Consider the following 56,832-nt stretch of genomic DNA (forward strand, 5'->3'; position numbering starts at 1 on the left):
TGATTTTGAATCCCATAGAGCCTACTTTGCAAAAGTGACTTATCAAACACGGTTCAACTAAATTGAAGAAGAACCACAAGAATGTACATTCTTATTATACAAAAGTGTACATTCTTGTAAGTGTTGATTATCAGATTGTTATAGGTGTGATTCTAACTTGCTGAATTACGAATTCTATAGTAGTTTGATTCGTTATTATTCAGTATAAAATTAATCCGGCTAACGGGTAGTGCATCTATAAGAATGCAGGCAATTTCTATTGGTTGTTATTGGTATATAGGTTATATACGACTTTAGATACCTTTGGAAATGAAATCTTTAATCTCTTCTTCACTAGGTAGCTGGACTTTGTATTTTTGCACAAAAATATTGGGGTCTAAACCTGCTGTTGCATAACGGACTAAAGTGTCTCCTTTTTCCGTGCACAATAAGATACCAATTGGAGGGTTATCATCAGGTTGCATTATTTCTGCTTTGAAGTAGTTGAGATACATATTCAGCTGGGATGCATATTCATGGTGGAATTTGTCAATTTTCAATTCCACTATTACATGGCATTTATCTACGAATTGTTTCCATTTCATAAAAAGCACGTTTGACGGGATTGTCAATAGCTGATATTAAAGACAGGTTAGAGTAAGTAAGTTTATTGAATAGCTTATCAGCTGGAATCATCCATTTATGTATATCCATCAATTCGGCGGATGTCATCCGCCGAATCTCATTTTCATATTTGGCGGATGCCATCTGCCGAATTGGGGTAGCGAATTCTGTAGTCAGTGACCAACGGATTTCCGGGTTTGACATAACATATCCTAAGACTTCTTCTTTTAATTGCGGATAAATTAGATACAAACGTCTGAATTCCCGGAATCTACGCTCATTTAACCCTTTGGTGTTTAATCGCTTTTCTAAATTCTTTAAAAGTTGCTCACCGTAGGTTGCACGGTCTTCGCCATGCTGTTCAAACTCAACAATGTAGCATCCCATTAACCAATTGCGGGAAGTTAGTGCAAGATTTACAGAATGTGCAGCTTGTGCTTGCAAGGTATTCTGAATGGCACCGATGTGATTAACTAAAGATTCAAAGTTCATATTTTTACTCTTTAGAAGACCTAAGCACATCTTGCAGATAATATATAGACTGCACCATCATCTTTATGTGAGTTTGATTCGTTATTATTCAGTATAAAATTAATCCGGCTAACGGGTAGTGCATCTATAACTTACTTCTGCTTTTCCAGATTTTGAATACGTTGCTCAAGCGCGGCGTATTTTTCATCTTTCTCTTTTAGTAAGCGTTCATAAAGTTCGGTGATTTTGTCGATAGGATTAAAAGCATTTTTTAGATTATTTGAATAACCTGTCGGAACAGTTACTCCCTCTTTATTATCATGTACATCATTTGTTATACTTTCAAATACCACTGATGGCGCATCTTCTTCCAGCGTTTTCAGATATTCTACCGGTACATTCAGTGCTCTGGCAAATCTTTGCAGTATTTCATCATCAATCGTTTTGGTTCTTTCGTATCTCGAAATAGCCGGTTGTGACAGATGTACAAGCTCAGACATGGCATCCTGTTTGATCCCTTTTTCAATGCGGGTGCGTCTTATATTATGTCCATGATGGACATTCAGGTTCTGTAATTCTTCTGTTTCCATGTTTTTTTAGTTTTTCAACAATTACTATCAGCAAAAAGTTTCATCCGAAGCAAATATACGAAAAAAACGAATAGAATGAATAAAATGAATGTCACTTTGCTCAAAATGAAATAAATTGAATGTATTTATATTTGCTGGTGTAGTTTTTTTACATTTAATTTGTAAATTCAAGAATGATTAAAATAGGAGGTGAAATGATTAAGTTATTGACAACTAAAGAGTCTACGTTATTAAGAAAACTGGCTAACTTATTGAAAGAGTATGATGCTATCATCTCCTGTGATACTTCGGATGAAGTTAAAATTATTGTTTTTGAAGGAGATAAAGATGTCAAAAGGGTGCCTATAATACTCCCGAAGAGTTTTGATGAAGAGGATATTGCGGATCTGTTAAATGAAACAAGCAGGCGGATAGAGTGGATAGCCAAAAATAAAGAAGTTAATTTCCTCCTTCCGGATGAAGAGAAGGGCTGAGGCTTCTACATCTAATGATGAATAACAATAGTTGTGACGTTGCATAACAATATATGTAGTGGTACATAACAATAGATGTAATTTATAACATGAAAAAGCCGCTCCCTCGTAAAGAAGCGGCTTTTCATATTAACTATAGCTTTTTAAAAAAGGGTTGCTGATTATAATATACCCTGAGCCATCATTGCTTTGGCAACCTTCATGAATCCGGCTACGTTAGCACCTTTCACATAGTTTACATAACCATCGGCTTCAGTACCGTATTGTACACAAGCTTCGTGGATATTCTTCATGATGCTCTTCAGTTTTTCATCTACTTCTTCAGAGCTCCAACTCAGTTTGATAGAGTTCTGAGTCATTTCCAGGCCGGATACGGATACACCACCGGCATTGGCAGCTTTACCCGGAGCATACAGGATTTTTGCATCCTGGAATACTTTGATAGCTTCCGGAGTAGAAGGCATGTTTGCACCTTCGCTGACTGCGATACATCCGTTTGCAACCAACTGACGGGCATGGTCACCATTCAACTCATTCTGTGTTGCAGAAGGCAGAGCGATATCGCATTTTTCACCCCAAGGTTTAGCTCCTTCTACATATTTGCAACCGTAAGTTTCGGCATATTCGCGGATACGGCCACGGTAGAGGTTCTTCAGTTCCATGATGTAATCCAATTTTGCGCGGTCGATACCGTCCGGATCGTAAATGTAACCATCAGAGTCGGACATCGTAACTACTTTACCACCCAGTTCCAATACTTTTTCTGCTGTATACTGAGCTACGTTACCAGAACCTGAGATAAGACAAACTTTGCCTTTCAGATCGGTACCCTGCCTTTTCAGCATTTCCATCAGGAAGTAGATGTTACCATAACCGGTAGCTTCCGGGCGAATCAGTGAACCACCAAATTCGCGGCCTTTACCTGTGAATGTTCCTGTGAATTCGTGAGCCAGTTTCTTGTACATGCCGAACATGAAACCTACTTCGCGGCCACCTACACCGATGTCACCTGCCGGTACGTCGGTCTCAGGACCGATGTGACGCCACAATTCCAGCATGAAAGCCTGTACGAAACGCATTACTTCGGCGTTTGACTTTCCGCGTGGAGAGAAATCAGAACCACCTTTACCACCACCCATCGGCAATGTAGTCAGTGAGTTTTTGAATGTTTGCTCGAAGGCAAGGAATTTAAGAATACTAAGGTTTACTGAAGCATGGAAACGGATACCGCCTTTGTACGGGCCGATAGCGTTGTTGTGCTGAACACGGTAACCCATGTTGGTCTGCACATTACCTTTATCGTCTACCCAAGTTACACGGAATTGATACACTCTGTCGGGAATGCAAAGACGCTCAATCAGGTTGGCTTTGTCGAATTCAGGATGTTTGTTGTATTCTTCTTCAATAGTAGCAAGAACTTCTTCTACTGCCTGATGATACTCCGGTTCATTGGGAAACCTTCTCTTCAAATCTTCTAATACCTTAGCTGCATTCATAATTCTTTTTCTTTTTATTAGTTGAGTTTATAAGTTGACAAATGAATGATGAGAACAAGTTGGCAGGGAAATCACCTGTCTTACTATCTTTTGTCTTGTTTCTCTCTTTTTGGTGTTGCAAAAGTAAACATAAAAATTGAACTTGCAAACATTTTATAAAGAAAAACGGCATAAAATATCAATTTTGATATTTTATGCCGCAAATATGGAATAAAAAGATATTATTTATTCTTTTTGAGCGATTTGTAGACAGGAATGAACACTAATGCTGCCGAAATGATAAGCATAAGTATTGTTGGACCGTCAATACGCTCGGCGTATACTAATACTATGTAACAAAGCGCTACCCAAAGCAGAATGATGCAAACTATTTGTGATTTGGATAACGGGCGTTTCATATCCCTGCTTTTTTCTTGTCAACAATCGCATCGATAACCGCTACGGCTGTGATATTTACAATATCGCGCACGGAGCTTTCGATATCGGTAAAGTGGATAGGCTTGTTCAATCCCATCTGGATAGGGCCAATCAGTTCTGTATCCGGAGTCATTGCCTGGATCAGTTTGTAACCGGAGTTGGCAGAACTGAGGTTGGGGAATACCAGTGTATTGACATCCTTACCATTGAGGCGGGTGAACGGGTATTTAGCATCACGAAGTTCGCGATTCATGGCGAAGTTTACTTGCATTTCACCATCAATAGCCAGTTCCGGGTACTCTTTCTGCATATATGTTACAGCCTCGTGTACTTTCAGCGGACTACCTGCCTGATCGGAACCAAAGTTAGAGTAGCTCAGCATAGCGATAACCGGAGTGTGATTAAAGAACCTCACTGTCTGATCTGCCAGTTTCGCAATATCTATCAGGGTTGAGGCATCCGGATGACGGTTGATCAAAGTGTCGGCCAGGAAGTAGGTTCCCTTCTTGGAATTCAGGATGTGCATCGTTCCGAAGTGGTTGTATTCGGGACGGATTCCGATTACTTCTTTGGCTACTTTGATTGTATTGCTATATTTGGTATACAATCCGGTGATAAAGGCGTCTGCATCTCCGGTTTCCACCATCATCATACCAAAGTAGTTACGCTCAAACATTTTATCTGTTGCTTCGTCATACGTAGCACCTTCGCGGGCACGCTTTTCTGCCAGTATCTTTGCATAGCGTTCGCGGCGTTCTGTTTCGCGGTCGTGGCGCAGGTTGACAATTTCGATACCTTCCAGGCTCAGGTCAAGTTCATGTGCCAGTTTCTCGATACGTTCTTCGTTACCTAATATAATAGGATGGCAGATACCTTCTGCTTTTGCTTCAACGGCAGCTTTCAACATATTGGGGTGGCCACCTTCGGCAAATACGACGCGTTGCGGATTACGGCGGGCCGTATCATAAAGCTGGCGGGTGAGCTGTGACTCTTGTCCCATGAGTTCGCGAAGATGCGTTCTGTAAGCGTCCCAATCCTCGATATTTTTGCGGGCTACACCACTTTCCATGGCAGCACGGGCCACAGCGATGGATACTTCTGTAATCAGACGAGGGTCTACCGGTTTCGGAATGAAATATTCCGGTCCGAAGGTGAAGTTGTTTACATGGTAAGCTTCGTTTACTACATCGGGCACGGGTTGTTTTGCCAGGTTGGCAATAGCATGTACGGCAGCGATTTTCATTTCTTCGTTAATGGCTTTGGCCTGTGTATCCAGTGCACCACGGAAGATATAAGGGAAACCAATCACATTGTTGATCTGGTTCGGATAGTCCGAACGTCCGGTTGCCATTAATACATCGGGGCGGGCAGCCATAGCATCTTCATAAGAAATCTCCGGCGTCGGGTTGGCAAGTGCAAACACAATAGGAGAGGCAGCCATGCTGCGTACCATATCTTGTGAAAGTACATTTCCTTTTGACAGGCCGAGGAATACATCTGCTCCTTTGATGGCTTCTGCCAGTGTATGAATGTCGGTACGGTCTGTGGCAAAATATCTCTTCTGTTCGTTCAGGTCGGTACGGGCTTTGCTGATAACGCCTTTGCTATCCACCATTACGATGTTTTCGAGGCGTGCACCGAGTGATACGTATAGTTTTGTACACGATACGGCAGAAGCACCTGCACCGTTTACAACGATTTTCACATTCTCAATTTTCTTTCCGGCTACTTGCAGGGCATTGATCAGTCCGGCGCTGGAGATAATAGCCGTTCCGTGCTGGTCGTCGTGCATGACAGGAATGTCGAGTTCTTCTTTTAACCGGCGTTCTATTTCAAAACACTCCGGCGCTTTGATATCCTCCAGGTTGATGCCGCCAAAAGTCGGTGCAATTGCTTTTACAGCTTCGATGAACTTGTCCGGGTCTTTTTCGTCTACTTCAATATCGAACACATCGATACCTGCATAGATTTTAAATAATAGTCCCTTACCTTCCATTACCGGTTTGCCACTTAGTGCACCTATATCGCCCAGACCGAGTACGGCTGTACCGTTGGAGATTACAGCTACCAGGTTTCCTTTGGCTGTATATTTATATGCATCCTGCGGGTTCTTTTCGATTTCGAGGCATGGTTCTGCCACACCGGGAGAGTAAGCAAGCGATAAGTCGGTTTGTGTACTATAGGGTTTGGTAGGAACTACCTCAATTTTACCGGGTTTGCCCTGTGAATGATAGAGCAAAGCGGCCTCTTTTGTTATTTTAGCCATGATACTGCGTTTTTATAAAGGTTATCATTTGTCTGCAAATGTAGGAATAAAAGTTAGAAACTGTAGTCTATCTGTTATAAATTCTATTAAATTAATAACAAAAAGGCACAAAAAGAGAGAAATAGTACCTCCTTTTGTGCCTTTTACGTATATATATTCTAATTCATTTTCCGACCTTCATACTCTGTCTTTTATTTTTTATTCTTCGTTCTTTAATTTACAGGAAAGTTCCCGGACCCAGTATATCATACATATTGCTCACATCCCGGGTACGCAACAATTGACCGTTGGGGGTATAAAACAGCTGGTATTTCATATCTATATTGGCTTTTCCCACTTTAATAACAATAATGGGTTCCCATTTGGGGAATTCAACGTAGGTGACATCTTCAACAATTCCGTCCGCATAGTCGCTGGCGGCAAAAGCATTGTATACGGCAGGAGAGAGGCGGTCTACACTTACCAGTTCTGTCTGGGTCATGGCCCATTGTGCCTGGGCATTGAACCATACATTCTTTTCAAGGCCGTTCATCATGAAGTCGGCACAATAATAACCGTCATCCTGTGACCAGGCAATATCTTTGGCAGTGGGGTACATCTTTTTTAAAGCTGCCTGTACTTGGGCAGGAGCATAGCCGGCAAAGGCGGTGGTAGAAGCTATCAGCATAGCAAGCAATACACCAAGTTTTAATTTAATCATAGTTAAAGTGTTTAGTTAGGTGGATATTTTTGCTACTAACACTCAGTGCTGCTTTTTGTTTAGCTAAGAGTGCTTCCCGCACGGGGAGATACGCCAAGCGATGGTTAATCTGCGTTTTATTCTTATAAAAAGTTATAACTTGAAACGACTTTAATAGTCAGGTCTTCTATTTGAAAAACGTCTTCCTGATTTAATGTTACGATGTAACCCTCATTGAGGTGATATGTTTTCATGGCATCTATTAGTCCATTGAATTCACGTGTCTGATTATCTATGTCAAGTTTCAGGCAAACCTGAATAGCTTGTGTAATGGCTCCTTTTTCTATGGTGATAAAGTCACATTCACCTTTTCCTTTATGATAATATATTTCTTTATATTTTAATCGTAAAGCGTTATAAACCATGTTTTCTAACTTATGTCCTTCTTCTCCTTTTATTTTATTGACGTTAGCTGCTACTAACCCCATGTCGATTGCATAGATTTTTTTAGGATTGACCGTTTGTTTCTTTAATGAATAATCAAACATGGGGACTAAATTTATTAAATAACTTTGTTCCAGATGAGAAATATATTCCAGGATTGTAGTAGTAGAGCTAATGCCGGAAGGTTCCTTCAGCTTGTTTGCAGATGTCAGATTACCTATGTTTGAAAGCAGATAAACCATTAAACGTTTTAATCCGCGTGTATCTTTTATACCATATCGCACAGAAATGTCCCGTATGAGTATATCATCAAGTAGATTTGCCAATATTTCTTCAAAAGGAGCTTTTAAGTATTCAGGAAATCCACCTAAACGCATATACTCTTTAATAGAATCTTCGTTATGATCAAAATCTTTAAAACGACAAAATTCGTCATATGAGAAAGGGAATAGTTCTATAGTTAAGTGTCTTCCTGTTAAACTGGTTCCCAGCTCTTTACTTAATAAAGATGCATTGGAACCAGTAACGAAAACCTTAAAACTTTCGTCTAACTTTTGGCGGACATAACGTTCCCAACCTGTAACTACTTGTATCTCATCAAACATCAAGACTTGATTTCCTGCTTCTGCTATGATCATATCCAACTTCTGGAAATCAGATATTTCAAAATCATATAATCGTGGATCGTCAAAGTTAATATATAAAGCTTCTGTGTGTTTCTGTTTTAATAATTGATGTAGAAGGGTACTCTTTCCACATCTTCGAACACCAGATACAATGAGAGCATAGTTGTCAATATCCGGTAAAGTCTTTAACTCATTCCGAAGCATTCCTTTCTCTTTAATTTGCAGCATCTCTTTTTGTTGGCGGATTATCTCCTGTAGAAAATCTTTTTGTATCATAACATATTGCATTTAGATACAGGCAAATATAAAGGTTTCCATTGTAAATGCAAAATAGTTTCCATTCTAAATGGAAACTACTATCCGTTTAGAATGGAAGCTATTTATCTAACTCTTTATTTTCCTTTCCCATTCCGGTATTCCGCCGGAGACATTCCCTCATGCCGTTTGAAGTACCTGCCCAAATAAGACTGATCCGGAAATCCCAATTTATCGGCTATTTCCTGGATGTTCAATTTAGAAGATTGGAGTAATACTTTTATTTCCAGTATGGCGAAGTTATCAATTATTTTTTTAGCAGAGTTGCCTGTCACACTCCGGCAGATTCCTGTCAGGTATTTGGTAGAGATGCAAAGCTTGTTGGCATAGAAGGTTACATCACGCTGTGAGCTGCAATGTTCATGTACCATGGCAACGAATTTACCAAATATCTCATCCTGGCGATTGCTGCCTTCAATCTCACTTTTAGTAAAGTAACGGTATGTTTTATCGTAAATATCAAGTAGAAAACTTTGCAAATGATTACGGGCTATCTGATTACGAAAACGGTTTTCGTAGTCAATGTAGATGGCGGAAGTGGCATCCATAAGCCCATTTATACTTCTGGTTGCATCTTCGGGGAGCGTATAGCAAGGGTTTTCTTTCAGAAAATGAAAGAAGGGCGGGTCGAGCCGCAGACAGGCTTCCCGAAACATTTCGCCATAGGAAGCGAAAAAAGAAAGGTTGAAGTCATCACTTTTTCCGTCCAGGCTGATTACGGTTCCGGGTAATAAAACAATCTGGGTGTTTTTTACTATCTCATATTTCCGAAGGTCGATAGTAATTTGTGCCCAACCGCTGCGACAGAATAAAATGACAGCGCAATCGAGTTTGTTCAAACGGTTGTGAAAAGCAGCAAGATCGCCTGTCCCGGCTATGAAAGATCTTTCCAGAGAGACGGTGAGCGGGTTTTTATATTCCATACTTTGTTCTTTATTTCACTGGCAAATATAGGAGTTTTAACTGAAAATAGAGATATGTTGTTCCGAAAATGAACAAAACTGTGGATGGTATGAAAAGTTTTCTGCAAGGAAAACGTTCTACCTTTGCCGCGACAAAATAGATAAGTCAACCAGTTGAAGGATCAACTGTATAGTAGAGAACATTAATTAAATGGGTATTATGAGCAAAAAGGTATGTAGAATGAAGCACATTGTGATGCTATCATGTTGTTTGGCTGTTGCAGGATGCAAGCAGGCACCACAAGTACAAATGGAAAGCGGATATGAGGTGATGACGGCATCACCGTCCGACCGGGTATTGTTCAGTACATATTCGGCGACAATTCGCGGTCGGCAGGATATTGAGATTTATCCGCAAGTGAGTGGTACGTTGACTAAAGTATGTGTCACAGAAGGTCAGCGGGTAAAGAATGGGCAGGCATTGTTTATCATAGACCAGGTGCCTTATGAAGCGGCTTTACAGACGGCTTTGGCCAATGTGGAAGCAGCAAAGGCTACACTGGCAACGGCACAATTGACGTATGACAGCAAGCAGGAACTCTACAGACAGAATGTAGTTTCCGAATTCGATCTTAGCACGGCAAAGAACTCATTGCTGGCAGCCAAAGCACAATTGGCACAGGTGAAGGCCCAGGAGGTGAATGCCCGTAATAACCTTTCTTATACGGTAGTGAAAAGTCCTGCCGATGGAGTTGTGGGAACTTTGCCTTATCGTGTAGGAGCGTTGGTTAGTGCCAGCCTGCCGGAAGCGTTGACTACCGTTTCTGACAATTCGGATATGTATGTTTACTTCTCTATGACCGAAAATCAGTTGTTAGGATTGATCAGGCAGTATGGTTCGAAAGAGGAGGCACTGAAACAGATGCCGGCTATTGATTTATTGTTGAACGACAAATCTGCTTATTCGGAAAAGGGAAGAATTGAGACGATTAGTGGGGTGATTGATCGTAGTACGGGAACTGTTAGTCTGCGTGCCGTATTCCCGAATGAGGGAGGGTTGCTTCATAGCGGTGGTGCCGGTAATGTGATTGTACCTGTGCAGAAATCAGGAGCTATTGTTATTCCTCAGGCAGCTACATATGAAATTCAGGATAAGGTATTTGTATATAAGGTAGTAGACGGCAAGGCGCAATCGGCTCCCGTGCAGGTGACCCGTGTGAACGGTGGGAAAGAATATATCGTAGATAGTGGGTTAGAGTCTGGTGAGGTGATTGTAGCAGAAGGAGTAGGATTACTTCGTGAGGGTACCCCAATTCAACCGAAAGACGCATTGCATGGCACATCAAAGTAATTAATGAAATAAAGACAAAATAATGAACTTAAGAACTTTCATTGAACGGCCGGTTCTATCGGCTGTCATCTCTATAACGATTGTCGTTGTCGGGATCATCGGACTGTTCACGTTGCCCGTCGAACAATATCCTGATATTGCTCCTCCCACCATTATGGTGAGTACCAGTTATTTTGGTGCCAGCGCAGAGACTTTGCAAAAGAGTGTGATTTCTCCGCTGGAAGAAGCAATTAATGGTGTGGAAGATATGACTTACATGACCTCTTCGGCTACCAATGCCGGTACGGTTTCCATCACTGTTTACTTCAAACAGGGTACCGATCCTGACATGGCGGCAGTAAACGTGCAGAACCGTGTTTCTAAGGCTACAGGCCAGCTTCCGGCGGAAGTGACCCAGGTAGGAGTTACTACCTCCAAGCGGCAGACCAGTATCTTGCAGATGTTCTCTTTGTATAGCCCAGACGATTCTTACGATGAGACTTTCCTTTCCAACTATATCAGTATCAATCTGAAACCTGAAATTCTCCGTATCTCCGGAGTAGGAGATATGATGATTATGGGCGGCGAATATAGCTTGCGTGTATGGATGAAACCGGATGTGATGGCACAGTACAAACTCATTCCGGGTGATGTAACCTCTGTACTTGCCGAACAGAACATTGAATCGGCTACCGGATCATTCGGTGAGAACTCCGACGAAACCTACCAGTATACCATGAAGTATAAAGGCCGTCTCATTACTCCCGAAGAGTTTGGTGAAATTGTAATCCGCTCCACGGACGACGGCGAAGTACTGAAACTAAAAGATATTGCCGACCTTGAATTGGGACAGGAAAGCTATGCCTACAAAGGTACTACCGATGGACATAATGGTATTTCCTGCATGATATTTCAGACAGCCGGTTCTAATGCTACCGAAGTGAACAATAACATTGATAAATTTCTGGAGGAAGCCCGGAAAGATTTGCCGAAAGGGGTAGAGCTTACACAGCTGATGAGTTCCAATGACTTCTTGTATGCTTCTATTTATGAGGTAGTCAAGACGCTGATTGAAGCTATTATTCTGGTAATCCTGGTGGTGTATGTCTTCTTGCAGGACATTCGTTCCACGCTGATTCCGTTGGTAGGTATTATTGTTTCTTTGATCGGTACGTTTGCCTTTATGGCACTGGCGGGTTTCAGTATCAACCTGATCACGCTGTTTGCTTTGGTATTGGTCATCGGTACGGTGGTAGATGATGCCATTGTGGTGGTCGAGGCGGTGCAAGCCCGGTTTGATGTGGGGTATAAATCTTCTTATATGGCAAGTATAGATGCAATGAAAGGTATCAGTAATGCGGTAATTACTTCCTCACTGGTATTTATGGCGGTATTTATTCCGGTATCTTTTATGGGAGGTACCTCCGGAACCTTCTATACGCAATTCGGATTGACAATGGCGGTTGCTGTGGGTATTTCCGCTATCAACGCCCTCACGCTGAGTCCGGCGCTTTGTGCACTGTTGCTGAAACCTTATATTAATGAGGACGGAACACAGAAGAATAATTTTGCTTCCCGTTTCCGCCGTGCATTTAATGCAGCTTTTGATGTGGTGGTAGATAAATATAAAGGCATCGTATTGTTTTTCATCAAACGCAGATGGCTTACATGGTCTTTGCTGGCTTGTTCGATGGCTTTGCTTCTGTTCTTCATGAATACCACGAAGACAGGGTTGGTACCGGATGAAGACCAGGGAGTGGTGTTTGTGAATGTCAGTACTGCTGCCGGTAGTTCACTCAAGACTACGAATACGGTCATTGAACGTATCGAGAAGCGTCTGGAAGATATCCCGCAGGTGGCACATGTGCAGAAGGTGGCAGGTTACGGATTGTTATCCGGGCAGGGAAGTTCATTCGGTATGCTGATTCTGAAGTTGAAACCCTGGGACGAACGCCCCGGCAAGGAAGATAATGTACAGGCTGTTATCGGTCGGGTATATGGCTGTACGGCGGATATCAAGGATGCTACAGTATTTGCCATTTCTCCGGGTATGATTCCGGGTTACGGTATGGGTAATGCACTCGAACTGCATATGCAGGACAAACAGGGAGGTGATGTAAACACTTTCTTCCAGACCACACAGCAATATCTGGGTGCTTTGAACCAGCGTCCTGAGATAGCAATGGCATATTCTACATTTGATGTAGGTTATCCGCAATGGTCGGTAGAAGTAGATGCTTCCAGATGTAAACGTGCAGGTATTACGCCGGATCAGGTACTCAGCACTTTGTCGGGATATTATGGCGGGCAATATGTGTCCAACTTCAACCGGTTCTCAAAAGTATATAAGGTAATGATACAGGCCGATCCTGAATATCGTCTGGATGAGACTTCACTGAACAATACTTTTGTGCGTATGGCGAATGGGGAAATGGCTCCGCTGAGCCAGTTTGTAACATTGACACGCGTGTATGGTGCCGAATCACTGAGCCGCTTCAATATGTACAACTCTATTGCGGTAAATGCGATGCCTGCTGAAGGTTACAGTACCGGTGACGCAATTCGTGCCGTGCAGGAAACTGCCGCCACTTCATTGCCCAAAGGCTATGGTTATGATTATGGAGGTATCACTCGTGAAGAGAACCAGCAGAGTGGCACTACAATTATCATATTTGCTATCTGTTTCCTCATGATTTACCTCATCCTGAGTGCACTTTATGAGAGTTTCATTGTACCTTTTGCCGTACTTCTGAGTGTGCCCTGCGGACTCATGGGAAGTTTCCTTTTTGCCCGTATGTTCGGACTCGAGAACAATATCTATTTGCAAACGGGGCTTATCATGCTGATTGGTCTGTTGGCAAAGACAGCGATCTTGCTGACGGAATATGCAACCGAGCGCCGTAAGGCAGGTATGGGACTGATTGCTTCGGCACTGAGTGCAGCCAAAGCCCGTTTCCGTCCTATCCTGATGACGGTTCTTACAATGGTTTTCGGTCTGTTGCCTTTGATGGTAGCTTCCGGAGTAGGAGCCAATGGTAACCGTTCACTCGGAACCGGTACGGTAGGTGGCATGGTGGTTGGTACACTGGCGTTGCTATTCATTGTTCCTTCACTCTTTATAGCCTTCCAGTGGTTACAGGAACGTTTGCGTCCGGTACAGCCTCAGCCTACCCACGATTGGCAGATTGAGGAAGAGATTGTGAAGAGCGACCGGGAAAAACAAGAAGCCGGTAAGGAATGACCTTAACCAAATTATTAAAAAGAAAAGAAATATGAAGAAGATAATTCTATTATCTGTGGCAACGACTTTTATACTGAGTAGTTGCGGCATTTATTCCAAATACAAACCTGCTACGGAGGTTCCCGAAGGGCTTTATGGGGCTACTGATACGCTTGTGTCCGCTACCGATACCGCCAATCTGGGAAATCTCTCCTGGCGTAAGGTATTTACAGACCCGCACTTGCAGATGCTCATTGACTCTGCCCTGGTGTGCAATACTGATTTGCAAACCGCCCATTTGCGTGTGAAAGAGGCTGAGGCTACATTGCTTTCTGCCCGTTTATCCTATCTGCCTTCTTTCTCTCTTTCTCCGCAAGGCACGGTGAGTAGTTTTGATGGTGCGAAAGCTACGCAGACGTACACATTGCCTGTTTCTGCAAGCTGGGAGATTGATCTCTTCGGACGTATCACCAACGCCAAGCGCCGGGCAAAGGCGGTTCTTGCTCAAAGCCGGGAGTATGAACAGGCTGTGCAGACCCAACTGGTGTCGGCCGTAGCCAACAATTATTATACCCTGCTGATGCTCGATGCCCAGCTTGAAATATCTACAGCCACCGAGGCTGCCTGGGCGGAGAGTGTGACTGCTACCCGTGCTATGAAAGCAGCCGGTATGGTGACCGAAGCAGGGTTGGCGCAGACCGAAGCTACCTATTATAATATCCGTACATCGCTGCTTGATTTGAAAGAGCAGATCAATCAAGTGGAGAATGCCCTTTCCCTGTTGCTGTTTGATGTTCCTCAGAACATTCGGCGCGGCAAGCTTGAAGGGCAGCAATTGCCCGAAGACCTCTTCGTTGGTGTACCTCTTCAGATGCTTGCCAACCGTCCCGATGTGCGCAGTGCAGAACAGGCTTTGGCACAGGCTTTTTATACAACCAATAGTGCGCGTTCTGCTTTCTATCCCTCTATCACGTTGAGTGGTAGTGCCGGATGGACTAACTCGGCAGGTGCTCTGATTGTCAATCCGGGCAAGTTCATTGCTACGGCAGTTGCGTCGTTGACGCAGCCGTTGTTCAACCGGGGACAGAATATCGCCCAGCTCAAAATAGCGAAGGCACAGCAGGAGGAGGCACGTCTCAGCTTTGAACAGACGTTGCTCAATGCAGGTAGCGAGGTTAACAATGCACTGGTACAATATCAGACAGCCCGTGACAAATCGGAGTATTTCACTAAACAGGTTGCCTCACTGGAAAATGCCGCCCGAAGCACCCGTTTGTTGATGAAGCATGGCAATACCACGTATCTGGAAGTATTGACTGCCCAGCAGACATTGCTCAATGCACAACTTTCTCAGGTAGCCAACCGTTTTACTGAAATTCAGGGAGTTATTACATTGTATCAGGCCCTTGGTGGCGGAAGAATGTAAGAAGAGGAGGAATGGAATGAAACCCGAAACTGTTCGTCGCCGAATAATTGATTATACCAAGCAGGAGATGATTCTGCACGGCGTCAGTCGTTTGACTATGGATATTATTGCTCAGGGCATGGGCATGTCCAAACGGACGCTTTATCAGCTTTTTCCCAGCAAAGTCTGCCTGGTACGTATTTGCCTGGCAGAGTTTGCTGCCGAGAAACACAACCGGTTGCTTACCGGGCAGAAACAAGAAGAGTATTCCTGTACTGAGATTCTTTTCCGTACGATGGATGCTTATACATCGCTGATACATTGTCAGGGTAGTACATTGTTGTCTGATCTGGCAGGAGATCCCGACTATCAACCTATGTTGGAACGTGAAAAGACTTTCTGGTTGCAGCAACTGGCCGATGCGCTGAATCTTTGCAAGGCTTGCGGGGTGTTGGTAGCTGATGTTAATCCCGACCGTTTGGCGATAGAAATACTCACTATCCTTTATGAGAACTGTTTGCGTGGCGCTTCCTATGCCACGCAACGGTTACTTGCTTATTCGTTGTTACGAGGTTTTTTTAAAGTGGATGATATCCGCTATATTGATGAATGTTTGCCGATAACGAAGACAGGATGAGGTGTTTATTTCTGTATGGCATTTCACCACAGAGTACGCAGAGGGCACGGAGTTTTGAATCTTTCTTGAAACGCAGAATTAACGCAGATTTTCGCAAAGGGAAACAAATCCAAGATAAATAACTACAGTCTTTTAATCTGTGTTTATCTGTGTTAATCCGCGTTTTATCAGATAAATAATACTCTGTGGAACTCTGTGCTACTCTGTGGTGAGTTTTGCTCATTTTTGTATGGCTTTGAACTCAGTAACCAACTACTCGGAATGAAGAGTTAGATTGTTTTACATGTCCTTCCTTCCGCAAGCCATACGTATTGCCCGGCTCCGGGGAGGACGTTGCTCGGCTCCGGGGAAGAGGCTGTTCGGCTCCGGGGAGAAAATGTACTTGTAAAGTCTTTGATTATCAATTTGTTGTAGGATAGGCTTTTTATCTTCTCTATTCTATGGGTGTGGTAATATTGCTTTACATCATACAAAAATATCACTTTGATGAATGGTTACTCTTATAAAGAAAGAGACACGAAGCAAATTGGCTTCGTGTCTCTTTCTTTATATAAGATTGTAATGTATGGGCTTATGCGTTCAGCGCCTGTTCAATATCTGCAATAATGTCTTCGGCACTTTCTATACCCACCGAGAAGCGGATCAAGTCCGGGCGTACACCTGCTTCCATGAGCTGCTCATCAGTCAGTTGACGGTGTGTGTGGCTGGCAGGATGCAGTACACATGTACGGGCGTCTGCCACATGAGTCACGATAGCAGCCAGTTGCAGTGAATCCATGAATTTGATAGATACTTCGCGTCCGCCTTTCAGTCCGAAAGAGATAACGCCGCAGGAACCGTTCGGCATATATTTCTGGGCCAGTTCGTAGTATTTGTTTCCCGGAAGACCGCAATAGTTCACCCAGGCTACTTTGTCATTCTTAGCAAGATATTCGGCCACCTTCTGTGCGTTGCCACAATGCTGAGGCATGCGGAGATGCAACGTTTCCAGTCCTAAATTCAATAGGAAAGCATTCTGCGGGCTTTGGATACTACCTAAGTCACGCATCAGTTGGGCAGTGGCTTTGGTTATATATGCCATTTTACCGAAAGAGGTTGTGTAAGTCAGTCCATGGTAAGACTCATCCGGTGTGCAAAGTCCGGGGAACTTATCAGCATGGGCATCCCAGTCGAAATTACCACTGTCTACGATACAGCCGCCTACGCTGGTGGCATGTCCATCCATGTATTTGGTAGTAGAGTGTACCACGATGTCTGCTCCCCACTCAAACGGGCGGCAGTTGATAGGAGTAGGGAATGTATTGTCTACAATCAACGGAACGCCATTGCTATGAGCGATGCGGGCAAACTTTTCGATGTCCAGTACTTCGAGAGACGGATTGGAGATTGTTTCGCCAAACAGTGCCTTGGTGTTAGGGCGGAAAGCCGCGGAGATTTCTTCCTCACTGGCATCGGGGCTGACAAAAGTAACATCAATACCTAACTTCTTCATCGTCACTCCGAACAGGTTGAATGTACCACCGTAGATGGCCGATGAACAAACAAAATGATCGCCTGCCTGGCAAATGTTGAATATGGCATAAAAATTGGCTGCCTGCCCGCTGGAAGTCAGCATAGCAGCTACACCTCCTTCGAGTGCAGCAATTTTGGCAGCTACGGCGTCGTTGGTAGGATTTTGCAGGCGGGTGTAGAAATAACCACTATCCTCAAGATCAAACAAACGGGCCATCTGCTCACTGGTTTCATATTTGAAAGTAGTACTCTGATAGATGGGCAGCACGCGCGGCTCACCCTTTTTAGGAGTCCATCCTGCTTGTACACACAGGGTTTCGGGTTTGAATTGTTTTGCCATAATTGTTATTGGGTTTTCAGATTTATTGCCTTAAAAAAGTTATATCGACGCAAAAGTAGAGAAAATAATTGGTTTAAAAGGTTATCTTTGCGGAGTTATTCAATTGACAGTTGACAATTATTTAATTGACAGTTATTCAATTGACAGTTGACAGTTGACAATTGACAGTTATCCAGTTGGCAATTGTTCAACGAACGGTTACCTATTGACATTGAACACATAACTCTGTATCCGCGCAGCCCACTGTCAATTGTCAACTGTCAACTGTCAACTGTCAATTGTCAACTGAATAACTGTCAATTAAATAATTTTCAATTAAATATGAATCGTCTCCTCTGTCTTTTTCTGTTTATCTCTTTCCTGTTTGTTGCCCCGGATATGTGGGCGCAGCAGAAAGCTACTCCGAAAGCTGGTGAGGGAATTTCGTCTTTCCTACTGCGCCACAATCGTGCTCCCAAGAAGTACTATGATGATTTTGTTGAGTTGAACAAAGCTAAATTAGGAAAAGATAAAACACTTAAAATGGGAGTTATCTATCTGATTCCTCCTGCAAAAAGTTCTGTATCTGCTGCTACGGCTAAGTCTGCTCCTGCCGGAAAAACCGTTGAGACGCAGGATAAACCCAAACTTGCACGGCGGACAGAAATCAATGAACCTCTCTTCGGAAAATTGCTGGCAAACACAAAAGTTACCTCCAATCGCTTGGCCGGTGCCTGCTTTTATGTGGTCAGCGGGCATGGCGGACCTGATCCCGGAGCCATTGGCAGGGTGGGGAAGCACGAACTTCACGAGGATGAATATGCCTATGATATTGCTCTGCGTCTGGCACGTAACCTGATGCAGGAAGGAGCAGAAGTACATATCATTATTCAGGATGCCAAAGACGGAATCCGTGACGATGCTTACCTCTCTAACAGTAAACGGGAGACTTGTATGGGCGATCCCATTCCCTTGAATCAGGTGCAACGTCTGCAACAGCGATGTGACAAAATAAATGCCCTGTATCGCAATGACCGTAAAAACTATAAGTATTGCCGTGCCATTTTTATTCATGTAGATAGCCGTAGTAAAGGAACGCAGACGGATGTGTTTTTCTACCACTCCAACCGCAAAGCTGATAGTAAACGATTGGCGAATAATATGAAAGATACTTTTGAGTCGAAGTACGGAAAACACCAACCAAACCGTGGTTTCTCCGGAACAGTGAGCGGACGGAATTTATATGTATTGGCCCATACAACCCCTGTATCTGTATTTGTAGAACTGGGTAATATCCAGAACACACTTGACCAAAGACGATTGGTTATTCCTTCCAACCGGCAAGCATTGGCGAAATGGTTAATGGAAGGTTTTCTGAAAGATTATAAAGGGATGTGAATTTAGCAAGAACGGACAACCGGACTGTGAGAATAAACCCTATATTTGTTGGCGAATACGAAGTAAAAACCTAAAAACTTACCTTACATGAATCAGTTGTCTTTTGTCGGCACTTATCGGACTTCTCCTTATATTCTTACTGAAGGAGCCGTTGTAGAGCGTTTGCGTCGTGAATTTCATATCCCTTTGGATGAAGATCTTATCCATGCAGCTTTGATCTATAATACTTCTTACCGTGAAGTCCTGGCAGGCATTTATAAGCAATATATTGACATTGCCGCCCGGTATCAGTTGCCCTTGATGCTGATGACACCTACCCGCAGAGCTAATGCAGAAAGAATCTCCGGTTCGGTTTACCGAAACCGGGATATATTGCGGGACAACGTTGCCTTTCTTTCGGAACTTCGCGATACAGCTTCTACTCCCGTCTATATTGGTGGCCTGGCCGGTTGCCGGGGCGACGCTTATGATGGACGCTACCATCTCTCGGTAGAAGAAGCAACACAATTCCATTATCCCACCGTTCGTGCCCTGGCTGAGGCAGGTGCCGACTATTTGTTTGCAGGCATTATGCCTCAACTCACCGAGACCATTGGTATGGCCAATGCAATGGCAGCAACCGGATTGCCCTATATCATCAGCTTTATGATTCGTCGTGACGGACGGTTGTTGGATGGAAGTTTTATCCATGATGCTATTGATACAATAGATAAAGAGGCAACCACCCGTCCACTTTGCTATATGGCAAACTGTGTACATCCCGATGTGCTGCACCAGGCTTTGTCACATTCGCATAATGATACTCCTCTGGTGCGTGAACGCTTTCAGGGGCTTCAGGCTAATGCTTCTACATTAACTCCCGAAGAATTGGAAGGGCGTACCGATCTGGAATCTTCTTCTCCTGATGAGCTGGCCGACAGATTGATGACGTTACTTTGGGATTTCCCGTTAAAAATTTGCGGAGGCTGTTGTGGCACAGACGAGCGGCATCTCAATAGCTTTGCAGAGATTCTGACCCAACGCTGACCTTTTTTATAGCGATAGATACTTTATCTCTTGTCAGCGGGCATTTACTGACTGGGATGCTATCTTCTCCAGTAATTCCTGCATTTTACCAATTACAGGGTGGTCCTCCATTCCGTAGTTGGCTGCTATTTGCTTTATTAGTGGAATACTGAGCCATACGTTTCTATCCTTATCTTCCCATACTGATATCTTTAGTGGTAATTCGATTGATATAGCCGGATTTTCTTGCATGAGTACAGTACCTACTTTGGGTGAACCGAAAACAATGACCTGATTTGGGAGGAGTTGCAGCCCTGCTTCTTCTGCATTCTTCTCATGATCGAATTTGGCAAATACAGGGATATCCATGGTTTTTAATATCTGTTCTGTACGCATCATTGTTTCGGATACGCCGAACTGGCTTTTATAAGACTTATTCATAACTCTTCCTCCGTTTTGTGCCAATATCGTGTTAGAAATCAGCATGATGATTATAATTAGTAAACTCTTTCTCATAACGCATTCAGTTTTCCTTTTGTTTTTTGATCTCATGATGCAAAGATAGAGTGTTACGGTATTTGAGGAAATGGCTATATTACCTGTTTAGCTGGCTATTATTCCCGAAAAGAGAGCTTGTTTAGTTGAAAGTAGGGAGTTGAAAATTGGCTGCGCTGTTACGTTACATAGTACTTCTTAATTGAAGGTCTTATTTAGTTAAAAATTGAAAGTTGACAATGGTCAGTGAAGAGCTCCCAACTCTATAACTTTACAACTCCATAACTTTCAACTCAATAAAGAAGTACTATGCAGCGTAACAGCGCAGCCAATTTTCAACTCTCAACTTTCAACTAAATAAGCTCTACAATGGCATATTCCCGTGTTTCTTAGGCGGATTGGTCTGCATCTTATTTTCTGTCATTTCCAGGGCCTGGATCAAGCGCTTCCGGGTCTGCTTCGGTAGGATTATTTCGTCAATAAAGCCCAATTCGGCAGCCTGATAAGGGTTGGCAAACTTTTCTTTATAGGCTTCCAGCTCTTTGGCTTTTGTTTCTGCATCTGCTTTACGGAACAGAATATTTACCGCACCATCAGCGCCCATTACCGCAATTTCAGCACTCGGATAAGCAAAGTTTACGTCTGCCCCGGTCTGCTTAGAGTTCATTACGATGTAGGCACCACCGTATGCTTTACGGGTGATAACTGTGATTTTAGGTACGGTTGCCTCTGCAAATGCATATACAATCTTTGCCCCGTGGCGTATGATACCGTTATTCTCTTGCGTATATCCCGGCAGGAATCCCGGAACATCTTCAAAGGTGATCAACGGAATATTGAAACAGTCGCAGAAACGAATGAAACGGCTCGCCTTATCGCTGGCATCAATATCGAGCACGCCTGCCAGATAAGCCGGCTGATTGGCTACGATACCTACCGAGCGTCCGCCCAAACGTGCAAAACCGATAAGGATGTTCTTGGCAAAGTTGGGCATTACTTCAAAGAAATAGCCATTGTCTACCACGCGCTCAATGATATCTTTCATATCATAAGGTACGTTCGGGTCAGCCGGGACAATTGTATCCAGTGATGCATCTTCACGGTTGATATCATCGGTATTGTTTTGCTTCTTAGCTTCGTCCATATTGTTTTGTGGCAGGAAGGAGAGCAATTCGCGAATACTCATCAGCAGCTCTTCTTCGCTGTTGGCCATGAAATGAGTCACTCCGCTTTTGCTGCTATGTGTCATTGCACCACCCAATTCCTCTTTACTCACTTCTTCGTGGATCACCGTTTTTACTACATCCGGTCCTGTCACAAACATGTGGCTCTTTTCTTTTACCATAAAGATAAAGTCCGTCAGTGCGGGAGAGTAACAGGCACCGCCGGCACATGGACCCAGAATGGCAGAAATCTGCGGAATTACCCCGCTTGCCATTGTGTTCTGATAGAAGATATCAGCATAGCCCGAAAGGCTTTCGATACCTTCCTGGATGCGGGCACCACCCGAATCGTTCAAAGCGATGATAGGAGCTCCGTTTTTTAATGCCAGCTGTTGTACTTTCACAATCTTCTTTGCATTGGATGCCGAAAGTGAACCACCATATACCGTGAAGTCATAAGCATAAACAAAGACCTGGCGGCCGTCTATTTTCCCATAACCGGACACAATGCCATCTCCGGGAATCTTGTTTTTGTCCATACCGTAGTTGGTACACCGGTGCACCATTAACTTATCCAGTTCTACGAAAGTACCTTTGTCCAACAGCATGTCAATACGCTCGCGGGCAGTCATTTTTCCACTTTCGTGTTGCTTTTCTATCTTATCGACACCTCCACCAAGGGAAGCGATGCGGTCACGTTCTTCAAACGCGGCATATGCTTTATTTATTTCTTCCATTTTTACTCTATGGCTTCAAGGGTTATTAATGTCTGGTCACCAGTGATACTATCACCTTCCTGCACCAGTATTTCTTTAATGCGACAGTCCGAAGTTACTTTGTAGTTACTTTGCATTTTCATTGCTTCAATGACAATGGCGGTATGTCCGGCTTTTACTTCCTGGCCCACACTAACGGGAATTTTCACAACCTTGCCCGGCATTGGAGAGGTGATGCGGTCATTCTGTTCTTCATCTCCCTTTTTGCGCATGCGCAGGTATTTTGCCTGACTGTCTACAATTTCTACATTGTAACTGTTATAGTGTGTATTTACCTTATAACTCTTTCCGTTCTCACCACGGATCAGCTGTGCATTGGAGCTGTGTCCATCCATCAGGATGTTACAGGTTCCGTTTTCTGCCATCACTACATCTGCTTCAAACGTCTGTCCGTCTATGGTAAGTACCACTTTATTATCTTCCTTGCTGACCAATTCTATCTCGGCCACACGGTTTCCTATATGAATTTCCATAATTAATCATTTAAATAATGTACCAATGTCTTTCGGCAATACAGCGTAGCCAATTGGCACATTAGCATATTGGCACATTATTATATTCTTAACACTCCTTTATGCAATCCGAATTCTTTCCACTTGCTGATAGGGCGGTTATCGGTAGACGATCCGCTATTTTCTTCAAGGTTCATCAGATAGTCCATATAGGCGGCAATCAAGGCTATTTTCTCAGAACGTTCACTGGTGTGGGTGATACACTTTTGTAATGCTTCGCCGTTCTTTGCAATAAAACCTGTATCATAATGCCCTTCTACAAAGTCGGCGGTATCCATAATACAACGCAGGTAACTGATGTTGTTTTTCACCCCTGTCAGTTTGTATTCGTGGAGTACCCGGCGCATGCGCTCAATGGCGTATTCACGGGTGGTAGCCCACACAATCAGTTTACCGATCATCGGGTCATAGTAGATAGGGATTTCATATCCTTCGTATACGTAGCTATCAATGCGTACACCGATACCGTTTGGCTCAGTAATTTGCTTGATCACTCCCGGACTGGGCATGAAGTTCATTTCGGTATCTTCTGCACAGATACGGCATTCAATAGCGTGTCCGCGTTGCTTGATATCCTCTTGTTTTAACTTTAACACCTGGTTATCTGCCACTTTGATTTGCTCTTTTACCAGGTCTACCCCCACAACTTCCTCTGTAATAGGATGTTCTACTTGTAAACGGGTATTCATTTCCAGGAAGTAGTAGTTGCGGTGTTTGTCTACCAGGAACTCAATTGTTCCTGCACCGATATAGTTGACGGCTTTGGCGGCAGCTACTGCCTTTTCGCCCATGTCTTTGCGTAATTCGGGTGTTACGAATACCGAAGGACTTTCTTCTACGATTTTCTGGTTACGACGTTGTACGGAGCATTCACGTTCGCATAGATGAATTACATTGCCGTGTTTATCACCCAGAATCTGAAATTCAATATGATGTGGTTCCTCAACGAACTTTTCCAGATATACGGTGTCGTCTCCAAATGAGGAGAGCGATTCGCTTTTGGCTGTAGTATAGGCTTCTTCTACTTCACCGGCATTGTGGATCAGTCGCATTCCTTTTCCGCCACCGCCCATAGAAGCTTTCAGCATTACCGGGTAGCCTATTTGGTTGCACAGTTCTACGGCTTCTTCCACGCTTTTCAGATTTTCCTGCGTACCTGGAACTACCGGAACCCCCGCTTCAATCATTTTGATACGGGCAGCAATTTTGTCTCCCATTGCCTCCATTGTTTCCGGATTCGGACCGATAAAGATGATTCCTTCTTCCTGACAACGACGGGCGAATGTGGCATTTTCCGATAAGAAGCCATATCCCGGATGTATGGCATCTGCGTGGCACATCTTCGCCACCTCAAGGATCTTTTCTATATTCAGATAACTCTCTTTTGATGCGGCCGGACCGATGCAGTAAGCTTCATCGGCGTAGAGCACATGCTTTGCGGTGCGGTCTGCCTCTGAGAAAACAGCGATACTTGCTATTTCCATTTCCCGGCAGGAGCGCATTACTCTCACGGCTATTTCTCCGCGATTGGCAACTAAGATTCTTTTTATCATATTCATTTCTCAATTAAATGCATATACGTATTAGTGCTTTTCCACCCTGCGGACACATTCCACCCGGTGAAAACACAGTATTTCTAAGATTTGGGGCTAAACGGCGATACTTTCTTTCCTAACCCACGAGGTGAGAAAGTATAAATTTTGACTGGCAGGTCTTCTGACTGACTCTCATCTTATGGGCCTTCCCGATGGATTTTTTACCTCCGTCAGTGGCGCGAATCTGGTTAATTTATAAGATGTTGTACAGAGCTTCACAGCAGCGGGACTGTCCGGGAGTTACACCCGATTCCCTTTTAATCTTCATCCGTTGACCACGGATTCCGAACCAAATCGGGCGCAAATATAGAGAATTATTGAATAGGACGAATCTTTTTTGCACGAAAGTTTACTTTTTGTGCAGTCTGAATAAAAAAGCAGGTGTAAAAGCCTGACAGTTGAAACACAATGCCCTCTTTTTTGTTATTTTAAATGAGGTATGTAACCTTATGCAAAATAAAAACCTATAAAAATACATTTCATGTCGCATTTGCCAACTTTAATTGCTGACCTTGCACTGATATTGATATCCGCAAGTATTATAACTTTATTGTTCAAATGGTTAAAACAACCTTTAGTTTTAGGCTATATTGTTGCCGGATTACTGGCTGGTCCTTATGTCCATATTTTCCCTACTGTAGGAGATATAGCAAATATTAATATCTGGGCCGAAATAGGAGTTGTATTTCTGCTTTTTGCTCTCGGTCTGGAATTTAGTTTCAAGAAACTTATCAATGTGGGTTCAACAGCTTTTATCACGGCAACTACCGAAGTTATCAGTATGTTATTGATTGGTTATATGGTAGGATATCTGCTGGGATGGGGTACCATGAATTCTATTTTTCTGGGTGGAATGCTGTCTATGTCATCTACTACCATTATTATCAAGGCTTTTGATGATCTGGGGTTGCGTAGCCAGCGGTTTACAGGCATTGTATTCGGTACACTGGTTGTGGAGGACCTGATTGCTATTTTGATGATGGTTCTTCTTTCTACGATGGCAGTGAGCAAAGATTTTATGGGCGAAGAGTTGCTGGTAAGTGTACTGAAAGTTGTTTTCTTCCTGATACTGTGGTTTCTTATCGGTATTTTTATCCTTCCGGCTTTCTTGAAAAAAGCAAAGAAGCTGATGAATAATGAAACGCTTCTGATTGTGTCTCTCGGCCTTTGTCTGGGAATGGTAGTACTGGCTACCTATACCGGATTCTCGGCTGCTCTGGGTGCATTTATTATGGGTTCTATCCTTGCTGAAACGGTTGAGGCGGAGCACATTGAGCATATTATACAGCCGGTGAAAGATCTTTTCGGAGCAATTTTCTTTGTGTCTGTCGGTATGTTGGTCAATCCGGCTGTATTGGTTGAATATGCTTGGCCGGTTATTATTATTACACTGGTCACCATTATTGGAAAAGCCATATTCTCTTCATTGGGTGTTCTTCTGTCCGGAGAGTCACTTAATATTTCCATCAAGTCCGGGTTTAGTTTGGCACAAATCGGAGAATTTGCTTTTATTATTGCCGGATTGGGTGTTTCGCTTAAGGTACTTGATCCGTTTATCTCTCCGATTATTGTGGCTGTATCCGTTATTACAACTTTCACTACTCCCTATTTTATTCGTCTGGCAAATCCTTTTGCCGAATGGCTTTATAAAGTATTACCACCCAAAGTTCAGGAAATACTGGCTCGTTATGCTTCTGGTAAAAAAACGGTGAACCATGATAGTGACTGGAAGAAGCTATTAAAAAATATTGTTGGCAGAGTCATTATTTATAGTGTACTGCTCACTGCTATTTGGCTACTGTCTGTGAAAACACTATATCCTGCTGTCAGTGAACTGTTTACTCCTGTGACGATCTGGGTTAATCTGGCGATGTGTCTGGCTACTCTTTTACTTATGACTCCTTTTTTGTGGGCGCTTATCTCCAATAAGTACAATTCTTCTGCAATATTTCTGAAACTGTGGGAAGATGAGAACTACAATCACGGTCGCCTGGTTGCTTTAGTGCTGTTCCGGGTGTCTGTTGCTATTTTTTTTATTTCGGCTGTAGTCATCAGCTATTTTCATCTGAATTTTGGGATAGGAGTGGTTATTGCTGTAGCTGTGGTGGTTCTGATTCTTATCCTTCGGGAAGATCTTACTCAATATTCGCGTCTGGAAACTCATTTTCTGACCAATCTTAATCTACGGGAAGAGGTTGCCAGAAAACATCATCCGTTGAGGACGAGTTTCAACAGTGAGTTCAATAATAAAGATCTTGAACTTACCTCTATTCTCGTATCTCCTTATTCCCGTTATATAGGCAAATCTTTGGGAGAGCTCTCGTTCCGGCGGGATTTTGGTGTGAATGTAGTAGCCATTGTGCGTGGTGATCTTAAAATATATATCCCCAAGAGTTCTGAACGGATTTATCCACAGGATAAACTGGCAGTGGTTGGTACGGACGGGCAACTGCAAAAGTTTCGTGACGAAATTGAAAGCCCGCAAGGAGCACCGGATACAGAGGAGGTGCGTCAAGAGATGACTCTGCACTCTTTCACAGTGAATGAGGCTTTTCATTTTCTGGATAAAAGCATTGTTCAATCCCGTTTGGGTGAAAAGTATGATAGTATTGTTGTAGCTATTGAGCGGAATGGTGAGCTGGTTCCTCTGGATAAGGATACTACTTTTCTGTTAGGTGATTTGGTATGGTTTGTCGGAGAGAGGGAGAAGATCAGACAACTCTTTTAAGGAGTTGCCCGAAAAGTCTGTATCTACATAGATTTTCCACTTTGTTCAGGTAGATTTCTACTTATCTATATTGAAATTTTATATTTCTGTTTTTTCCTCTTGTCAATAGGAGTGTACAAAATGCACAAAACACGATCAGTATCGAGGTCGAAATCAACATATTGCCCAACCCTGCCAAAGGAGAGCAAATACCACCTACAAAAAAGGTAAGGAAACCAAGAATAGCCGATGCATTACCGGAACTCTCACGTACGGGTTCCAAGGCCAGTGTAGTAGAGGTGGGAAGTATCATACCCAGGAATACTAACAGAATGAAAAAAGCTGTTTCTACATAATAAACAGAGAAGTTACAGGTCAGTGTTATAGCTACTACAATACTCAGTAGCAGGAATCCCCGTACACCGATTTGTAGTGCTGTCTCTACTTGTCGGAAGCGGATGACGAGCAGACTTCCTCCCATAATACCCAATGCATTGATACCGAAACAGAGGCTATATGTGAGTGGCGATAATCCGTAGTGTTCCTGAAAGATGAAAGGTGACGCAGCGATATAGGCAAACATGACTCCCATTGCCATAGCTTGTATCAGTACATATCGCATAAAGTGATGATTACGCAATACGGGTAGATAAGCTTTAAAGGTGTCTTTCACTTTACCTTGATTACGTATTGATAGGGATTCGTGAAAGTAAGTGGTGAAAAATAACAGAAGGATTCCTATGCCCAGTAAAGTCAGGAAGATACCTCGCCAGTCTGTTACCATGAGTAATAATCCTCCCAGAACGGGAGCACAGATAGGGGCCAGACCTTGTACACTACTCAGTATGGAGAAGAAGTGTGCCAAGCGTTTTCCTTTATACAGGTCCGTAGCGATGGATTTGGAAATGACCACTCCGCCTGCTCCTGCTACCCCCTGTATAAATCGGAAGATGAGGAACTCATAAATTGTAGTGGACGCCAGACAAGCCAGGGTAGACAGGACAAACAGAATGAGCGACGCCAAGAGTGGGAATTTCCGTCCATAGCGATCGGAGAGGGGACCGATGAAGAGTTGTCCTATAGCCAACCCTACCATGCTGACAGTGAGGGTAAGCGCTACCATAGAGGCGGAAGTGTCAAAATAGATACCCAATGCCGGAAGTGCGGGTAGATAAAAGTCGGTAACGAATGGACCGAAAGCTGAAATTGCTCCTACTAACAAAAGGATATAAAGGGCAGAATTGCCGGTCTTCTCTTTCATAATGATCTTGTTTTTGATTTTCGGTGGCAAAGTACGCTACAATGTACCGGATGTTTTCGTTCTGTCCGGTGTCTTGTTCGGCCTGATTGTCGCTAATAAAGTTATTGGTATTATAAAAAGAACAGAATCTTGTACATACATCATTGTTTGGTATACAAAGATACGGATAGAATACGAGGATAGCCGAATGCTTACTGTAGACTATCGTATGGATAATAACAAGCATATTTTTATATTTAAAAGTTGAAAATAGAGTTTTTGTTTTTATAAATTTGCCGAAAGAATGTATTTGTAATCGTGTATATACTAATATTATGAAAAAAGAATTTGTTGCAGGATTGATTGTTACTTGTTTCGTGCTCTGTTGTAATGTACTTTATGCAAATGGTATTTATTTTTCCAAATTGGGTATGAAGCAGGGATTGTCTCAGCCTTCAGTAATGAGTATTTATCAGGATGAATTAGGCTCTTTTTGGTTTGGAACTCGTGAGGGGTTAAACCGTTATGACCAGAGTGGAATGCAGGTTTTTACTCCTGAACCTGGTAATTCAAATTCGTTGTGTGGTGAACGAATTAGACAAATATGTGGGGACCGGAATGGAAAAGTATTTATTCTCACAAATCGGGGCGTTTCAGAATACGATTTAAAGACCAACAATTTTTTGACTTTAAAAGAGAATGTATGTACAGCTGTTTCCTACGGTTATGGTCACCTTTGGATTGCAGAATATAACCATTTGTATATCTATAAAGATGGGGCTATTGAAAGTTTTCTTCAATTTCCATATCAGGTAAATATATCAGCAGTAAAAGAACTGAAAAATGGAAATCTTATTGTTGGAACATTTTCTTCGGGAGTATACTACTTGGATAAAAACAAGCAAGTTACGCAATTATTACCGGATATAGGACGAGTTTCTGTTGTATATGAAGATTCGAAAAATGATGTTTGGATAGGTTCTTATACCACGGGGTTGTATTGTTTTCAGGATACTCGTTTGGTAGAGCACTATTGTACGGTAGCTTCGAGGAAAGAGTGCCGGTTGTCGTCAGATTTTGTGAGGGATATTTGTGAAGATAATAAGGGGGGAATTTGGATCGGTACATCGCTCGGAATTAATCGCTTGGATGAAGATAAACAGAATTTAGCGTTTTTCGATGAAGGAGAACGTGATTCGTGGAAATTGTCTGATTGTTCTGTTTGGTCGCTGTATAAAGATGTACAAGGGACTATCTGGATTGGTACATATTATGGTGGAGTAAATTACTTTAATCCCGAAATTAAATCATATGCTTATCTTGATTTGCAATATCCTGGGAAAATAAATGTTTCCGGTCCTATTGTCGGAAATATTATTAAGGATGAGTATGAAAATCTTTTTTTGTGTACAGAAGGTGAAGGAGTTATTTATTATGATGTAGAAAAAAAACAATGCAAACAATATTCTATTGAAAGATCTCGCGGCAAATATATATTTAAATCGAATATAAAAACTGCATATTATGATAAAAATAACCATATATTGTGGTTAGGACTACATTTCGGAGGATTATGTAAATTTAATATGTCTACGCGGGAATATATAATATTTGATGAATATCACAATTCCCAAGATGCAGTTGGAGATGCGGTATCGATACGAGTTATCAAACCGTATGGGAAAGACTCGTTATTGGTTGGGACTCATTCCGGATTATACCTGTTTGATATGCGGACGAATAAATTTTCTCTTTTTTCTGAATGCCTGCATAAGCACAATCCCTTTGTTGTGGACATATTATTTGATAAAGAACAGAATCTTTGGGTTGCAGGGAAAGGATTGTTATGCTTTGATACCAAAAAACAAAAGTTAAAAGAATATCTGTATGATCCGAAAGAAGAAACTTCTTTAAGCAGTAATAATATGGAGAAACTTTTTCTGGATTCGCAGAATAGATTATGGATAACGACGGGTGGAGGAGGTCTAAATTTATATGACGCAAAAAATGATTGCTTCCATCGGTTTGATCAACGTAGTTGTGGATTGAAGAATAATTATATCGGTAATATTGCTGAATCCAAGAATGGGTATTTAATTCTTTTACATACTGAAGGAATTTCTTTGCTTGACCCTCGGAATAAGAGAGTATATAATTATGGGGTGGAAAATGGATTCCCGCTTTCTTCTGCTTATGGCGGGGATGTTTGTGTCACTTCTGACGGACAGATTTACCTTTCGGGGATAGATGGTATTATTTCCTTCACGGAAAAAGATCTGAAACAGGAATATACTCCCTTTAAAATTGAATTTCAGGAACTTTTAGTTAATAATCATAGAGTTATTCCCGGTGATTCTACGGGGATATTAAAGTCCACGTTGGCATTTACAAATGAAATCGATTTGAAGTATGATCAAACAATACTTTCAATTTCATTTATTTCAGATAATTATATTCCATCTAACCGTTGTGTTTATGAATATCAGATGTCCGGATTGTCAAATCAATGGGTTAAAATACCTCCACATGTATATAGTCTGAATTTTATGCACCTTGCAGAAGGGGATTATGTACTTAAAATTCGGGGGAAATGGGAGGGTACCCAGCAAATAGCTTGTGAAAAACAGTTATTGATTCATGTTTCCCCTCCATTTTACAGATCATGGTGGGCATATCTGATATATGTATTTATCGTTATTTCTTTAATTTACATTTATTTGTCTTCGATCAAATCGAAGTTGCTGTTAAGGACATCGCTTGAGTATGAAAAAAAGGAAAAAGATCGTATAGAACAGACTAATCAGTCAAAATTATGTTTTTTTACAAATATATCGCATGAGTTTAGAACACCTTTAACTCTTATTTTGGGGCAAGTTGAAATGTTACTGCAAACTTCTCGTGTTTCTCCTGCGGTTTATAAAAAGATTCTTGCAATTAAAAGAAATGCTTACCATATGCAGAATCTTATAACCGAACTGCTCGAATTCCGAAAATATGAACAGGGATATTTGCTATTGAAAGTTTCGCAGGTGAATATGGGAGATTTTCTGGATGAGATATATGTATCTTTTACAGAATTGGCTCGTTTGAGAAATATAACATTCCGGTTGGAGAAGGGCGAAGATGATATTTTTGTATGGATTGATCCTATACAGATGCAGAAAGTATTTTATAATCTTATTTCCAATGCTTTTAAGTTTACACCTGAACAGGGGTGTATTGTGGTTGGAATGAAGGAAATGAAAGATAGAGTCTTAGTTTCTGTAACGGATAACGGTATAGGTATTTCAGAAGAATATATTGATAAAATATTTCAATGTTTTTATCAGGTGGATAATAATGTACAGGTGAGTAGTATGACACCTGGAACTGGAATTGGGCTAGCTTTGTCAAAGTTGATCGTAGAGTCTCATTCTGGAGATATTTCTGTATCGAGTGTTCCGGGTGTGGAGAGTTGTTTTGTTGTTTCTATACGGAAAGGGAAATCGCATTTCAAACAGTCTGAAATATCAGAGATAGAAAATGCAGATCAGATTTGCATAAAGAAAATATTGGAGTCTGAAACAGATATAGCTTCTGAAATTGTTCGTGAATCTGAAAATGAAGATGGCGATAAGCCGCAAATATTGATTGTTGAAGATAATATGGAACTTCGGCTTATGTTGAAAGATGTTTTTTCTCCGGTATATAATGTTGCTTTGGCAGCTGACGGAGAGGAAGGTTACCGGAAAACGATAGAGTTGCAGCCGGATATTGTTTTGAGTGATATAATGATGCCTTTTTTATCTGGTTCGGAGTTATGCCGGAAAATAAAAGAAAGTTTGGAGCTTTGTCATATTCCAGTTGTATTATTGACAGCTCGTACTACGATAGAGAGTAATATAGAAGGATTAAAAAATGGGGCGGATGACTATATTACTAAACCTTTTAATATAGAAACTCTTATAATTCGTTGTAATAATCTGGTTAATAACAGAAGGATACTTCAGAAAAAATTTAGCTGCCGCCCGGATGTTTCAGCTAAAGTTTTGGCAACTAATGAACAAGATCTTACTTTTATAGAAAAGGTTTGTGAGGTTATAGAAAAGCATATTGATGATTCGGATTTTGACATTCCGGTATTATGTGCCGAGCTCAATATGTGTCGTACGAAGTTGTTTGCTAAATTGAAAGGAGTTACCGGTCAGACACCGAATGATTTTATTATGAATGTGAAATTGAAAAAAGCTTCTGTTTTTCTTCGTGATAATATGGAAATGTCGGTTGCCGATATTGCATATACATTAGGATTTGGATCTCCAAAATATTTCGGAAAATGTTTTAAAGAACAATTTGGAATATCTCCTACCGCTTATCGTAAGGGTACTTCATTTTAAAAGTTGATTAATAGAGATTTGGAGGGGAAATAAATATTTCCTCTCCAATGTATATTCTTGATAAATAGAGCATTCCTGTATTCTGAGACGGAAAATATTGGGTTGTTTTACGTACAATTTTATCCAATCTTCCCTTGTTTTTAACCCTATTTTTGTGGCGTATTAAAAATAAAAGTTAAACTATTAAATTGAAATGCCATGAGAAAATTGTATCTCTTTTTATCATTAATGTGTATGGCGATTTGGGCAAACGCTACAGTGTATTATGTAAAGCCGAATGTTGAATCTACGGCTTGGAGTGATAAAAATCCGGGACTGGTTTATACGGATATAAAGATGGCTTATGAGGCTGCTGCTTCGGGAGACCAGGTATGGATAGCTGCGGGTATTTATATGATTAAAAATGAGGAACTAGATGCTTCTAAAGTGTATTTAACCATGAAATCCGGTACTTCTTTGTACGGCGGCTTTGCCGGAACTGAAAGTAAGTTGGAAGATCGGATAAAGGTCGAAGGGGGGCAGCCGTGGGACTTTGTTAACCAGACGATACTTTCGATTGACGCTGCGGCTACAGCCTCTAATATTACAAATCAGAAGACTCAATTCCTGAATGAAACGTTTATTGACGGTATTACTTTTGAGAAGAGTAAAGGTTCGGCGGTTACTGTAAGAAAAGGTGGAGTTGTGCAGAACTGTATTTTTCGTGAGAATGTGTCGACTTGGGGAGGCGGCGGTGTACAAATGTATATGGGCGGTAAAGTGCAATATTGTTATTTTTTCAATAATTCGTCTGCCGCGAATGATAAAAACGGTGGTGCGGGATTGTATCTTTCCAGTACATCAGTTGAAGATGTGAACTATGTTGACCATTGTGTATTTGATAGTAACCGAGGATTGAAATGGGGGAGTATATGTGGTGGTGGTTTGCGTGCTGCTGCAGCAGGTATGATAACTAATTGTATCTTTTATAACAATATATCCGGGAGTGCTGCTGATGGATATGGTAAAGGTTCGGCTATTGCAGCTAATTGGTCCTCTAATACGATTTTAAATTGTTTGGTTTATAATAATACAGGTTATCCAATTTATACGGACAGGGGGGCTATGTTTATTAATATGACTGTGTGTAATAACCTGACCGGTGATCAAGGCAGTTATTCAGTTTTTTTTGATGCTGATGGTGGTGGTACATTGGCAAATAGTGTGGTCTGGAACAATATGACTACTTCCGGTAGTAAGGCTTACATGTATACGCAAGCCGGTTCGACGGTTAGTTATTTCGATTGCGTAGCCTCTAACAGGGGATCTGAAGATATAATAACTAAAGCGGAAAATTCGGACTGGTCGTTTTATCCTCTATACCGAATATCAGATGATAATATGGGAGAGGATGTGGAAGTGAATTACGCAAAATTTATTAAACCGACATCATTTGTGGGAGCTGTATCTTCTACGGATATTGACGCACTTACAGAGATTAGAAATGCTAACTGGAAAATGAATGAAACATCATTTCTGATTAACAAGGGTAACAGTTATTATGATGCGTTAGTTGAATTTGATTGTGATATTGTTGGAAAAAAGCGGGCCATGACCGATGAAGATCCTGTTGACTTGGGAGTATATGAAGTGGACCCCGCAGGTGGTATTGTTTCTGTACAGTCAATTTTTGACGGAAAGGAAATCTACGCTAGTTCGGGTGTTTTATATGTAAATGTGGCAAATAGCAATGTTACGGTGTTTGATATTACAGGAAAGTGTGTGAAATCTTTCTATACGGGTGATTTTTCCAAATCGACAGTATTGGAGAAAGGAACTTATATTGTGAAGATAGAGAAGAGTGGACACTCGATGACAAAGATGATTATATTATAAAGGTATTCAGTGATAAAAAGATTGTTATTAGGTACTTGTCTTGTTATCAGCGGTATTCCACTGATAACAAGATATATATCTGATTTCAGGTGGTTTTACATCGAGGACAGGTAGATATGAACCGGCTTCTGATTTAAGTGCTGTAATAAAAAAGTGCTGTAACAGGAGATGAAATCAGGATAGTCGGCGAAAGCCTTATGTACGTGCCCATGTATATTATAGTAACTGTTGGATAATCGGATACTTATATTGTGCGTATTAAGGTTGCTGATGATATACAACGTCAGTAGATAATAATTAAAATTTAATGTGAAGAGTATTATGATTAAACGACAAATACTGTTTTTAGCCCTTCTATTATTGGGAATGGAAGGGGTGGCTCAGAATATAGTGTTAAGAGGGAGTGTGGAGAGTAGGTCTGGAGAAAAAATTCTCGGAGCCTCTATTTTCGCGAAAGATACCCAAAAAGGTACGATAACAGATGAAGAAGGGAATTTTACCTTACAATGCGATTCGAAAACTGTATTACAGGTTTCGTATGTTGGGTATAAAACCAGACAGGTATCTGTGAACGGGAGAAGTACGATAAAAATAGTTTTAGAAGAAGATAACTATGATCTGGATGAAGTGGTAGTAGTGGGATATGGCGTTATGCGTAAATCGGATCTGACAGGATCAGTCGCTTCGGTGAAGGCTGATGAAGCTTTGAAACAGATGCCGGTATCGAATATTACCGATGCTTTGCAGGGAAGGCTCTCGGGAGTGAGTATCATATCTGCTTCCGGACAACCGGGCTCAGAAGCTACAATACGAGTACGTGGTGTTAACTCAATACAAGCTGATACAGGCCCCCTGGTAGTGATTGACGGTTTTATTGGAGGAAGCCTTTCCTCTTTGAATCCTGCTGATATAGAATCGATCGAAGTACTTAAAGACGCTTCAGCAACGGCTATATACGGTTCGCAAGGTGCAAATGGTGTTATTTTGGTAACTACGAAAAATGTTGAAAAAGGAAAGATTACGGTACAATATAATGGCTATATCAATTTTAAAGCTCCTTATTCTTTACCGGACATGATGACATCGGGTGAGTTTGCACGGTTGGCAAACGAGTATGGTAAAGAATTTTATACAGCTTCGGGTACTGAGGTCAGAGAATTTTATACTGCGGATGAGATAGTTGCTTTTGATAATGGTAGTATCGGATATGATTATGTCGATAATATATTCAGAAAATGTGCGGTGGAACATGCCCATGAAATATCGATTTCTGGTGGTGAAAATAAGACTCAATATCTTATTTCTGGTCGTTATTCTTCTAATGAAGGTATTGTAGAGACATCTTCTAATGAGAAAGTAAACTACCGTGTAAAAGTTGACAGCGAAATAAAATCATGGTTAAAGACGGGAGTAAACTTATGGGGAGAGTATACGACCTCACAAGGTCCGAGATTCTCTCAGTACAGGGGGGTATTAATAGAAAGCTTGATTTTCCCAAATACAATATCTCCCAAAGATGAAAATGGGAAATATAACAATCTTAATTTATTGGGTAGTGCACAGTATAACCCAATGGGACATATTTGGGAACAGGATAAAGACGATTATTCTCATAAAATACGCTTACAAGGATATGTCGACTTAAAATTACTACCAGGTTTGTCCTTACGGATGAATCAAAGCTTCAATTTTGGATCGAGTATTTATCGGTCTACTTTTAATGAGGATTGTTACGAAACTTGGGCAGGAACTTCTCTTACCTCGTCAAGGGCGCAGAGCAGCCATTCATACAGTTGGATAAATTCTAATATATTGAGCTACGTGAAAGAGATAAATAGTAATCATCGGTTGAATACAACGTTTGTCTTTGAACAAAGCTATAGTGATGACTTTATCAATACCTCTTCGGCATCTGGACTTGCTTCTATTGAAATTGGAGCGAATAATACATCTTTAGGAAAAGTGATCGGTGGTGAGTCTTCTCGAATAAAAACGGCGATGATGTCGGCTTTGGCACGTGTGAATTATGTTTTTATGAATCGATATATGCTGACTGCGTCATATCGTTGGGACGGTTCTTCTCGATTGGCGTATGGTAAACGTTGGGATAATTTCCCCTCTCTTGCTTTGGCTTGGGATATCAAACAGGAAAGATTTATGGATGGAATACCTTTTGACCAATTAAAATTGCGCTTAGGGTACGGTCAAACTGGAAATCAGGCGGTAGCAGCGTATTCGGCATTTAACGAATATGTAACTAGTCGGAATGCTAATAATGACTTGGTACTTTCCTTGAAACGGATCGGAAACCCTAATTTGGGATGGGAACGTACCGAGCAATACAACATTGGTCTTGATTTCGGTCTTTTTAATAACAGGTTGGTGTTTAATGTTGACCTTTACCATAAGTTGAGTAAAGATGTGCTGATTAATGTCAATGTACCTCTTCATACCGGACAGGAAACGAAGTTGGCTAATGTCGCCCATATTTTGAATAAGGGTGTTGAAGTTACTGTTAACATGACGCCTGTGGCTGTAAAAAACATTACATGGAACAGCGTGCTCACCTTATCGCACAACCAAGGAACTTTTAAGAAGTTTTCGGATGATATTGATATGATCATGCCTTCGGGAGGATATGAAAATGACTATTTCCGTTATATAAAGGGAGGACGGATAGGTACGATATGGGGATACCAATACGAGGGTATCTGGAAAATGGCCGAAGTGTCCGGATTGCCGGAATCGGAAAACCGTCCGGAAGCCGGTTCCTATAAGTTTAAAAATCTCGATGATAATCCTTTGATTACAATAGATGACCAATGTGTTATTGGAAACGGGCAACCGAAATTTAATTGGGGATGGAGTAATACTATCAATTGGAAGAATTTTGATTTTAACTTGTTTATGATCGGGTATCATGGATTCGATATCTATAATTATACCCGTCAGGTGCGGACAATTGGTTTGACTCCTAATCCCGAAATGTATAAACGTTGGCGTCCGGATGATGAGAGCGGATATCTCGAAGGATTTATCAAGACACCGACAGGGGGACGGATATCTTCTTTATTCGTAGAGAAGGGAGATTTTGTAAAAGTGAAAAGTATAACAGTCGGATACACCTTGCCGCAGAAAGTTTTGCAAAAGCTGCGGGTGTCGTCTTTGAGGTGTTATGTATCCGTACAGAATCCATTTTTGTTTACCGGATATTCAGGAATAGACCCGGAAGTAACTTTGAAAACTCCGTTGGCTTCGGGTATTGATTGGGGATATTATCCGAATGGACGTAATTACATGTTAGGATTGAATTTCTCATTTTAAAAGATGGAAAAAATGAAAAAAATTATTGGAATAGTTTTCAGCGTTTTGCTTTTATCGGGGTGTGTGGATCTGAAGCAAGAGCCTCTCAGTTTTCTGACTCCGGAGAATATTATATATGATGAAGCAAATTTAACTAATACGGCGAATGGGCTGTATCGTACTCTTTGGCATTGGAATTATGGTTATTGCTGCCGATTGTTTACCTTAACATTGGGGGCTGATGATGTAATTTCCGGAATGTTGAGTAAATCACGTACTATTGTTATTGATGAGTTACGTGCGGATGCTACAATTAGCGAGTTGGATGTTCATTGGTTTTGGAAGAATATGTATGATCTGATATTAAATTCTAACTTAATGATTGAAGGTATTCGTGGTAGTAATGAAGATGGAGTGTCAGAGAATGAAAAACAAGCCTATTTGGGTGAGGCTTATTTTATGCGGGCTTTTGCTTATTATAACCTAGTACGGTTATTCGGAGATGTTCCGGGTATAGTCGATTCCAAATCGACTCAGGATATATTGGGTAACGAGAATATCGGACGTAATAAAGTGGCGGATATATATGATAAGATTATCGTTCCCGATTTGATTCTGGCCGAAACCTATCTGCCAGAAACCCCTCGTACAAAAGATAATTCTTCTGTTGGGAAAATTGCTGCGCAGACCTGCCTTGCAGAGGTTTATTTGACAATGGCCGGATGGCCATTGCACAGGACTGAATATTATGCGAAGGCGGCACAGAAAGCCAGGGAAATAATAGAGGCCCCATATAATCATCATGACTTGGTGGATCATTATGCCGATTTGTGGAAAGAGGTTACGAAGAATGATAATACGGAACATATATTCGCTGTGAACTGCTCTCGGGCTACGAATATGGCGAGTCAGTATGGAATCTCTTTTCTTGCTCAAGAAGAAAAAGGATGGAGCGATTATCTGGGAGATGCGGAGTTTTATTTGAAATATCCGGATGATGAACGAAAAGAGTGGAACTATCAGACTACTTATGCGGTTCCGGGAAGGCCCCAACCAAATTCGTACTTGCAGTCGGCCATGAAATCTCCTTTTATAAAGAAGTATCGCGATTATGGAATTACTGCAGCACAGTCAGATGGAATTATTCCTATATACCGATATGCGGATGTACTACTTATTTACGCTGAAGCTCAGAATTTGGCTAGTAACGGACCGGATGACTTGGCGTATGACTGCATAAACCGGATACGAAAAAGAGCTATTGGCGGAACGGCCAACAATGTCCCGGAAGGTCTCTCTTGTGAGCTTTTCGATAAATACGTTTTTGATGAACGGGGATGGGAGTTCTTTGCGGAATATAAGAGATGGTTTCAGTTGGTACGCCGGGAAAAAGTGGAAGAGTGTAACTTGTATAATGAACGTGTTGTTGCGGCAGGAAATATAAATAGGAATAAGGAAAACTATCTTATGCCACTCCCTCCAAAACAGGTAGAATTATGCAAATTTACCCAAAATTCGGGATATTGATATTTTGGAATGTAAACCCTTATTAAGAGATTATTGGGTATGAAAAAAATAATAGTTATTTTGTTTGGTATACTTGTCACCGTTTCAATGAAGTCTCAAACTCTTTTTACATTTGAAGACGTCATACCGTCAGATTGGACGGTGACAGGAGGACAACTCGCTTTGACAGCAGTTACATACAAGGAAGGGAAAAGCTCATTGGAATGGATGGCTAATACAAACTCGAATATTTCCTTTCCTTTGGCTTTTAAAGCGTTATCTACGAATGGAACGTTTTTCTACATCTATTCTCCAAGAGTTACAAATGATACGATAACCATCTCGTTCATAAACGGGAATACGGTTAAACGAAGAGCTAATGTCTTATGTAATTTCGTGGGTTGGAGGGAGTTTAACCGTACTTATGTGGAGTATAAGACCAAAACAGCTACGAATATAACTCAAGTGGAGATTGCGCTGAAGTTGAATAAAAATGTAGCGGGAAGTCGGAGGATATTGTTTGATAACATGGAGTTTAATAACTTAACGAACCTTGAGATGAAAATACATGGTCCTCACATGGTTCTCGATAGGGAATATCTAAAAGGAAGAACTTCTTATCTTGAGCTTTATGCATTTGAACGGGATATTCCAATATCCCAACCTTCGTTTGAGGAACTGGCCGACTTGGCGTTAATTCGAGAGAGGCAGCATAGAATACTGACAACTCCTACTACATTGCAGGTCAGGAGAGCGTTGGATTTTGTAAATGCTCTGAATATTGTTGAGAATATGGATGGAACATTGTGTGGAAAAATTATTGATACCACTTATGGTGCGTTGAATGACTCTTATATACAAAGTATATTCGTACATTTGGCCAATTTGTCAAAAGCCGGTATTTATCAGGAAATGTTCTTGAGGGCGGTACGTTATATTCTTGACCAAGGAATAGGAGAAGGATGTAATTATGAGATGTCCTCGACGATGAATTTTTATACTGCGGGTAAAGAAATTCCTGCTGCTGTATTAGATGTTGCATATGCTTGTGAGGGCGATTTAAGACAACGTCTTCTCGATTTTGTGCAATGGTTTTGCTATTATAATGAAGCGTATCGTCCGGAAGAAACATATAAAGTGAATCTTGTATCAGATTATGTGTATTTATATCTGCCTCATTTTCTGGCTATAGCAGCTTTACAGACAGATGACGCTGTTGCCGTAAGGGAGTTGAAAGCTGTGAAACGTTATATCGAACGTAATACGGAATATACTCCCGGTAGTAAAGGGATATTGAAGTCTGACGGTACGGGATTTCATCATAATACTCATTATAATAATTATATGTACTCCTATATGCCTTGGACTCAATGTATGTGGGGATTGAGAGGAACTTCTTTCTGCATAGCGGAGGACGCTTATGAACGTTTTAAAAAAGCTGTACTTTCTGTGTATATAATGGCTACAAAAAGCTTTTTGGATGGGAATCATTTCTTTTCCAATACGTTTGCCGGGCGTAATTGTTTTGGAGGAGGAATCTCATTAGAGTACAGTAGAGAACATTTTAAGCAGTTGATAGAAACGGGTGATGATATTAAGGGAAATGACGAAGAATTGAAAGCTGCATATAATTATTTTTTTGAAAATAGTGATTATACCGTAGATGCGGTAGATTATGCGGGCTTTTATGCATTTAATTATAGTCCGGCAGCTATCTTTAGAAAAAAAAATTGGGTCGTGTCAATGCGTTCAATTACTTCTAAGTTTTGGGGAGCAGAAATATATAGTGGGCAAAATCGCTTCGGACGTTATCAAAGTCATGGTAGTTTGGATGTACTTTATGATGGGAGTTTAGCTGCTAATGGTTATCCGACAAATAATGCCGTAGGCGGTTGGGATTGGAATGTAGTGCCTGGTACGACAACGGTACATTATACTTCATGGTTGGATATGATGCCGGCTCAGTCAACGACCCAGCGCTTTGACCAATACAGTAAAGAAAAGAATTTTTCGGGTGCTTTGGCTATGGATTCAAATGGAATCTTTGCCACTGATTTTTCACAGATAGATAAATGGGGAAATACGGAGTGTTATCTTCCTACTAATCTGGAATTTAAGAAGAGTATGTTTGCGTTTGGAGATATGATTATTTGTATGGGGAGTGATATCACTTCTTCAGGTATGTATAGTGATGATATGATTACAGCAACCAATCTGTTCCAGAATATTGTGACAGATTATGTCGGAGATTTGGTTGTGAATGGAGAAATGGCAATCCAGGGAGAGTCTCGGATCATGGGTGATAATGATAACTGGTTTATTACGCCTGCGGGTACTGGTTATTTTGTTCCTAAAGGGAATGATCCAATTGTCTTAGCATACGGAGAACAGACTACTCCAAGCCAAACAGGTGCAGATTATGCTAGTCCGACAGGAACAGCAATGGCAGCAAAAGCGTATATTGATCACGGCGTGAAGCCAACCGGGGCGAAAGATATCTTTGTCGTTATTCCGTCGGTTACAGTACCGAAGATGATTGCCCTTTCTCAACAGCTACAGAATCATGGGGGAGAACTATTTCGGGTTGAGGCACAATCTGCCAATTTACACGCTCTTACGTATTTACCGGGCAACACTACTGCCTATGCGTTTTTTGATGCAGTGGATGGTTTGGACTTTGGAATCGTAAAGGCAACGACTTTCAGGCATTTGTTGATGGTACATCAGGATGCCGTTAAGAATCGTTATAAACTTGCAGTCTGTAATCCTGATTTGTGCCCAAAAGACGATGTAAGTTATGGATGGCATTCTACGTCTAGTTCTACAACATTGACAGTAAATGGAAATTGGGAGTTGGTTGAGCCAGTCGATGGAGTTACGATTTGTAGTAATTCGCAGGCAGAAACACTGATCAGCGTAACTATGAATGACGGAGCACCTATTTATTTCGAATTGAAAACTCCAGATGATACAGGATTGAAAGAATGTGACAGTTGGGAAGATAATATTCGGGTAAAAAAGGTTCTTGGTGGAGTTCAGCTCATATTTAATAATCGGGTACGTTCGCAGACCAATGTTAAAATGATATCAATGGATGGTAGAGTATTATTTGATTCTTTGTTTTCCGGAGAAAACTTGGAATATTTCATACCAAATTCATCACTTCTAAGAGGCGTGAATATTATTCAAGTAGTGCGTGATGGTAAAATGAAAGTTATAAAGTTTATATTCTGATCATTAAATCAGATTGTGAAACTTAGTATTATAAAAAAGCAACATGAAAAATATTTTTTTTATTGTAATAGTTATTGTTCTGTGTGTGAATGTCTCTGCCGTGGGACAACCTTTAAAAATAGATATGCGGTCTACCGCTAAAGGGGATTATTCCGTACAGGTTTATCAAACTGATATGGGCGGAGGGGGATACATCGTTGGTATTATACAGGATATTATTAACCCAGAAGTACTTTATGCTCGTTCGGATGTTGCCGGTGTTTTTAAGAGTGTGAATGGTGGAAAATCCTGGATGCCTTATAATGCTGGTCTTGATAAAATGTCTGACCATTATTGTCATTCTTTGGCTTTGGATCCTTTTGATAATCAATCTTTATTACGTGCATCTGGAGATGTTCGGGATTTTTGTTTTGTAGGAAGAATACATCGTTCTACGGATGGTGGTAAAAGCTGGTATTTAGTAAAAGATGGATTGGATTATTATGGAAACGGACCTACGCGCCAATTTGGAGAATTGATATGTTATAATCCTGATAGAAAAGGGGAAGTTACAGCGGGTACCTATTCTAAAGGGATTTGGATTAGTAGAGATAGCGGAGAATCTTGGAAATATTCGGGATTGTCGGGCGATCGTATTTCATGCGTGAAGTATTATAATAACCGGATCTATGTAGGAACTATTTCTGATCAGGCGATGTTTAAGGGTGAACTTGTAAAAGCACAAATAAAATATAAACTTGGTGAACTTCAAGATTTTCCACGAAATAAACCTGGTAGGTTATATATGTCAGAGGATGGAGGAAAACATTGGCAAGTACTTTTTGAAGGGAATGATATAGCTTTATACGAGTTGGTGATTGCAGGCAATGGGGATATAGTGTTGTTTGCTTCCCAACAAGGGGTATATCGTAGTTGTGACGGAGGAAGGACATTTGCGAAAATAGAAGATTTACCGCAGGAATCAAAATACCGTACATTAGTACAATCAGTTCAAAATCCGGATGTTTTTTATGCAGCTGAAGAATTTCCAACAAAATATCCGGTGACAATTTATAAATCTGATGACAGAGGGAATTCGTGGTATCCTCTTAGTCCCGATTGCAAACCAGAAAATATGTTTGAATTTCCAGAAGAATGGCATGGGCGTAATCCTGGTAAAATAGGAAGTGCCATATCTCATATTTTGCCGGATTGTGAAAAGCCGGATAAATTATTTATTGCTAATTGGTGGGGAGTAACCACGACTTATGACGGAGGTAAAAATTATTATGGTCATCAATTTAAAGGAATAGGAATAATCTGTTGTGAGACATTAGTAAAACATCCTGTTCGTGAGGGTGTTTGGGCATGTGGAGTATGCGATCATGCTCCGGCATTATCGTTTGACGATAGTGAATCGTATACGATGGCTCCCATAACGGTTGGTCCTGGAAGAACGGTAAGTTTTTCTATGCGTGAGCCGGATCTTATGTTATTTGCTTCCCAACGTAAAGGACAATATATGAAATTATATAAAAGTGACGATTTGGGGAAGACCGGTCGTGTCGTTTGGGAGAGGAAAGGGGATAATTTTATACAGGATATAAAAGAAGATCCGTTGGTACCAGGTCGCTTTTGGGCTTATATGGAGGGTAATATAATTGCAAAGACTGAAGATGAAACTTCTGCCGGTATCTATATGAGTAATGATTACGGAGAAAATTGGAAAAAAGTTTGTAATCCTTGTTGGGGAAATATAGATACATTACCGGCTGAAGAATTTCAGATTGATAAAGATCTGACTCCTATTGTGAATCATCAGCGTAAGAATGGGTGTGGAACCGGGCAGATGATAGCTCTCGATCCTTTTAAAAAGAATGTGATCTATGTGGGAGAATGGACCGAAGGTGTTTTTAGAAGTGATAATGCAGGTAAAAGCTGGGTTAAAATAAGTGATAAACTGCCATTCGATAAAAAGAGAAACACTGTCTTGGCATTGGTATATGCCGATCCGTATCGAAGTGGAGTGATATATGCGGGTTTTTGGAATGGGGGATTGTGGAAAAGTGAAGATTATGGGCTCTCATGGTCTAAGATAAAACCTTTTGGGAAGAAAAAATATAATGCAAGTTCCATGTCGATAAGCAGGGATGAGAACGGACGGAGTTTGATGGTTTTAGCCTGTTCGAATCATCCGTTGGGAGATACTCCGGTACAGCTTCTTATCAGTACCGATGAGGGGAATGAGTGGACGGATATCTATGATTCTTCACTTGGCTGCTTACGTTGGATCTCTGTAGTTGCCGATGCAAAAAAACAGCGAATACACACGGCAACTGCCGGAAGTGGTATATTTTATTTCGATATTATAGATAATCAATAGATTTATGATTACGAAAGTAATTTTAATATGTATAAATATGTGAATTATGTTACAGATAAATATAAAAAAAATAGTTGCAATATTTGTTTCCATTATTACGGTTTCTAATCTGAATGCTCAGAAGTTTGAATCATATGAGAGTTTATTGGGATTGGATTTTGAACAGTTGAACAAACAGGCACTTGTGGAATATTTAACTCCGATCAGGCCGGGAGATGGGATAAGTATTCCGTTTTGGAATAAATATGCAAAGGCCTTTACTTATGCGCCAGTTTTCGAGTTTGTTCCGCAGAAAAAAGCGTCGTATTACATTTTTACTATTAATGATACTATAAGTTTTAGGACAAATTCGATATTATCTCCATTATCTACTGTTTGGGATAAAGTTCCGGTAGGAAAGAATGAATTAGTTGTGGCATCTTTTGATAAAAAAGATCGATACATAGGTGAGGCAGGACGACGTAGCTTTGAAAAAAAGTATCCGTTTATCGGTCCTTATGTTCCGAGTGTACGTTCTTATAAAGAAGCTGCTATGAAAGGTTTGTTCTATTTCTGTCACCAGCCGTATTTTAAACATTGGTTGACGTCATCGGAACCGGATATGAGCTATATTCATAATGCCTATCCCTGTAAAATTGTTGGAGCTACTGTTTCTGTAGCGGTAATGATTGCTAAATTAAATTCTGACTACAAAGAAAGTGCTATAGAAATAGCAAAGAATGCTGCGCAATTTTTAATTGACAACAGTCTTCCAGTAGATGCTCCGTTGGCTTTTTTCCCTCCAACTTATTATGGAAAGGAACTGACAGCAAGGAAGGAAGAAAATATTGGTAAGGCAATGATGATGGAGGCGGTTTTTGTTGCTGATGCTTTTTTGGATTTATATGATTTGATTCATGATAAAAAATATCTTGACCACGCACTTGGAATTGCTAGAACGTATTTGAAGAATCAAGCGGATGATGGTTCGTGGCCAGTAAAAGTTGATTATGAAAGTGGGATTCCAGTTAATGATGCTAAAGCGATACCAACTTCTTTGATTTCTCTTTTTGACCGGTTGAGAATATGTGGTTATACTGAATTCGAGACAGCTCGAGAAAGGGCTTATAATTATATAAAAAAAGATATATATCCGGCTTATGACTGGCATGGTCAGTTTGAGGATATGACGGTTTTTATTCATCGTTATGAGAATATGACAAACTGCACGGTAGCTCCGTATGCGGAATTATTGTTGAAAGATGAAGAATCTACAGCTCAGGATATTAAGGATGCGTTGGATTTGATACGTTTTTGTGAAGATCAGTTTACCATTTGGAATGTAGAAGCGGATAAAAATGGTATTTATCCGATAGGAACTCCTTGCGTCTTCGAACAATATCATTATCAAACTCCGGTAGATGATAGTGCGTGTAATGTGATTAATGCTCTTATGGCGGCTTATGATAGGACTAAAGATCCGTTATTGTTGGCAAAAGCAATAAGTCTGACCAATACAATAACAATCTGGCAAGATGCTTCTTCTGGTTTTCTGGCTACATTATGGATGGTGAGACCTGGAAAAAGTTTTTGGATGAACTGTACTTACAAATCTGTGAAAACACTACTTTTTATGGACGAGTATTTAAACAGACTAGTTAATAGCGATTCTTGTAATTAGATAAAATCAAACTAATCGATAAGGAAGTTCATATAAAATATTTTATTATGGTATTGAAGTCGTTATTATTATTGATTTGCTTATGGATATGTATTCCGATTAACTCCTCTGTTGTTGATACTATTAAAGTGAAAAGTGAAAAAATGAATCGGGATATACCTTGTATTGTTATTGCGCCCGACACAAAAAAAGCTGAATCGCGTTTCCCGGTTTTATATTTGTTACATGGCTACAGTAATAAAGGATATCATGATAGTCATAAAGTGTGGATTGATAAGATTAAATCGGATTTACCTATACTTGCTGATCAATATGGAATTATGATCGTTTGCCCTAATGCCGAAAATAGTTGGTATTGGGATAGTCTTGAAGAACCAAAGTCTCAGTTTGAAACTTTTATTACTAAGGAGCTGGTAGAATATATTGATGAAAATTATGTCACAGTATCGGACAGGAGAGGGCGGGCTATAACAGGTGCAAGTATGGGCGGACATGGAGCTTTATGGTTGGCTATTCGGCATCAAGATATATTTGGTGCTGCCGGAAGTATGAGTGGAGGAGTTGATATAACTTTGTTTCCTGATAAATGGGAAATAAAAAAACACTTAGGTGAACAGTCATCTAGTAAACAGATCTGGGAACATTATACTGTTATAAACCAAATTGATAAATTAAAAAATGGGAGTTTGTGTTTGATAATAGATTGCGGATATAATGATTTCTTTTTTCAGGTAAATAATAATCTTCATCAAAAACTTCTTAAACAAAAAATTGCACATGATTATATTGTTCGTCCGGGAGGACATACTTTTCAATATTGGAGTAATTCTATAGATTATCAGTTGTTGTTCTTTAGTAATTTTTTTAAGAATATATCCGAAGTAAATTTACCATGATTATGCTGACGAATGGAGATATAATAGAGAATATACAGGATAATACCAAAGATGTTCTTATCTTGATTAATTAGTAGTCATCTATTTTAGTATCTTTTCTGTTCTACTTGTTAGGGCAGAGGGATACTTTTCTTCATTTATTATTATAATATCGAATCTATTTATTACTTGTGTAATCGTAATGTTAACAATCTTTCATTACTTAAGTTTATTTTTTCTTTTCCATAATAATAAAGCTTTTAATATTAATAAAAGTTTGTATTTCTATGAGTTATTATTTTTTGTTATAACAAGTTATTTGCTGTCAAGTTGGATATAAGTGTCTAAATTGTATCATCAAGAATAGGTATATTTGTAACAAGTTTATTAGGATAAATATGAACTAATGTAATGTGTGATTTATTGATAGTCATTTGTGTGTAAAGGTAGAACATTTGCACACTCCTGGATTGACACATTGGAAAAGTATTAAAAATGGAAACTTCTTTCTTTATATCTGATGAGGCAGGTGCTTTTTTTCGTTTTTTTCCGATTGGAGGATCACAACGTAATGCGATGGTTGGACTTGTGTTTGTACTTACTACGGCCGGGCAGGCTACGGTAGAGATAGACAATCATTCGTATACATTGTCGGCTGGGGCATTGCTCACTTTGTTGCCTTCACGTTTGTTGCGTTCGGTGATGTGTACTGATGATTTCCGTTGTCTTACGTTTGCTTTTCGTTTCGATTCGATGACTGTTCCGTATGTGCTTCCCACACTTATTTCGGAAAAGATAGAGCATACCCCGTTTCTCTTTCTTACGGCTATAGAGCAAGAGCGGTTGGAGAAGTGGCATGCAGCCATAAATATTCATTATACATTTAAAACGCATCCTTCTTATGAGGAAATTCTTCGTTCGCTTGCATTCATTTTTACTGCTGAGGTGAGTGCTATTTATGCCAATTATCCGATAAAGACTACTGCCACTCATCGGGAGGAATTGGCAGATGGATTCTTTAGTCTTTTGCATGAACATCTTCCTATGCATAGGGAGACATCTTTCTATGCCGATCGGCTTTGCATTACTTCCAAATACTTGGCGCGGGTGATACAACAAGTCACCGGGCATACTCCGTCATATTGGATAGCCGACTTTACCGTACGTGAGGCAAAGACGCTACTGAAGTCTACTACGCTTACTGTTACCCAAATCTCAGAACGGTTTAATTTTCCTAACTCTTCTTTTTTTGCCCGTTATTTTAAGCGTTATGCAGGAATGGCTCCACAGGAGTATCGGTTATCCCAGTCGTAAATCGTATAAACATGCCCGCACTTCTTCCGGGCTACCGATATGTTTACCTATATCATCAGACAGTTTTACGCATTCGCGCCATTCCTGATTGACATTCATTTTACATTGGGTCAGCTTCATTACAATGTTAGAAGGTTTAAATCCGGTGTCGTTCGTCAGATTGGTACCGATACCGAAAGCACATCTTATTTTTCCACGGCAATATTCCTGTATTTCCAGTGCTTTGCCAAAGTCGAGTGCATTGCTGAACACGATTGTTTTAGTTGTTGAATCGATACCAAGTTCTTTATAGCGTGCAGTCAGTTTATCGATGAATTCTAATTCATTTCCCGAATCGCATCGTACACCGTCAAATAGTTTTGCTTGTTTGCGGCTGAGATTAGTCAGGAAGATGTCAGAAGTATAAGTGTCGGACAGTGCGATACCCAGATCGCCGTCATACACATTTACCCAGTTTTCCAGTGCTATGTAATTGGCATGTTTGTAACCGAACTGCGCTCCATGAAACATGAACCATTCGTGTGGATGCGTTCCCATCATCTTCATCTTATACTTCATAGCAAAGTAGCAGTTCGATGTGCCTGTGCAGTAGTGTGCAGATTTCTTTAAATACCCTATCACTCTGTCCTGCACATCAAAAGAAAATCGTCTTCGCGTACCAAATTCAGAGAATGACAACTGATGTTCATTTGAGAGTACCACCTTTTCGGATAGTTTGCAGATTATCTCTTCCGTGTTGGCTACGTTTCCCTGTATCTGGTTTTTTATTTCTGAAACAATGGCTAGCAATGGTACTTCGTAAAGTGTCGATTTATAGAGGTAATCCGTTATTTCGATATTCAGGTGATGTTCTTTATCCAGATGGATGTCTATTTTCTCCGGTTGGAACCGGAAAGAAGAGAGCCATTCCCAGTATACCGGTGGTAGGAATCTGCAGTTACGGGTCATATATTCCAGTTCTTTATCAGCCAATGTCACTTTAGCCAGGTTGGCCACTTCTGTTTTCAGTTTACTCAGAAATACTTCTGTGTAGGCTGTTTCATCTCTGTCTTTAAAACTAAAAGTCCCCATTGCATAGGGAAACAACTTTATATAAGCATACGAAGTGGTAAACTTGTAGAGGTCTGTATCGAGTATGGTATGAATCATCATCTGTAGGTCTTTTTTTAAGAAAACACTATAAAGTTAGTATTTGTTGAGAAGAAACGCTACTCTACTCAGATATAATTACTTCATATCTCTCTTTTCTGGGAGAGTAAGGCATTGGTTTGGCATATCCTATACGCAACAATACTACCGGGATTCTTTTTTCTTTTCCTGTTTGGTGAATTACTTCACATTGCATTTGCTTTGCCAGTACTTTCAATTCGCAAGGTTGATTAATGAAGGCGGTGGCAATGCCTGCTTCCGTCGTTTTTAGTAAGAAGTGTTCCAGTGTGCGTCCAAGTTGAATCCACTCCGGGATAGAATCATTTTCAACAGTGAAAAGTACAACATGAGAGGAGGAGTTTACTTTCTTTTCATCACTTTTGTTTTGCATCCCGGGTGTCAGACATGCTCCCATTATGAGACGTGATAGCCATTTGGGGAGGTTAGGAGCTCCGAATACAGCATAACTCAATCCGTCCAGGGTTTGTTGCTCATCCCTCTTGTTAAACCGCATCCAACTTTTCAGTTCGTTTTTGAAACGACTGTCACTCATTTGTATTTTATTTCCTGCCAGTACGTAATCCCGTATTTTGTTGAACTCTATGCTCTGTTTCTGCCAGCAGTATATCCCGATGTATTCTTCTTTTTCAAGGGTAAGTAACTCTCTGATTACCTCTTCCGGAATTTGTTTTCCATTATATATACTTCGGTTGGTCTGCCTTTCGGCTATTTGTCCGGAGAGTAATGGCTTTTTCTGATTGTCCACGGAATGAAGTTCTATGGAGATGATTCCTTCTTCCGAAACATGTACCTTGCTGGCATATCCTATACTTTCGGCTGCTATACATAGATTTTCCGTGGCACACCCCAGTGAAACAAACATTTCTCTTCGGTTTCTGTCTACCACATGCAATGTTTTCCGGTTGTCCGGATGTATTTCAATGCTATCTTCGCAGATGCGGAACAACCATGGCTGTGTATTATGTCCCGAAGGTGCTTTTGTGGCCTGTTCTATCATGAATAGATAGTCAGCTCTTTTTTCTTTCATAGCGTCAATCCTATTTTGAAGGTTATTGAATTGTGGGATAATTGTTCTTCAAACTCCGTTGTGAAATATTCGTTCGAGTCTTTTTTAACCCGTTTTAGTTTCTGCAATTCGTATCCTATAGCCAAATTTACTTTCAGTTTATGCGATATCTTCAGTTGCATTCCGACGGAGGGAGAGAGGTATAGACCTCCATTGGCTTCTTTGCCAGGAGCAAATGCGCTGCCGGCATTATATGCAAGATATGGAGTCAGTTTTTTGGGTTTGGTGACGAAGAATTGTACATTTGCATAAAGGGGTATAAGTACTCTTTCGTACACTGAGAGGCCTGTACCGGCACCTATTGCAAATCGTTGACTAAGGTGATAATGTCCCATAACCTCCCATGTGAATGGTGTATGGGCCGGAGAACTCATCGGAAGTCCTGTTCCCAAATTGGTAGTATAGGAAATCTTTTTTGTATCGGTTTGTCCCAGAACAGTTATTGTTGAGCTAAATAATACAAATAATGGGAGGATAAATCGTTTCATTATTTCAGGTTTATAGTTATGCTTTTTACAATGTTCAGTGCGGTTGTTATTGAGGAGATGTCCGTTGTAATACCTCCGTCACTTCCGTCCGGACTACTATGTCCAATGAGGTTTAACTGAAACTCTTTTTCTCCTGACGTCAGATTCACTTCCGCTGCGTAGACCAGTGCTGGTTGCCCACTTCCTTCTTTTCCCCCTGAGTAGTTGGAATCTCCTTGCTGAGCCGATTTCGGATAGGCATCATTCCAGTCGGTTGAGTGATTTATTTCCACTTTTACAATGAATTTCTTTATCTTTCCCGTTGGAGTTAGTTTTACATCAAAACTTCCTTTAGGAGTTGCTCCGGTGACAGCATCTGTCAGGGGTGATTTTTTGGTTGGCAGGTATAGTCCGTCTTCATTCTTTACACCTCTGGAATAACACCAATGCGGAAGTGCTTCTTTTCTTCGGTTTCCTCCTGCCGCTTGCCAGGTTTGCGTAGCTATTTTGTGTGTTACATAGATTGTAGAGAGATAATGTCCTTCTGTATCTTCTGTCCATATTGCAATTTGTGGCGGGTTCTTTTTATTGATTCCTAAAAACAGAGGGAAATCATGTAACCATTCATCTCCCTTTTCAATTGATATCCTGATGCCGTTGCTGTGATACTCCACCAAATCTTTGTTGCATCCACCCGATAACAGGGCAAAAATGCAGATTCCTATTATTGTCATCTTGTTCATTTTCTTTTTTATCGTTTTTCTAACCAAATATCTATCAGTATATTAATGCCCTCTTCCAATTCTTTCCAGCCGTCCTCGGTCTGAATGTTAATCCCGTTAAAAAACGGACAGTTTTCTTCCAGCAAGCTGAGATAGCTGATTGCAGCAGTGAGAATACTTGCCATTGCTGCGGTTTCTTTCTGAGGATGTTTAGATAGTTTGCTGACAGCATCTACCAGCCATATTCCCTTTGCTTCCCTCTTTTCCCGTAGTTCTTTAATAAAAGTATTGTTGGATGTCAATTCCCATCGGTATAATCTTCGGAGTGTGTAACTTTGTCTTAGCATAGCAATTTGTCTCTTGAATATTTCTTTGATAAATTCGCCTATGTGCTCTTCGTCCGGCAGTTGTTCGTCGAAGTTTATCCAGTAATCATGTTGCTGGATGTAAGCTGCTATTAATCCATCCAATGAATTGAAATAGCGATAAATTAGCATTTTGGAAACTCCGGCTTTAGCCGCTACAGCATTTATACCCAATCCTTCGAATCCGTTTTCTTCGATAAGTTCGTCAACGGCTTTGATAAGATTCATTTCTGTGGTTTGCCTGTTTTTAATTACTTCTTTTTCCATTATTCTGTTGTTGTTACTACTTGGTCACAAAAGTATATTTCCTATCGGTAACATCAAAAAGAAAAAGGGAATAAATTTTAAGAGCCTGTTTAAAATTTCCTTGGGATAAGCTGAAGAGAGTTTTTAAGAGGAGAGTTTAAACAGGCTAAGTGGTTAGTTTTAAGAAAAATATAGTATAGCTGATTGAGAGGTTATGCCAATTCTACTGTCGGGTTATGTATGGTCAGTCCTCCATCTGCTACTATGGTTTGTCCGGTGATGTATCGTGCATCTTCCGAGGCCAGAAAGGCAATAGTAGCTGCGATGTCCTGCGGTTCTCCCAGATAAGGAGTAGCGCACTGTCCTAAGAAAATATTGCGTACATCTTCATTCATGTTGTTTAAAGCAGCAGGAGTGAGTACAAGTCCGGGAGCTACGGCGTTGCAACGGATATTCTTTTTGCCTACTTGTGTGGCTATGTATCTGGTCAAGTTAATTACTCCGGCTTTACTTGCACCATAAAGTGTACCACTTGCATCAGCAGTAATTCCGCTGATGGAAGCCACATTAACAATATTACCTCCACCGTGTACCTTCATTATAGGTATAATGAGTTGTGAAAGATACATTGTACAGGATAGATTAAGATGAAATGCTTCGTCAAAATAGTCTATGTCCAGTTTCTCGATATTGCCATCTCGTTTGGGGTCGGTTCCGCCCACATTATTTACCAGTACATCTACCTGCCCATATTCTTTCATGGCAAATTCTGCCAGTTCTTTACTACTTTGAAGTACGGTTGCCGAGAAATAAGTGGCACGCACATCTGCTCCGGACTGAGTTAGTTCGGTAGCCAGTTTGTCAGCCTTTTCTTTAGAATAATCAGCGATTATTACTTTCCCTCCTTCGGATACGATACGACGGGTGGTTGCCTCTCCAATACCGCTGGCTGCACCGGTAATGATGGTTACTTTATTTTCAAATCTGTTCATGATAGAATGGTTTATGTGGGTTCTTCTGTTTTAAAACAATCAGCTATAAGAAAAGGTTATTTTTCTATATCTTGGTTTAATACGATTTCCGTTTTCATTAGTGACTTTTGCATCTGCCATTCTTTTATCGGTTCATTTGTTTATAAATCTGTTAAATGTTAACGGAATACGCTGAATGTGTTAATGGCCGGTCGATTCTATTAAACCATGTTATAATACACCCCGTTATGTCACGGATATTTGGAGGTTTCTTGAAAATCTGTACCTTTGCATTGTGTTTTTCATAGTATTAGATTTAAGGTTAACAAAGATTGGCTGTCTGGGATAGATAGCCTTTTTTTATGTCCATATGTGACCTCTCCGGATTGTAAATGTATATGTTAATTGTTAACGTAATAACTCTAAAGTGTTAACTCAATCTCTTTACCATTAAACCATGTTATAATATGGCCTTTAAAGACTATGAAATTTGCTGATTTCCTGAGAATCGGTATCTTTGTACAGTGTTTTTTTCATAAGTATTAGATTTAAGGTTAACAAGGATTGGCTGCGCGTGATGCGTAGCCTTTTTTTGTTTATATGATAAATATCTGCTTCTTTTTTAAATTTATAAAATATCCGAAAGCAAAACGTCATTTATATTGTTATTAGTGCAATGTCGCCTGTCTTTTGGCTTATCTTGTTTGTAAAATTATTAAAGAAAAGAATTATGAGAAAGAATTTATTATTATTTGGAGCACTGATCGGTGCTTTTTTACTGACCTCTTGTTCGGGAGGAAATAAGAGTCAATCAACTACTTCTGTGAGTACGGCAGATGTAGAAAGTGCAATGGAAGTAGTTAAGTATTACAATACTTCTCTTAGTGTACTGGAAGATGTAGTGAATGAGAAAGATGTGAATGCTGTTCTGGGATATATGGAACAGAAAGATAAAGCTCCTGCTCTTACGCCTATTGTACCTCCTGCCATTTCTGAGAAAGATACTGTGATGCTGATGAATCCGGGTACTTGCTTTAACGAAGAGACCCGTCAGAACCTGAAACAGAACTATGCAGGTCTGTTTCGTTCAAGAGCTCAGTTTTATTCCAATTTCAATACCTATTTGTCTTATTTGAAAACAAAGGATTATACTAAAGCGAACCAGCTCCTCGAAGTGAGTTATCGGCTGAGTATAGAGATGGCTGAGTATAAAATGAATGTTTTTGATATTCTGAGTCCTTTTACCGAACAGGCTGAACAGGTGCTTCTGGCAGACAGTCCGTTAAAAGAACAAATTATGTCTGTTCGCAAAATGGCATCTACAATGCAAAGTATTATTAATTTGTATGCCCGTAAGCATGTTGTGATGGAAACTGCACGCATTGATCTGAAAATAGCCGAACTTACCAGGCAATTAGAAGCAGCCAGAAAACTTCCTGTCGTAGCAGGACACGAAAACGATATGAAAGCTTATCAGGCATTCCTGGCGCAAGTTGAAACTTTCATCAAGCAAGCACAGAAAGTACGGGAAAAAGGAGAGTATACAGATGCCGATTATGAAATGCTGACCAGTGCATACGAAACGTCTGTCATATAAAAGCTCCTGCTTAATCCAAAAAATTATATCTTTGTGGCATTTTAGTACGTACTATCACATACGTACTAAAATGTTTTTTTGTAAAATATCAATTTAATATAAGAAATATGGAGAAGGTTATTATCAATTCGTATGAGGAATTTGAAAAGTTAGTAGGTCAGCAAATCGGAGTTTCGGATTATTTGGAAGTTTCGCAGGAACGTATTAATCTTTTTGCCGATGCAACTTTGGATCATCAGTGGATTCATGTCGATACAGAGCGTGCCAAAGTAGAAAGCCCGTATCATAGTACTATTGCTCATGGTTATCTTACTTTATCATTGCTTCCTTATATGTGGAACCAGATTATTGAAGTGAATAACCTGAAGATGATGATAAATTATGGTATGGATAAGATGAAATTCGGCCAGGCTGTATTGCCAGGGCAGAGTGTTCGTATGGTGGCAAGTCTTCATTCTCTGACCAATTTGCGTGGTGTGGCAAAAGCTGAAATTAAATTCGTTATTGAAATTAAAGATCAGCCAAAGAAAGCGCTCGAAGGTATTGCTATATTCTTATATTACTTTAATTAAAGCTTCTGAGAATTTGTATTATGAGAGAAGCACATTGCTTATGAATGAGATTCTACAAAAATCTTGTATTCTTTCTGTTTTATAGAGAATATCCAACTTGTACAATGTTCCTATTTTTAGCAGTATGCTTTTATATATGTAAGCAATAGCTTTAATAATGAGAATAACTCAAGGATTAAGAAACCACAACACCCGGGTGTTCTTATAGGAAACATCCGGGTGTTGTGGGCTAAAACATCCGGGTGTTTTTGACAAGAACATCCGGATGTCATAAATATAAGAGAGTTGTATTATCATCAATATGATATTGGTATTTAACGTGTTATATATGTATTGTTCATACTATAAATCTTCGCTTAGTATCTGTGCGTATTTTCCCATTTCTATTTTTTTTGTTATCATCAATCCTTACTTGTTTTCAATAAAATAAGTGTACATTTATTATTTTTTTGTAATCTATTGCTATTCAGCGCGTTGTTATTTTTGTTTTTTCCTCTACGAGAAACGTCCCGTTTCTCTACGACGATCGTCCTGTTTCTCTACGATGAACGTCCT

General features: G+C 40.6%; 38 protein-coding genes, 2 pseudogenes and 1 riboswitch. Of the genes and pseudogenes, 20 read left to right on the forward strand and 20 right to left on the reverse strand.

What is annotated here, in order from left to right; translation table 11 throughout:
* Nucleotides 1–293: 293 nt before the first annotated feature.
* Nucleotides 294–1,095: pseudogene (locus tag HCG69_RS18065) on the reverse strand (PDDEXK nuclease domain-containing protein).
* A 131-nt stretch (nt 1,096–1,226) separates the two neighbouring features.
* Nucleotides 1,227–1,664 carry a helix-turn-helix domain-containing protein gene (locus tag HCG69_RS18070; protein ID WP_221651173.1) on the reverse strand — a complete coding sequence of 146 codons (438 nt, stop codon included), beginning with the start codon at nt 1,662–1,664 and terminating at the stop codon, nt 1,227–1,229.
* Nucleotides 1,665–1,858: 194 nt separating this feature from the next.
* Here HCG69_RS18070 and HCG69_RS18075 point away from each other — a divergent pair, with 194 nt between their 5' ends.
* Nucleotides 1,859–2,137, forward strand: a complete 279-nt coding sequence (locus HCG69_RS18075; protein ID WP_255586233.1) for a hypothetical protein — start codon at nt 1,859–1,861, stop codon at nt 2,135–2,137.
* 161 nt (nt 2,138–2,298) lie between these two features.
* On the opposite strand, the gene HCG69_RS18080 is transcribed toward HCG69_RS18075, so the two are convergent.
* From HCG69_RS18080 to HCG69_RS18105, 6 genes are all read right to left on the reverse strand, one after another.
* Nucleotides 2,299–3,633 carry an NADP-specific glutamate dehydrogenase gene (locus tag HCG69_RS18080; protein ID WP_221651175.1) on the reverse strand — a complete coding sequence of 445 codons (1,335 nt, stop codon included), beginning with the start codon at nt 3,631–3,633 and terminating at the stop codon, nt 2,299–2,301.
* 221 nt (nt 3,634–3,854) lie between these two features.
* Nucleotides 3,855–4,031 carry a hypothetical protein gene (locus tag HCG69_RS18085; RefSeq protein WP_002562412.1) on the reverse strand — a complete coding sequence of 59 codons (177 nt, stop codon included), beginning with the start codon at nt 4,029–4,031 and terminating at the stop codon, nt 3,855–3,857.
* Complete coding sequence (locus HCG69_RS18090; protein ID WP_221651176.1) at nt 4,028–6,316, reverse strand: NADP-dependent malic enzyme; 2,289 nt, start codon at nt 6,314–6,316, stop codon at nt 4,028–4,030. Before HCG69_RS18090 ends, HCG69_RS18085 begins: the two co-directional genes overlap by 4 nt.
* Nucleotides 6,317–6,533: 217 nt before the next feature.
* Nucleotides 6,534–7,016, reverse strand: a complete 483-nt coding sequence (locus tag HCG69_RS18095; protein WP_221651177.1) for a PepSY-like domain-containing protein — start codon at nt 7,014–7,016, stop codon at nt 6,534–6,536.
* 122 nt (nt 7,017–7,138) lie between these two features.
* On the reverse strand, nt 7,139–8,341 hold the full coding sequence (locus tag HCG69_RS18100; RefSeq protein WP_221651178.1) for an ATP-binding protein: 1,203 nt from the start codon (nt 8,339–8,341) through the stop codon (nt 7,139–7,141).
* 116 nt (nt 8,342–8,457) lie between these two features.
* The gene (locus tag HCG69_RS18105; RefSeq protein ID WP_221651179.1) at nt 8,458–9,303 is read right to left on the reverse strand and encodes an AraC family transcriptional regulator; all 846 of its coding nucleotides are present in this window, start codon (nt 9,301–9,303) and stop codon (nt 8,458–8,460) included.
* 199 nt (nt 9,304–9,502) lie between these two features.
* Here HCG69_RS18105 and HCG69_RS18110 point away from each other — a divergent pair, with 199 nt between their 5' ends.
* Genes HCG69_RS18110 through HCG69_RS18125 form a run of 4 tightly spaced genes read left to right on the forward strand, consistent with a single transcriptional unit; the run spans nt 9,503 to nt 15,874 of the window.
* Nucleotides 9,503–10,633 carry an efflux RND transporter periplasmic adaptor subunit gene (locus HCG69_RS18110; RefSeq protein WP_221651180.1) on the forward strand — a complete coding sequence of 377 codons (1,131 nt, stop codon included), beginning with the start codon at nt 9,503–9,505 and terminating at the stop codon, nt 10,631–10,633.
* A 22-nt stretch (nt 10,634–10,655) separates the two neighbouring features.
* Nucleotides 10,656–13,853 carry an efflux RND transporter permease subunit gene (locus HCG69_RS18115; RefSeq protein ID WP_221651181.1) on the forward strand — a complete coding sequence of 1,066 codons (3,198 nt, stop codon included), beginning with the start codon at nt 10,656–10,658 and terminating at the stop codon, nt 13,851–13,853.
* A gap of 31 nt (nt 13,854–13,884) precedes the next feature.
* Nucleotides 13,885–15,258 carry a TolC family protein gene (locus HCG69_RS18120; RefSeq protein WP_221651182.1) on the forward strand — a complete coding sequence of 458 codons (1,374 nt, stop codon included), beginning with the start codon at nt 13,885–13,887 and terminating at the stop codon, nt 15,256–15,258.
* Between the two features lie 16 nt (nt 15,259–15,274).
* The gene (locus HCG69_RS18125; RefSeq protein WP_221651183.1) at nt 15,275–15,874 is read left to right on the forward strand and encodes a TetR/AcrR family transcriptional regulator; all 600 of its coding nucleotides are present in this window, start codon (nt 15,275–15,277) and stop codon (nt 15,872–15,874) included.
* A 571-nt stretch (nt 15,875–16,445) separates the two neighbouring features.
* Here the strand turns inward: HCG69_RS18125 and HCG69_RS18130 are convergent.
* Entirely contained in the window at nt 16,446–17,726 is a 1,281-nt protein-coding gene (locus HCG69_RS18130; protein ID WP_221651184.1) for an O-acetylhomoserine aminocarboxypropyltransferase/cysteine synthase family protein, read from the reverse strand.
* Nucleotides 17,727–18,047: 321 nt separating this feature from the next.
* Between HCG69_RS18130 and HCG69_RS18135 the strand changes: the two genes are divergently transcribed.
* Together HCG69_RS18135 and HCG69_RS18140 are read left to right on the forward strand one after the other, a co-directional pair.
* Entirely contained in the window at nt 18,048–19,103 is a 1,056-nt protein-coding gene (locus HCG69_RS18135; RefSeq protein WP_221651185.1) for an N-acetylmuramoyl-L-alanine amidase, read from the forward strand.
* Between the two features lie 87 nt (nt 19,104–19,190).
* Nucleotides 19,191–20,129 (forward strand): homocysteine S-methyltransferase family protein, encoded by a 939-nt coding sequence (locus HCG69_RS18140; RefSeq protein ID WP_221651186.1) that lies wholly within the window; start codon nt 19,191–19,193, stop codon nt 20,127–20,129.
* Nucleotides 20,130–20,162: 33 nt separating this feature from the next.
* Here the strand turns inward: HCG69_RS18140 and HCG69_RS18145 are convergent.
* From HCG69_RS18145 to accC, 4 genes and pseudogenes are all read right to left on the reverse strand, one after another.
* A pseudogene (locus HCG69_RS18145) lies at nt 20,163–20,540 on the reverse strand (DUF302 domain-containing protein); the annotation flags it as partial.
* Nucleotides 20,541–20,967: 427 nt separating this feature from the next.
* Complete coding sequence (locus HCG69_RS18150) at nt 20,968–22,503, reverse strand: acyl-CoA carboxylase subunit beta (protein ID WP_221651188.1); 1,536 nt, start codon at nt 22,501–22,503, stop codon at nt 20,968–20,970.
* A gap of 2 nt (nt 22,504–22,505) precedes the next feature.
* Complete coding sequence (locus HCG69_RS18155) at nt 22,506–23,015, reverse strand: acetyl-CoA carboxylase biotin carboxyl carrier protein subunit (protein ID WP_221651189.1); 510 nt, start codon at nt 23,013–23,015, stop codon at nt 22,506–22,508.
* Between the two features lie 80 nt (nt 23,016–23,095).
* Nucleotides 23,096–24,607 (reverse strand): acetyl-CoA carboxylase biotin carboxylase subunit, encoded by a 1,512-nt coding sequence (gene accC, locus HCG69_RS18160; protein ID WP_221651190.1) that lies wholly within the window; start codon nt 24,605–24,607, stop codon nt 23,096–23,098.
* A 135-nt stretch (nt 24,608–24,742) separates the two neighbouring features.
* Nucleotides 24,743–24,958, reverse strand: a riboswitch (cobalamin riboswitch).
* 172 nt (nt 24,959–25,130) lie between these two features.
* On the opposite strand from accC, the gene HCG69_RS18165 reads away from it, so the two are divergent.
* Nucleotides 25,131–27,377, forward strand: a complete 2,247-nt coding sequence (locus tag HCG69_RS18165; protein ID WP_221651191.1) for a cation:proton antiporter — start codon at nt 25,131–25,133, stop codon at nt 27,375–27,377.
* Between the two features lie 61 nt (nt 27,378–27,438).
* Here HCG69_RS18165 and HCG69_RS18170 read toward each other — a convergent pair whose 3' ends face one another.
* Complete coding sequence (locus tag HCG69_RS18170; protein ID WP_221651192.1) at nt 27,439–28,617, reverse strand: multidrug effflux MFS transporter; 1,179 nt, start codon at nt 28,615–28,617, stop codon at nt 27,439–27,441.
* Nucleotides 28,618–28,624: 7 nt separating this feature from the next.
* On the opposite strand from HCG69_RS18170, the gene HCG69_RS18175 reads away from it, so the two are divergent.
* From HCG69_RS18175 to HCG69_RS18220, 10 genes are all read left to right on the forward strand, one after another.
* Nucleotides 28,625–28,864 (forward strand): hypothetical protein, encoded by a 240-nt coding sequence (locus HCG69_RS18175; RefSeq protein WP_221651193.1) that lies wholly within the window; start codon nt 28,625–28,627, stop codon nt 28,862–28,864.
* 67 nt (nt 28,865–28,931) lie between these two features.
* Nucleotides 28,932–32,972: a two-component regulator propeller domain-containing protein gene (locus tag HCG69_RS18180; protein ID WP_221651194.1), complete on the forward strand. Its 4,041-nt coding sequence runs from the start codon at nt 28,932–28,934 to the stop codon at nt 32,970–32,972.
* A gap of 198 nt (nt 32,973–33,170) precedes the next feature.
* Nucleotides 33,171–34,847 (forward strand): T9SS type A sorting domain-containing protein, encoded by a 1,677-nt coding sequence (locus HCG69_RS18185; protein WP_221651195.1) that lies wholly within the window; start codon nt 33,171–33,173, stop codon nt 34,845–34,847.
* 321 nt (nt 34,848–35,168) lie between these two features.
* Nucleotides 35,169–38,171 (forward strand): TonB-dependent receptor, encoded by a 3,003-nt coding sequence (locus HCG69_RS18190; protein WP_255586236.1) that lies wholly within the window; start codon nt 35,169–35,171, stop codon nt 38,169–38,171.
* 12 nt (nt 38,172–38,183) lie between these two features.
* The gene (locus HCG69_RS18195) at nt 38,184–39,677 is read left to right on the forward strand and encodes a RagB/SusD family nutrient uptake outer membrane protein (RefSeq protein ID WP_221651196.1); all 1,494 of its coding nucleotides are present in this window, start codon (nt 38,184–38,186) and stop codon (nt 39,675–39,677) included.
* A 39-nt stretch (nt 39,678–39,716) separates the two neighbouring features.
* Nucleotides 39,717–42,890: a polysaccharide lyase family 8 super-sandwich domain-containing protein gene (locus tag HCG69_RS18200; RefSeq protein ID WP_221651197.1), complete on the forward strand. Its 3,174-nt coding sequence runs from the start codon at nt 39,717–39,719 to the stop codon at nt 42,888–42,890.
* Between the two features lie 43 nt (nt 42,891–42,933).
* Nucleotides 42,934–45,252, forward strand: a complete 2,319-nt coding sequence (locus tag HCG69_RS18205; protein WP_221651198.1) for a hypothetical protein — start codon at nt 42,934–42,936, stop codon at nt 45,250–45,252.
* Between the two features lie 46 nt (nt 45,253–45,298).
* Complete coding sequence (locus HCG69_RS18210; protein WP_221651199.1) at nt 45,299–46,912, forward strand: hypothetical protein; 1,614 nt, start codon at nt 45,299–45,301, stop codon at nt 46,910–46,912.
* A gap of 47 nt (nt 46,913–46,959) precedes the next feature.
* Nucleotides 46,960–47,808, forward strand: a complete 849-nt coding sequence (locus HCG69_RS18215; protein ID WP_221651200.1) for an alpha/beta hydrolase family protein — start codon at nt 46,960–46,962, stop codon at nt 47,806–47,808.
* 474 nt (nt 47,809–48,282) lie between these two features.
* Nucleotides 48,283–49,101, forward strand: a complete 819-nt coding sequence (locus HCG69_RS18220) for a helix-turn-helix domain-containing protein (RefSeq protein WP_221651201.1) — start codon at nt 48,283–48,285, stop codon at nt 49,099–49,101.
* Here the strand turns inward: HCG69_RS18220 and pncB are convergent.
* From pncB to HCG69_RS18250, 6 genes are all read right to left on the reverse strand, one after another.
* Nucleotides 49,087–50,253 (reverse strand): nicotinate phosphoribosyltransferase, encoded by a 1,167-nt coding sequence (pncB, locus tag HCG69_RS18225; protein ID WP_221651202.1) that lies wholly within the window; start codon nt 50,251–50,253, stop codon nt 49,087–49,089. The genes HCG69_RS18220 and pncB overlap by 15 nt on opposite strands.
* Before the next feature lie 61 nt (nt 50,254–50,314).
* A complete protein-coding gene (locus tag HCG69_RS18230) occupies nt 50,315–51,298 on the reverse strand; it encodes a nitroreductase (RefSeq protein ID WP_221651203.1) in 984 nt (327 codons plus the stop codon).
* Entirely contained in the window at nt 51,295–51,825 is a 531-nt protein-coding gene (locus tag HCG69_RS18235) for a hypothetical protein (RefSeq protein ID WP_221651204.1), read from the reverse strand. The genes HCG69_RS18230 and HCG69_RS18235 overlap by 4 nt, the downstream gene beginning before the upstream one ends.
* Nucleotides 51,825–52,547 carry a hypothetical protein gene (locus HCG69_RS18240; protein ID WP_221651205.1) on the reverse strand — a complete coding sequence of 241 codons (723 nt, stop codon included), beginning with the start codon at nt 52,545–52,547 and terminating at the stop codon, nt 51,825–51,827. Before HCG69_RS18240 ends, HCG69_RS18235 begins: the two co-directional genes overlap by 1 nt.
* Before the next feature lie 8 nt (nt 52,548–52,555).
* Nucleotides 52,556–53,158: a TetR/AcrR family transcriptional regulator gene (locus tag HCG69_RS18245; RefSeq protein WP_221651206.1), complete on the reverse strand. Its 603-nt coding sequence runs from the start codon at nt 53,156–53,158 to the stop codon at nt 52,556–52,558.
* 191 nt (nt 53,159–53,349) lie between these two features.
* The gene (locus HCG69_RS18250; protein ID WP_221651207.1) at nt 53,350–54,129 is read right to left on the reverse strand and encodes an SDR family NAD(P)-dependent oxidoreductase; all 780 of its coding nucleotides are present in this window, start codon (nt 54,127–54,129) and stop codon (nt 53,350–53,352) included.
* A 709-nt stretch (nt 54,130–54,838) separates the two neighbouring features.
* Here HCG69_RS18250 and HCG69_RS18255 point away from each other — a divergent pair.
* On the forward strand, nt 54,839–55,705 hold the full coding sequence (locus tag HCG69_RS18255) for a hypothetical protein (protein WP_221651208.1): 867 nt from the start codon (nt 54,839–54,841) through the stop codon (nt 55,703–55,705).
* A gap of 107 nt (nt 55,706–55,812) precedes the next feature.
* Nucleotides 55,813–56,277 carry a MaoC family dehydratase gene (locus tag HCG69_RS18260; protein ID WP_002562392.1) on the forward strand — a complete coding sequence of 155 codons (465 nt, stop codon included), beginning with the start codon at nt 55,813–55,815 and terminating at the stop codon, nt 56,275–56,277.
* Nucleotides 56,278–56,832: the final 555 nt, after the last annotated feature.

The organism is Bacteroides sp. K03, from assembly GCF_019734355.1.
GTDB classification, from domain to species: domain Bacteria; phylum Bacteroidota; class Bacteroidia; order Bacteroidales; family Bacteroidaceae; genus Bacteroides; species Bacteroides nordii.

Excerpts from the sequence above, each read along its gene's own strand:
- HCG69_RS18080 (WP_221651175.1), bottom strand. The coding sequence starts at position 3,633 with ATGAATGCAGCTAAGGTATTAGAAGATTTGAAGAGAAGGTTTCCCAAT.
- HCG69_RS18150 (WP_221651188.1), bottom strand. The coding sequence starts at position 22,503 with ATGGAAGAAATAAATAAAGCATATGCCGCGTTTGAAGAACGTGACCGC.
- HCG69_RS18120 (WP_221651182.1), top strand. The coding sequence starts at position 13,885 with ATGAAGAAGATAATTCTATTATCTGTGGCAACGACTTTTATACTGAGT.
- HCG69_RS18100 (WP_221651178.1), bottom strand. The coding sequence starts at position 8,341 with ATGATACAAAAAGATTTTCTACAGGAGATAATCCGCCAACAAAAAGAG.
- HCG69_RS18240 (WP_221651205.1), bottom strand. The coding sequence starts at position 52,547 with ATGAACAAGATGACAATAATAGGAATCTGCATTTTTGCCCTGTTATCG.
- HCG69_RS18125 (WP_221651183.1), top strand. The coding sequence starts at position 15,275 with ATGAAACCCGAAACTGTTCGTCGCCGAATAATTGATTATACCAAGCAG.
- HCG69_RS18220 (WP_221651201.1), top strand. The coding sequence starts at position 48,283 with ATGGAAACTTCTTTCTTTATATCTGATGAGGCAGGTGCTTTTTTTCGT.
- HCG69_RS18090 (WP_221651176.1), bottom strand. The coding sequence starts at position 6,316 with ATGGCTAAAATAACAAAAGAGGCCGCTTTGCTCTATCATTCACAGGGC.
- HCG69_RS18250 (WP_221651207.1), bottom strand. The coding sequence starts at position 54,129 with ATGAACAGATTTGAAAATAAAGTAACCATCATTACCGGTGCAGCCAGC.
- HCG69_RS18245 (WP_221651206.1), bottom strand. The coding sequence starts at position 53,158 with ATGGAAAAAGAAGTAATTAAAAACAGGCAAACCACAGAAATGAATCTT.
- HCG69_RS18070 (WP_221651173.1), bottom strand. The coding sequence starts at position 1,664 with ATGGAAACAGAAGAATTACAGAACCTGAATGTCCATCATGGACATAAT.
- HCG69_RS18135 (WP_221651185.1), top strand. The coding sequence starts at position 18,048 with ATGAATCGTCTCCTCTGTCTTTTTCTGTTTATCTCTTTCCTGTTTGTT.
- HCG69_RS18075 (WP_255586233.1), top strand. The coding sequence starts at position 1,859 with ATGATTAAGTTATTGACAACTAAAGAGTCTACGTTATTAAGAAAACTG.
- HCG69_RS18085 (WP_002562412.1), bottom strand. The coding sequence starts at position 4,031 with ATGAAACGCCCGTTATCCAAATCACAAATAGTTTGCATCATTCTGCTT.
- HCG69_RS18195 (WP_221651196.1), top strand. The coding sequence starts at position 38,184 with ATGAAAAAAATTATTGGAATAGTTTTCAGCGTTTTGCTTTTATCGGGG.
- HCG69_RS18130 (WP_221651184.1), bottom strand. The coding sequence starts at position 17,726 with ATGGCAAAACAATTCAAACCCGAAACCCTGTGTGTACAAGCAGGATGG.
- HCG69_RS18185 (WP_221651195.1), top strand. The coding sequence starts at position 33,171 with ATGAGAAAATTGTATCTCTTTTTATCATTAATGTGTATGGCGATTTGG.
- HCG69_RS18255 (WP_221651208.1), top strand. The coding sequence starts at position 54,839 with ATGAGAAAGAATTTATTATTATTTGGAGCACTGATCGGTGCTTTTTTA.
- accC (WP_221651190.1), bottom strand. The coding sequence starts at position 24,607 with ATGATAAAAAGAATCTTAGTTGCCAATCGCGGAGAAATAGCCGTGAGA.
- HCG69_RS18180 (WP_221651194.1), top strand. The coding sequence starts at position 28,932 with ATGAAAAAAGAATTTGTTGCAGGATTGATTGTTACTTGTTTCGTGCTC.
- HCG69_RS18230 (WP_221651203.1), bottom strand. The coding sequence starts at position 51,298 with ATGAAAGAAAAAAGAGCTGACTATCTATTCATGATAGAACAGGCCACA.
- HCG69_RS18215 (WP_221651200.1), top strand. The coding sequence starts at position 46,960 with ATGGTATTGAAGTCGTTATTATTATTGATTTGCTTATGGATATGTATT.
- HCG69_RS18260 (WP_002562392.1), top strand. The coding sequence starts at position 55,813 with ATGGAGAAGGTTATTATCAATTCGTATGAGGAATTTGAAAAGTTAGTA.
- HCG69_RS18210 (WP_221651199.1), top strand. The coding sequence starts at position 45,299 with ATGTTACAGATAAATATAAAAAAAATAGTTGCAATATTTGTTTCCATT.
- HCG69_RS18115 (WP_221651181.1), top strand. The coding sequence starts at position 10,656 with ATGAACTTAAGAACTTTCATTGAACGGCCGGTTCTATCGGCTGTCATC.
- HCG69_RS18190 (WP_255586236.1), top strand. The coding sequence starts at position 35,169 with ATGATTAAACGACAAATACTGTTTTTAGCCCTTCTATTATTGGGAATG.
- HCG69_RS18095 (WP_221651177.1), bottom strand. The coding sequence starts at position 7,016 with ATGATTAAATTAAAACTTGGTGTATTGCTTGCTATGCTGATAGCTTCT.
- HCG69_RS18205 (WP_221651198.1), top strand. The coding sequence starts at position 42,934 with ATGAAAAATATTTTTTTTATTGTAATAGTTATTGTTCTGTGTGTGAAT.
- HCG69_RS18200 (WP_221651197.1), top strand. The coding sequence starts at position 39,717 with ATGAAAAAAATAATAGTTATTTTGTTTGGTATACTTGTCACCGTTTCA.
- HCG69_RS18140 (WP_221651186.1), top strand. The coding sequence starts at position 19,191 with ATGAATCAGTTGTCTTTTGTCGGCACTTATCGGACTTCTCCTTATATT.
- pncB (WP_221651202.1), bottom strand. The coding sequence starts at position 50,253 with ATGATGATTCATACCATACTCGATACAGACCTCTACAAGTTTACCACT.
- HCG69_RS18155 (WP_221651189.1), bottom strand. The coding sequence starts at position 23,015 with ATGGAAATTCATATAGGAAACCGTGTGGCCGAGATAGAATTGGTCAGC.
- HCG69_RS18110 (WP_221651180.1), top strand. The coding sequence starts at position 9,503 with ATGAGCAAAAAGGTATGTAGAATGAAGCACATTGTGATGCTATCATGT.
- HCG69_RS18105 (WP_221651179.1), bottom strand. The coding sequence starts at position 9,303 with ATGGAATATAAAAACCCGCTCACCGTCTCTCTGGAAAGATCTTTCATA.
- HCG69_RS18235 (WP_221651204.1), bottom strand. The coding sequence starts at position 51,825 with ATGAAACGATTTATCCTCCCATTATTTGTATTATTTAGCTCAACAATA.
- HCG69_RS18165 (WP_221651191.1), top strand. The coding sequence starts at position 25,131 with ATGTCGCATTTGCCAACTTTAATTGCTGACCTTGCACTGATATTGATA.
- HCG69_RS18170 (WP_221651192.1), bottom strand. The coding sequence starts at position 28,617 with ATGAAAGAGAAGACCGGCAATTCTGCCCTTTATATCCTTTTGTTAGTA.